The sequence below is a fragment of the Chromohalobacter marismortui genome, assembly GCF_004364315.1.
Classification (GTDB): Bacteria; Pseudomonadota; Gammaproteobacteria; order Pseudomonadales; family Halomonadaceae; genus Chromohalobacter; species Chromohalobacter marismortui.
This window is the reverse complement of sequence record NZ_SOBR01000010.1, coordinates 1-56,325: the sequence shown is the minus strand read 5'-3', so window position 1 is coordinate 56,325 and position 56,325 is coordinate 1. Positions and strand designations below refer to the sequence as shown.

Genomic DNA, 56,325 nt, shown 5'->3' with positions numbered 1-56,325 from the left:
TTGTTGGCCAGTACTGCAGTGACGTGTCTAACCAAGGAGGGTGACACATGACCAACGATATGATCTGCCCGCGTTGCGGGAGTCGCGCATTGAACACCCCGGATACCGCCTTCGAGTGGGACGAAGTGACATGCATCGAGTGTGATGAATTCATCGATACATGTCTGGGACTGGCGCAGCGCGCGGTTGATTACTTGCCACCCCTGGACGAGGCCTGCCTCAAGACGCGCGCCATGGCAAGACACATGGGTATGCGGGCGTGATGCCCCGGCTGACATGTGAAGAGCAACGGTCAAGGAGGACAGGGACATGCTGAAAGTGACACTCGATCTGCGTTGCAACGTTTGCCATGGGGAGCGCTTCGTCATCCCCACCGGCGACGAGCAGCTCGATGACATCCGCTGCGCGGAATGTCACGCCTTCAAATGCAAAAGCGATGATCTGGAGCGCGCGATGTCGGCTGTTCATGGAGCCACGGCGCCGCGTGGCGCCGTGTCACACGAGAAGCGGGTGGGGTAGCGAGTCGCCGGCGTGCGCATGCGATGCCACTCTTCGGCCCGGGGAGTGGCATCGTTGTATTCGGCCCTTGCATGGCCCGGACACAGGTTTGCAACGTTTCCTCCTTCTCGGCATGCTTGAAGCACACTTCCAATAAAGGCATTTCCCCATGGCTCAGCGTTCGATGTATCTCGCCGGTTTGGCCTTGATGGCCGGTGCCGGCTTGGCGGCCACCACTGCGCAGGCCCAGGACAAAGGCACCATCAATCTGGCGTATGTCGAATGGTCTTCTACCGTGGCGTCTACCAACGTGATGCGGGCTGTGCTCGAACAAGCCGGTTACGACGTCGAGACGTCCTCGCTGTCGGCAGCCGCAATGTGGCAGTCCGTGGCGACTGGAGACACCGATGCACTGCTGGCCGGTTGGCTCCCGACCACGCATGAGGATTACTACGCTCAACTCAAGGATCAACTGGTCGATACGGGCGTCAACCTGGATGGCACCAAACTGGGGCTGGTGGTGCCGGCCTATAGCGAGGTCGATTCGATTGCGGATCTCAATGCGCATGCCGGTGACTTCGACAACAAGATCACCGGTATCGACCCGGGTGCCGGGATCATGCGCCTCACCGACAAGGTCATCGAGGAGTACGATCTCGATCTAAGTTTGCAAAGCGGCAGCGGCGCGACCATGACAGCGGCGCTGAAAAGCGCCATTGCCAACGATGAAGAGATCGCCGTGACCGGTTGGACGCCGCACTGGATGTTCACGCGCTGGGATCTCAAGTACCTGGACGACCCCAAGAACGTCTATGGCGGTGCCGAGCAGATCCATACCATCGTTCGTCAGGGGCTCAAGGAGGACATGCCGGAAGCCTACGCCATTCTGGATGCCTTCGAGTGGACCGCCGAAGACATGGGCGAAGTCATGCTGATGAATCAGGAGGAGGACTCCGACCCCTACGAGAACGCCAAGCAGTGGGTGGAGGACAACCAGGATCTGGTCCAGGAGTGGCTGCCGGCGTCGTAAGTCCCTCTGATCAAGCTCAGGGTTACTCGGCCCTGGTAACGAAAAAAGCCAACCCCTAGAGGTTGGCTTTTTCGGTGTTTGGTGGAGGCGGGGGGAATTGAACCCCCGTCCGCCGGCACTCACCCATCGGCTCTACATGCTTAGGTCCGTCTTTTGATTTAGCGCCTCTGGCTCCGACGGGCAGGATCCAGCGACGCGATTCCTCTAAGTTTTAGCGGCTGACGCGAGGACAAAGCCAGCCGCGATCCCATCAGTCTGAGCTCGTATCCCATCGGTGATGAATGGGCACATCACCTCCGGGCCGGACTAGAAGCTAGCAGTTGTTACGCTGCCAGCGCGCCCTGAGCGTAGTTGTCGTCGTTTGCGACTATTTTATCGTAACGTTGGATTTACGAGATACGTTACGCTCTCGGCATGCACCTCAGGGATTGTCACCGGCGTCGAAGCCATGTCGCCCCCGTAAAGCGTCTTACAGTCTAACAGATGGGGACCGTTCGAGGCCAGTTCAACCTCATTGGCGAAAATCGTCAGTGGGCACGCATGATGCGGGCCTTTTCGCGATCCCAGTCGCGGGCCTTTTCCGTGGCGCGCTTGTCGTGCATCTTCTTGCCGCGTACCAGCGCGAGCTCGCATTTGACGAGGTTTTTCTTCCAGTACAGTTTCAGCGGCACGCAGGTATGCCCCTTGTCCTGGGTGCGCGAGAAGATCTTGGCGATTTCCTTGCGGTGCAGCAATAACTTGCGTGTACGCGAAGGATCCGCCACCACATGCGTACTGACGGTATTGAGTGGCGTGATATGACTGCCCAGCAGCCATGCCTCGCCATTCTTGATCAGGATGTAGGTGTCGGTGAGCTGCGCCTTGCCGGCGCGCAAGCTCTTGACTTCCCACCCGGCCAGCGACAAGCCGGCCTCGAAGGTCTCGTCGATATGGTATTCGAAGCGAGCCTTCTTGTTTTGCGCGATGGTGCTCGAGCCTATGTTGCCTTTTTTCTTGGCCATGGAACCTCTACATTACTATGCGCCGAATCCGCTAGCCCCATGAAATGGGGGAAGGCGTGATATCATTCAAGGCCTTGACGTTAACCTTCCATCATACGCGCACGGCGCAACAAAGTCAGCGGAGTGGTGAATGCCTACGGTCAACCGGTCTGCCTTGGTGAGACATTCCTGCAAGGCGATGTTCGATCTGGTCAATGATTTCGAGAGTTACCCTGAATTCTTGCCGGGATGTCGCCGCGCACGGGTCATCGAGCACGAAGAAGGGCGCTACCTGATAGGAGAGATGACACTGGCCAAGGGGGGCGTGGAGCAGACCCTGGCCACACGTAATGAGCTTTACCCTCATGAGCGGATCGATCTATCGCTCGATCGGGGGCCTTTCAAGCGTCTCAGTGGGCGCTGGTTGTTCACGCCGATGGGCGAGTCGGCGTGCCGCGTGAGCCTGGAGATGGAATTCGAGTTTTCCAATCGCCTGTTGGGCGTGGCGTTCGGCAAGCTGTTCCAGCAAGTCGCCGGCCAGTTGGTCGATGCCTTCACGCGGCGTGCGGATGCGCTTTATGGCGCCCAATGACATGCCAGCCTCTCGTATCATGATCGAGGTCGCTTATGCCGAGCCACACCGTCAGCGGGTGGTGGCATTGGCGGTGGCGCCGGGGACGTCGGCACGTGACGCCGTGAGAGAGGCGGAACTGCCGTCTCTTTTCCCCGAGCGAGACGCCGCTTTCTTCGAGCGGGCGCCGCTGGGGATTTTCGGCCAGGCGCTCAAGGCGCCTGACCATCGAGTGTTGGAGCAGGGAGATCGCGTCGAGGTCTACCGCCCGTTGGTTGTCGACCCCAAGCAAGCGCGCTTGGCGCGGGCTCGGGGAGGCGACTGAACGAGGCGGTTATTCCACGGGGCCATAGCCGGGGCCGGCGGCTGCAGTGCTGCTGCCGGCGCCGGAACCTTCCACGGCGGGGCCGGGACCGCCTTGGTTGGAGAGGGCGACATCATCTTCAAGATCGCCTTCACGCTCGATGTCGGTCAAGCGGTCGTTCTGGAAGGTCAGCGTGACACGCTTTTCTTCTACATCGTCATAGGCCTCGTCGAGGTAGAAGACATAGTCCCAGCGGTCCTCGTTGAACGGGCCTTTGAGTAGGGGACTGCCCATGACATAGCGAACCTGCTCCTTGGTCATGCCGGTCTCGAGCTGCGAGACCATGTCCTGAGTGATAAGATTGCCCTGAACCAGGTCGCGCTTGTAAACGCCGACGTAGCTGCAGCCGCTGACGAGCGCCAGGGCGACGGAGAAGGTGACTGTTTTAATCAGGTTTTGCATTTGCGCCTATCATTCACTATCGTTGCCTGGGTTGATCATACCTGACCTACCACGATACTGCGAAGAGCAACCGCAACCATGGCCGATCAGAACCATGAACTGCGCAAGGCAGGGCTAAAAGTCACCCTGCCGCGCGTCAAGATCCTGCAAATTCTCGAAAGCACGCAGGACCAACATCATCTGAGCGCCGAAGACGTCTATAAGGCTTTGCTCGACGCAGGTGATGATGTCGGTCTGGCAACCGTATATCGTGTCTTGACGCAGTTCGAGACGGCGGGGTTGGTCATTCGCCACAACTTCGATGGCGGGCACGCCGTGTTCGAGCTGTCGCAGGAAGAACACCACGATCATATGGTGTGCCTGGAAAGTGGCGAGATCATCGAGTTCTTCGACGATACCATCGAGCGGCGTCAACGCGAGATCGCCGAAGAGCATGGCTTCGAACTCGTCGATCATGCGCTGGTGTTGTACGTGCGCCCCAAGGGGTCCAGCGTGACGCGCCAGGAAGGCTCAGGGCCCGGCAAGAAGTAACCCCGAGCAGTCAGCATGTCGCGATGATGCAACCGGCCTTCATGGCCGGTTGTGTCGTTTCATGCCCCTCCCGATATCACGCGACGATGTATCCAAGAACGCCAGCCCGGTACGTTCAGTGTTGCGCGTGCTGGCTGGCGTCGAGCATTTCGCGGGCGTGCGCCAGAGTGCGGTCGGAGAGCTTGACGCCGCCGAGCATGCGGGCCAGTTCACGCACGCGCCCGGCATCGTCGAGCAGTGCCATGTGCGTGAGTGTCGTGTCTTGCTCGGCACGCTTTTCGATATGTAGATGATGATGCGCCTGGGCGGCGACTTGCGGCAGGTGCGTCACGGTCAGGATCTGCCCTTGGGCACCGAGGCGTCGCAGCAACTGGCCGACGATTTCCGCGATGGCCCCCGACACGCCGACATCGACTTCGTCGAAGACCATGCTGGGCGCCGTGCTGTGCTGTGCGGCGACGACCTGGATTGCGAGGCTGATACGCGACAGCTCGCCGCCTGAGGCGACCTTGTTCAGCGGGCGTGATGGCTGGCCGGGGTTGGCGCTGATCATGAAGCGTACCTGGTCGAGCCCTTCGGCTTGGGGCGTTTCGCGGGGCGCAACGGCGACCTCGAAGGTTGCCTTGCCCAATCCCAGGAAGGCCAGTTGCGCCTGTACGGCCTCGCCGAAGTCGCGCGCCGCCTCGAGACGCGCCTCACTGATCGACCGCGCTTGTTCTCGGTAAGTGTCGCGCGCCCGCTCGGCGTCTTCGGCGAGCGCCTCGAGGTCATGCTCATCGCCTTCCAGGCTGGCCAGCTCGTCGCTCAAACGCTGATGCAGGTCGCGCAGCTCCTCGGGCAGGACATGATGCTTGCGCGCGATGCGATGTACTTCGCCGAGACGAGCTTCGACCTCCGCCAGGCGCTGCGGATCGAGCTCGGTGGTGTCGACGAAGCGATGCAGCTCGCGCGCCGCCTCCTCGATCTGGATTTGCGCCTCGTTCAGCATGCCCAGCGCATCCGCCAGTTGCTGACGAGTCTGTTCGGGGGCATTCCCCAGGCGTGCGGTGGCATGGTGCAGCAATGCGCGCGCACCGTGCTCGTCCTGATCGCAACAGTCGGCGGCGAACTGCGCGTCGCCCAGGACTTCCTCGAGGTTGGCCAGTTGGGTCTGCTCGTCCTCCAGGGTATCCAGTTCCCCCTCTTCGAGCGCCAGTTGATCGAGCTCCTCGACTTGATAACGCAATAGCTGACGCCGTGCCTGCACCTCGTCGCCGCTTTCTTGCAGATCACGTAGCCGCCGTCGGCGTGCGCGCCAGTGATGAAAGTGCTCGCCAAGGGTGGCGACGGCCTCGGTCTGCCCGGCGTAGCTGTCGAGCAGGCGCAGATGCGTTTCTTCGCGCAAGAGCGCTTGATGGGCGTGTTGGCTGTGGACCTCGATGAGATGCTCGCCGAGCGCTTTCAGGTCGCTCACCGTGACCGGTTGGCCGTTGATCCAGGCCTTGGAGCGCCCCGACGCGGTGACGACACGCCGGAGCAGGCATTCGTCATGCGCCAGCTCACGCTCGGTGAGCCAGGCGCGAGCAGCGGTGAGTCGGGCGATATCGAAGCGTGCGCTGATGTCCGCGCGCTCGCAGCCATGACGCACGCTACCGGCGTCGGCGCGCTCTCCCAGGCATAAGCCCAAGGCGCCGAGCATGATCGATTTGCCGGCGCCGGTCTCGCCGGTGATGGCCGTCATACCGTCGTGCAGGTCCAGATCGAGGCGCTCGACGATGGCGTAGTCGCGAATGGCAAGCTGTATCAGCATGAAAACCTCCGGGCGTCGGAAACGAAGCTGATCTCTGTGTGTTTATACAGTAGTTGGGATGGGGCTTCAATTGCCAGTCGTCGCAAGCGATAAGAGTGGCTTGAGATCGTTCACCGCATCCCCATATAGGAGGCAATCGCTCATTAGATGCGGCTTCGGGCCGCGCCAGCTGTCAGGAGAAACTTATGGCCAAAGACCCGCAGACCCCCACCGACGAAGAGTTGGTTCGAGCCGATCGCGATGCCGAACCCCAGCCGGATGACGCCACTGGCGATGACGCCGACCTCGAAGGCGTCGTCGAGGATGTCGAGGCCAGCGAGGCCGATGCCGACGCTCTCGAGAATCCGGAAGCCGATGCGCTGGCCGCACGCGTCGAAGAGTTGGAGCAAGCCTTGGCGGATGCCAAGGACCAGACGGCACGCGCCGCCGCAGAGGCTCAGAACGTGCGTCGCCGTGCCGAGCAGGATGTCGAAAAGGCACGCAAGTTCGCGCTCGAGAAGTTCGTCAATGAGTTGCTGCCGGTCGTCGACAGCCTGGAAAAGGCACTGGAGTCGATGCAGGAAGGTGCCAGCGAGGTGCATCGTGAGGGTGTGTCGATGACCCTGAAATTGCAGCTCGATGTACTGAGCAAATTCGGCGTGGAAGCCGTCGATCCGCAAGGCGAGCCGTTCGACCCACAAGTGCATGAAGCCATGACCATGGTGCCCAACCCCGAGGTTGAGCCCAATACCGTGATCGAGGTCATGCAGAAAGGGTATCTGTTGAATGGACGTCTGGTACGTCCGGCGATGGTGGTCGTCAGCCAAGCCGCCAATTGATGTGGCAGGGGCGTGATGTGACGCCGACACCCTTGAAAGGCGTGACCCCACCCCCCAAATAGACGAACAACGAGGCGGCGAAGCCGCCGACGAAGACGAAACAGTCAAGCAACGATTTTGAGGTATTCCAATGGGACGCATCATCGGTATTGATTTGGGGACCACCAACTCCTGTGTTGCCATCTTGGACGGCGGCGACGCGAAGGTGATCGAAAACGCAGAAGGGGCACGCACCACGCCCTCCATCATCGCCTACACCGACGATGGTGAGACGCTGGTCGGCCAAGCCGCCAAGCGTCAGGCCGTGACCAACCCCAGCAACACGCTGTATGCGATCAAGCGCCTGATCGGCCGCAAGTTCAAGGACGATGTCGTCCAGAAGGACATCAAGATGGTGCCCTATGCCATCACCGAGGCCGACAATGGCGATGCTTGGGTCGAGGTCAAGGGCAGCAAGCTGGCACCGCCGCAGGTCAGCGCGGAAGTGCTGAAGAAGATGAAGAAGACCGCTGAGGACTATCTTGGTGAAGAAGTCACCGAAGCGGTGATCACGGTGCCGGCGTACTTCAACGATAGCCAGCGCCAGGCGACCAAGGATGCCGGACGCATCGCCGGCCTCGAAGTCAAGCGCATCATCAACGAGCCGACGGCGGCTGCGCTGGCCTATGGCATGGACAAGGCGCGTGGCGACAAGACCATCGCGGTCTATGACCTGGGCGGCGGTACCTTCGATATCTCGATCATCGAAGTGGCCGATGTCGACGGCGAGACGCAGTTCGAGGTGCTGGCCACCAATGGTGACACCTTCCTGGGTGGCGAGGACTTCGACCTCAAGCTGATCGACTACCTCGTGCAGCAGTTCAAGAGCGATTCCGGTATCGACCTGTCCGGCGACAGCCTGGCCATGCAGCGTCTCAAGGAAGCTGCCGAGAAGGCCAAGATCGAGCTGTCCGCCGCGCAGCAGACCGAAGTCAACCTGCCGTACATCACGGCGGACAACACCGGGCCCAAGCACCTCAACGTCAAGATCACCCGGGCCAAGCTCGAGTCACTGGTCGAAGAACTGGTCAAGCAGTCGCTGGGGCCGTGCAAGACCGCACTGAGCGATGCCGGCCTGTCCGCGTCCGAGATCGACGATGTGATCCTGGTCGGCGGCCAGACGCGCATGCCGCTTGTGCAGTCCAAGGTGGCTGACTTCTTCGGCAAGGATGCCCGCAAGGACGTCAACCCGGACGAAGCCGTGGCCGTGGGCGCGGCGATCCAGGGCGGCGTGCTGGGTGGCGACGTCAAGGACGTGCTGCTGCTCGACGTCACGCCGCTGACCTTGGGTATCGAAACCCTGGGTGGCGTGATGACGCCGTTGATCGAGAAGAACACCACCATCCCGACCAAGAAGACCCAGACCTTCTCGACCGCGGATGACAATCAGACGGCCGTGACCATTCACGTGCTGCAGGGCGAGCGCAAGCAGTCGGGCGGCAACAAGTCGCTGGGTCGCTTCGACCTGGCTGACATTCCGCCGGCGCCGCGCGGCGTGCCGCAGATCGAGGTGGCGTTCGACCTCGACGCCAACGGCATCCTCAACGTCTCCGCCAAGGACAAGGCGACTGGCAAGGAACAGTCCATCGTCATCAAGGCCTCCGGCGGTCTCTCCGACGAGGAGATCGATCAGATGGTCAAGGATGCCGAGGCGCACGAAGCCGAGGACAAGAAGTTCGAGGAACTGGTGCAGCTGCGTAACCAGGCCGATGGCATGATCCACGCCGCGCGCAAGACTCTCGAGGAAGCCGGCGACAAGGTCGAGGCCAGCGAGAAAGAGCAGATCGAGACCGCGATCAGCGAGCTCGAGGAAGCCACCAAGGGCGATGACCAGGAGCATATCCAGGCCAAGCTCGATGCGCTGACCGAGGCCTCCGGCAACCTGGCGCAGAAGATGTACGCCGAACAGGGCGACGCCAGCGCCGAGGGCGGCGAGCAGCAAGCCAGTGATGGCGCGCAGAAGAAAGAAGACGATGTGGTTGACGCCGAGTACGAGGAAGTCAACGACGACCAGAAAAAGCAGTAACCACGACGTCTGATGCTCGCATGACGGCAGCGCGGGGGGTATTCTCCCGCGCTGCTGTTTGCGCAGCGCCGACACGGAGGCGGACCATCCATGTCAAAGCGTGATTATTACGAAGTACTGGGCATCGACCGGGGAGCCGATCAGAAAGAGATCAAGAAGGCTTACCGTCGACTCGCCCAGAAGTACCATCCGGATCGCAATCCGGATGATGATACCTCGGCGGAAAAATTCCGCGAGGTCTCCGAGGCGTATGAAGTCCTCGCCGATGAAGAAAAGCGCAGTGCCTATGACCAGTTCGGTCATGCCGGCGTCGATGGCCAGGGCGGCGGTTTCGGTGGCGGCGGCTTTGGCGGTGGCGCCGGTGCGGGCGGCTTCAGCGATATCTTCGGCGATGTGTTCGGCGATATCTTCGGTGGCGGTGGGCGCCGCAACCCCAACGCCCCGCAACGTGGTGCCGATCTGCGTTACAACCTCGAGCTCGATCTCGAGGAAGCCGTCGCCGGCACGTCGGTCGATATCCGCGTGCCGCGTCATATCGTGTGTGAGCACTGCGATGGCGATGGTGCCGAGCCGGGGTCCACCAAGGAAACCTGCCCGACTTGTCATGGTCAGGGTCAGGTGCGCATGCAGCAGGGCTTCTTTGCCGTGCAGCAGACCTGCCCGACCTGTCATGGTGCCGGCCAGAGCATCAAGGTGCCGTGCGGTAAGTGCCACGGCGAAGGGCGCGTGCGTGAAACGCGGACCCTGTCCGTGAAGATTCCCGCCGGCGTCGATACCGGTGACCGCATTCGTCTCAATAATGAAGGCGAGGCGGGACTCAACGGTGGCCCGCCGGGGGATCTTTACGTCCAGGCGGCGATCAAGCCGCACCCGATCTTCGAGCGTGACGGTCGCCATCTGCAATGTGACGTGCCGATCAACTTCATCGACGCGACCCTGGGCGGTGAGCTGGAAGTGCCGACCCTGGATGGCCGTGTCAAGTTGAAGATTCCGCCGGAAACGCAAACCGGCAAGATGTTCCGGCTCAAGGGCAAGGGCGTCAAACCGGTGCGCGGTGGCCCGCCGGGCGACCTGCTGTGCAAGGTGGTGGTCGAAACGCCGGTCGACTTGAGCGACGAGCAGAAGGACTTGCTGCGTCGCTTCCAGGAAAGTCTGGACGGCAGCAACAGCCACCACTCGCCGAAGAAGACCAGCTTCTTCGACGGCGTGAAGAAGTTCTTCGAGGACATGAAGCCGTAAAGCGGTCTCGTCGGCGGTATGTTCCAGGCCCCGTACTCCGCAAGGAGGCGGGGCCTCGTCGTGTGCTAGTCCGCGAATATCGGTTGGCAACGATCATTGTGCCTATGTTGACTGCTATCTTGACGGCTCTCGGACTCGCCGGGCCCGCTCGCGTGAATGATGCTCAAGGACGCTCATGGATAACGTTTCGGATCGGCCGCTGGCCGGCATCGTGCTCCGACTGCTGTCGGGCATTCTCTTCACCGGGATGATGGTGTGCGTCAAGGCGGTGAGCACGCAGGTGCCGCTGGGCCAGACCGTATTCTTCCGCTCGGCCTTCGCGCTGCTGCCGATCGTGATCTTCATGACCTGGCGCCGCGAATTTCCCCGGGCGCTGGCGACGCGCAAACCGGTGGGGCATCTGGTGCGCTCGGGACTGGGCGCGGCAGCGATGTTCGCTTCCTTCGCGGCGGTGGCGCGGCTGCCGGTAGCCGAGGCGACGCTGCTGGCGCAGCTGTCGCCGGTGGCCATGGCGGTGGGCGGCGTGCTGCTGCTTGGCGAGCGCTTCACCCTCCACCGGGCGGCAGCCTTCGCGTTGGTGCTGGCGGGCGTGGCGGCGCTGGTGATGCCCGACCTGGGCGAGTCTCGGGGGCAGGTGCTGGGTTACGGCCTGGGCGTGCTGGCCGCGCTGCTGACGGCGGGCGCACTGGTGACGGTGCGGCGTATCTCGCGTACCGAGACGGCCGCTTCGATTGCCTTCTACTTCGTGCTGGTCACAGCGCTGGCGGGGCTCGCCACGTTGCCGCTTGGCTGGATAGCGGTTTCGGGGCCGACGCTGGCGCTACTGGTGCTGGCGGGATTGTTCGGCGGCGCCGCACATATCTGCATGACCCTGGCGCTACGCTACGCCGAGGTCTCGCGCCTGGCGCCCTTCGAGTACGTGGCGTTGGTCTGGCCGGTGCTGGCCGACCTGCTGATCTTCGGGCTGATGCCATCCAGTGGTTTCCTGGTGGCCCTGCCGCTGGTGCTGAGTGGCGCCATACTGGCGGCCCTCGAAGGACGCCGGTTCAGATGGCCGCTTCGACAATGAGCTGGGGGCGACCCCGCGAGCAGGACTCGATGCGGGCCTCGACCTGAAAGACGCGCCGTAGCAGCTCTGGCGTGACGACGTCGTCGGTGGCGCCACAGGCCGCCAGTCTACCCTCCTGCAGTATCAGTGCCTGGTCGGTGAAGCGCAGTGCATGGCCCAGGTCGTGCAGTGCGGCGATTACCAGCATGCCCCGTTCCTTGGCCAGTCGGCGCAGGATCGACAGCAGCTGGATCTGGCGATGCAGGTCCAGCGCCGAGGTCGGTTCGTCGAGCAGCAGGATCTCGGGATTCTGCACCAGCGCCTGGGCCGCCCCCACCAGTTGTCGCTGCCCACCGCTGAGATCGCCGATGTCGCGCTCGCCGAGCGCGACGATGCCCAGTTCGTCCAGGGCGCGGTCCACCTCGGCCAGATCCTCGGGCTTCACGTTCAGGCGCCGGCCCTGCATGCGTGCCAGCAGTACCGACTCGTAGACCGTCAGTACGGCGTTGACGCCGGTTTCCTGGGGCATGTAGGCCACGGGGCGCTCGCTGATGGCGTCAGTGATCCGCACCGTGCCACCACCGGCGAGCAGCCCGAAGATGCGCCGGAACAGGGTCGACTTGCCGGCGGCGTTGGGACCGAGGACGGCGACCACCTGGCCGCCTACGAGGGGCGGCACGGTGATTGCGGAGAGAATCTGGCGGCGGCCGTAGCGGGCCGTTAGGCCATCGAGGGTGAGCGTTACCATGAGGCCTTCTTGTTGCTGAGGACGAGGAACAGGAAGAAAGGAATGCCGACCAGTGACGTGATGATGCCGATGGGAATGATGGTGCCCGGAATCAGCACCTTCGACAGCACCGAGCCGATCGACAGGATCAACGCCCCGCACAGCGCCGCGCCGGGCAGGAAGAAGCGCTGATCTTCGCCCAGCAGGAGGCGGGCAATGTGGGGCCCCACCAGGCCGATGAAGCCGATGGTCCCGACGAAGGCCACGGCGATGGCGGCCAGCAGCGAGACGAGCACCAGCACTTCCAGGCGCAGTGTGCGGGGCTTCACCCCCAGGCTCTCGGCCTTGGCGTCGCCCAGGCGCATGGCGGTCAGCGCCCAGCCGTGGCGCGCCAGTAGCGGCATGACCATGGCTAGCACGCCCAGGGCGATCCACAGCTTGGGCCAGGTGGCCTTGGTCAGGCTACCCATGGTCCAGAACACCACCGCCGCCACGGCCTGCTGGCTGGCGAAGAACTGGATCAGCGCCATCAGCGAGTTGAAGATGAAGACCATGGCGATACCCAGCAGCACGATGGTCTCGATCGTCACGCCGCGACGCATGCTCAGCAGGTGAATCGCGAAGGCGGTCAGCATGGCCATGACGAAGGCGTTGATCGGGATGACATAGTCCACTGCGGTCGGGATGATCGCCACGCCGAAAGCGAGCGCCAGGGCGGCACCGAAGCTGGCCCCGGCGGAGATGCCCAGCGTGAAGGGACTGGCCAGGGGGTTGCTGAGGATGGTTTGCATCTGGGCGCCGGCCACCGACAGGCTGGCGCCCACCACCAAGGCCATCAGTGCCACCGGCATGCGGATTTCCCACAGGATCACGCGGGCCTGCTGGCTAACGTCTTCCGGCGTGAACAATGCGGCGAGTACCTCGCCGATGCTGAACGGGGCCGGCCCCAGGGCGAGGTCGGTACACAAGCTGAGGAACAGCGCCAGCGCCAGGGCGGCGAGGGTCAGCTGACGGCGAACCACCAGGCTGCGATAGAAGGTGCGGCCTTCCTCGGCGGCAGATTGCTCGGAAGGCACGGTGTCGACGCCGGTGTGCATGTCAGTCATTCTTCAGCGAGACCCAATAGCCAGGCTCAAAGTCGACCGGCAGGAAGCGTTCATGCAATGTCCTGAGCGTCGCCTCGGGGTCGAGGTCGGAGAACAGCTCGGGATGAAACCACTTGGCCAGCCGTTGAACGGCGACGAAGTAGTAGGGGCTGTTGTAGAACTGGTGCCAAATGGCGTGGACGTTGCCGGTTTCCACGGCGTCGATGCCGGTCATGGCAGTGCGCTTGGTGAGGGCCTCGAGCTTGGCACGGGCAGCGTCCAGATCGGCGCCGGGGCCCACGCCCACCCAGTCGCCGCCGGGCACGTAGGCATCCCAGTGGCCGCCGGTCACCACCACCTGTTGTGGATCGGCGGCGATGATCTGCTCCGGGTTCAGTCGGCCGAAGGTGTTGGGAATGATGCCGTCGGCGATGTTGGTTCCCCCGGCGAGCTCGACGTATTCACCGAAGTTGCCTGGCCCGAAGCTCAGGCAGCAGTCGTCGGTATAGCCGCCGGCGCGATCGATGAAGACGCGCGGACGTTCGGGGTCGGCGGCCTCGATGGTCTCGGTGACGCGCGCCATCTGGACCTGGGCAAAGGCGATGAACGCCTCGGCTCTTTTCTCCTCGCCCAACAGGCGTCCCATCAGGCGCATCGAGGGAATGGTGTGCTCGAGCGGCTTCTCGCGGAAATCGACGTAGACGATCGGGATACCCAGTTGGGCCAACTTGGTGTCGTAGGCGGCATCCTCGGTGGCGGCCTTGGCTTCCAGGTTCATCAACACGACATCCGGCTGCAGCGCAGCCGCCTGCTCCACATCGAAGGTGCCGTCCTTGAAGCCGCCGAAGGTGGGGATCTGCGTCATCTCGGGAAACTTGGCGGCATAGGCGGCATAGTTGTCCGGGTCGGCCTGGGAGAAATCCTCGCGCCAGCCCACCACGTGCGCGAAAGGGTTTTCCGGCTGCAGGGCGGCCAGCAGATAGATCTGGCGTCCCTCGCCGAGGATAACGCGATCCACGGGGGTCTCGACGGTCACCTCTCGACCGGCGACGTCGGTGACGGTGACTTCCTCAGCCAGGGCGGCCGTGGCGACGAAGGCGAGGGCCGCGCCGGCGGCGACTTTCAGTAGTGAGATGGGCATGGGGAGTGTCGAGTTGGCTGTGTGATTTGGATACGCTGAAAGACGCCAAGAAAACGTTAATCCGTGACGTTTATTTTTGCGACTCATTGCTGTTTGCATTTGGCTGTAGTATGCCTGTCTCTCCCGGGTGAGTCGAGCCATGCAAGGTGCGGAGTGGCTAGGTGTGACCGACCTCTTGGCGCTCGCGTCGCGTGTTGATGAACGGAGCGTTGCCGGTGCGCGTCGCGGGCGCATGCCATAATGGTAGGCTGATTGAGCGGCTATCCCACGAGGAAATCTTCATGCCTGTTTCTCACGCCGTCGTCTCGACGACATCCGGTTCGCGGTATATCAATCGCCTGTGCAAGCACTGGCAGCACAAGCTGAGCGTTGCCCATGACGAGCACCAGGGGCGCGTCACGTTCGATGGTGGGGTGTGCCACATGCGCGCCGAGGCGGGTGCCTTGCATCTGCAACTGACAGCCGAGGATGTGGCGACCCGCGAGCGCCTCGAAGAGGTCGTGGCGGTGCATCTCGAGCGAATGGCGAACCGCGATGCGCTCGATATTGTCTGGCAGCCTGCTGTGACGTGATACCGGCGTGGCTTCATCCGCGATCACGTCATATCTATGATCGGCGGTGTGCGTGACGGGCATGCGGGGCGGTTTGGTATACTCTCCGGTATTCATCGACACGCAATCGCAAGGAGTCCACATGACGCGTATCGCCATCGTCGGCGTCGCCGGGCGCATGGGCCGCACCCTGGTCAATGCCGTACAGCAGGATCCCGAGGCCAGCTTGGCGGGAGGCATCGTCGAGCCCGGTAGCTCATTGGTCGGTGCCGATCTGGGCGAGCTCGCCGGTGCTGGGCGCTTGGGCGTGAACGCCACGGATGACCCGGCTGCCATCGTCGATGCCTTCGATGTGCTGATCGACTTCACCACGCCTCGGGTCACGCTGGCCAATCTGGCGTTTTGCGCCGAGCATGGCAAGGCGATCGTGATCGGTACCACGGGGCTCTCCGACGCCGAGATCGTCGAGCTCGACGGTTATCGTGACCGTGTTCCCATGGTCTTCGCGCCCAACATGAGCGTCGGTGTCAATCTCACCCTCAAGCTGTTGGAAACCGCCGCCCGAGCGCTGGGCGATGAAGGCTACGATATCGAAGTGAGCGAGGCGCATCATCGCCACAAAGTCGATGCGCCTTCCGGCACCGCGCTGAAGATGGGCGAGGTCGTGGCCAAGGCCCTGGATCGCGACCTCAAGGAAGACGGCGTCTTCGAGCGTGTGGGGCAGTGCGGGCCACGTGGCGACAAGGAGATCGGTTTTGCTACCGTGCGTGCCGGCGATATCGTCGGCGAGCATACCGTGATGTTCGCCACCGAGGGCGAGCGTATCGAGATCAGCCACAAGGCGTCCAGCCGCATGACCTTTGCCAAGGGAGCGGTGCGCGCGGCACGCTGGGTCGCCTTGCATGACAGTGGTCGCTACGATATGCAGGATGTGCTGGGGCTCAAGGGGTAGTCTGCGACCCGTAACTCGCGTATCATCGAGCCAATTTGGCCGGGCAAACGCGTTGGCGGCCACAGGGAACCGAGCGAATGACAAAAGGCGGGATGAAACCGGGCTTCTTTCAGGTTTCGTCCCGCTTTTTTACGACCCGCGAGCAGCGGTCGTCAATACGCTTAGTGCTCCTTGAATACGAGGGGTCTGGCGTTACGCCGGCCCCGGCCCAGACTCGCGCATGACAAGGGGAGGACGTTGCGTTGATCAGACCCGCGATATTGGCCTTGGAAGACGGCAGCGTATTTCATGGCAGTGCCATCGGAGCCGATGGGCAGACCAGTGGTGAGGTGGTCTTCAATACGGCCATGACTGGCTATCAAGAAATTCTCACCGACCCCTCCTACACACGACAGATCGTCACCCTCACCTATCCGCATATCGGCAATACCGGCATCAATTCAGAAGACGTCGAATCCGGCGCCATCGCCGCCGCCGGCCTGGTAATTCGTGATTTGCCGCTTACCGCCAGCAGCTTTCGCAGCGAAGAAAGCCTGGACGCGTATCTCAAGCGTCACGACGTGCTGGGCATTGCCGATATCGATACCCGGCGCCTGACCCGGCTGTTACGCGAAAAGGGCGCGCAGAACGGTGCGATCCTGGCGGGTCGCGATGCCCAGGGCGAGGATGCCGTCGAACGGGCCTTGTCAGCGGCGCGGGCCTTTCCCGGCCTCAAAGGCATGGATCTCGCCAAGGAAGTGAGCTGTCACGATACCTATGAATGGAGCGAAGGCGAATGGGAACTGGGCAGCGGCTACGCCGATGCCTCCCAGGGTGAGCATCCTTATCACGTGGTAGCGTACGATTATGGCGCGAAGTTCAACATCCTGCGCATGCTGGCCTCGCGCGGCTGCCGCCTGACGGTGGTGCCCGCGCAGACCCCGGCCGCCGAGGTGCTGGCGATGCAGCCGGATGGTGTCTTCCTGGCCAATGGGCCGGGCGATCCCGAGCCCTGCGGTTACGCCATCGAGGCGATCCGTGAAGTGATCGCCGCCGAGGTGCCGCTGTTCGGCATCTGCCTGGGGCATCAACTGCTGGGCCTGGCCTCTGGCGCGCGCACGGTGAAGATGAACAACGGCCATCATGGGGCCAATCACCCGGTTGAGGATCTCGATAGCGGTCGCGTGATGATCACCAGTCAGAACCATGGCTTCGCGGTCGACGAGGCGAGCCTGCCGGCCAACGTGCGGGCCACGCACCGCTCGCTGTTCGATGGCACCTTGCAAGGCATCGAGCGTACCGACTGCCCGGCGTTCAGCTTTCAAGGGCACCCCGAGGCCAGCCCCGGCCCACGTGATGTCGCACCGCTGTTCGACCGCTTCATCGCGCTGATGCAGGCCCGTCGTTGAGCCACCGCCGCCTCCGCGAGAGGCGGCGCACCGTCGCACCGTCGTTTGTCACCTAGTCTAGCGGGAATCGTCATGCCGAAACGTACCGACATCCAAAGCATTCTGATCATCGGCGCCGGGCCCATCGTCATCGGTCAGGCGTGTGAATTCGATTACTCCGGCGCCCAGGCCTGCAAGGCGCTGCGCGAGGAGGGGTATCGCGTCATCCTGGTCAACTCCAATCCGGCGACCATCATGACCGACCCGGTGATGGCGGACGCGACCTACATCGAGCCGATCACCTGGCAGGCGGTGGCCCAGATCATCGCGAAGGAGCGCCCTGATGCCATCCTGCCGACCATGGGGGGGCAGACGGCGCTCAATTGCGCGCTGGAACTCGACAAGCAGGGCGTGTTGACGCAATACGGCGTGGAGATGATCGGCGCCAACGCCGACGCCATCAACAAGGCCGAGGATCGCGATCTGTTCGACAAGGCGATGAAGAACATCGGTCTGGAGTGCCCCAAGGCCAAGGTCGCCCATCGCATGAGCGAAGCGTGGGACATCCAGGGCGAGCTGGGCTTTCCGGTGATCATCCGGCCGTCCTATACCATGGGCGGTTCCGGCGGCGGTGTGGCCTACAACAAGGAAGAGTTCGAGGAGATCTGTACGCGCGGCTTCGAGCTTTCCAATAACCACGAGCTGCTCATCGACGAGTCGCTGCTGGGCTGGAAGGAATACGAAATGGAGGTCGTGCGCGACAAGCACGACAACTGCATCATCGTGTGTGCCATCGAGAACTTCGACCCCATGGGCGTGCATACCGGCGATTCGATCACCGTCGCCCCGGCGCAGACGCTGACCGACAAGGAATACCAGATCATGCGTGACGCCTCGCTGGCGGTGCTGCGCGAGATCGGTGTCGAGACCGGTGGGTCCAACGTGCAGTTCGGGGTCGACCCGCAGACCGGCCGCGTGGTGGTCATCGAGATGAACCCGCGTGTCAGCCGCTCCTCGGCACTGGCCTCCAAGGCGACCGGCTTCCCGATCGCCAAGATTGCCGCCAAGCTGGCGGTCGGCTATACGCTCGACGAGCTGCAAAACGACATCACCGGTGGCAAGACGCCGGCCTCGTTCGAGCCGTCCATCGATTACGTGATCACCAAGATCCCGCGCTTCACTTTCGAAAAGTTTCCCCAGGCTAACGACCGTCTGACCACCCAGATGAAGTCGGTGGGTGAGACCATGGCCATCGGACGGACGTTCCAGGAGTCGTTGCAGAAGGCGCTGCGCGGCATGGAAACCGGCGTCGACGGCTTGGAGCCCAAGGTCACCGACTTCAACGATGCGGGCATGGCGCTGATCAAGGGCGAGTTGCAGGCGGCCGGTGCCGACCGCATCTTCTTCGTGGCGGATGCGATGCGCGCCGGCATGAGTATCGATGACGTCTTTGCGCTCACCAACATCGATCGCTGGTTCCTGGTGCAAATCGAGGAACTGGTGCGCCTCGAGCAGCAACTGGCCAGCTGCTCGCTGAACGAGCTGTCGGCGGCGACCCTGTTCCGCCTCAAGCGCAAGGGCTTCAGCGACGCGCGCCTGGCCACGCTGCTGGGCGTGTCCGAGAAGGAATTTCGCAAGACGCGCCAGAAGCACGGCATTCGTCCCGTCTATAAGCGGGTCGATACCTGTGCGGCGGAGTTCGCCTCCGATACGGCTTACATGTACTCCACCTACGAGGAGGAGTGCGAGGCGGACGTCAGCGACCGCCAGAAGATCATGGTGCTGGGCGGCGGGCCCAATCGCATCGGCCAGGGCATCGAGTTCGACTACTGCTGCGTGCACGCGGCGCTCGCCATGCACGAGGACGGTTTCGAGACCATCATGGTCAACTGCAACCCGGAAACCGTGTCCACCGATTACGATACCAGTGACCGCCTCTACTTCGAGCCGGTGACCCTCGAGGACGTGCTGGAGATCGCCGACAAGGAGAAGCCGGCCGGCGTGATCGTGCAGTTCGGCGGTCAGACGCCGCTCAAGCTGGCGCGTGAGCTCGAAGCCGCTGGTGTGCCGATCATCGGCACCACGCCGGATGCCATCGATCGCGCCGAGGATCGCGAGCGCTTCCAGCAGATGATCGATAAGCTCCATCTCAAGCAGCCCCCCAATGCCACTGCGCGCAGTTTCGAGGATGCCTTCGTCAAGGCCGAGAAGATCGGGTATCCGCTGGTGGTGCGCCCCAGTTACGTGCTCGGCGGGCGGGCCATGGAGATCGTCTATGACGCCTCCGAGCTGGAGAGCTACATGACCCATGCGGTCAAGGTCTCCAATGACTCGCCGGTGTTGTTGGATCACTTCCTCAATGCTGCTGTCGAGGTGGATATCGATGCGGTCAGCGACGGCGATCAGGTGGTGATCGGCGGCATCATGCAGCATATCGAGCAAGCCGGTGTGCACTCCGGTGACTCGGCATGTTCGCTGCCGCCGTATTCGCTACCGGCGGAAGTGCAGGACGAGATGCGCGACCAGGTCAAGCGCATGGCATTGGAGCTCAATGTCGTGGGGCTGATGAACGTGCAGCTCGCCTGGCAGGACGGTGACATCTACGTCATCGAGGTCAATCCGCGTGCGTCGCGTACGGTGCCGTTCGTGTCCAAGTGTATCGGCGTTTCGCTGGCCCAGGTCGCGGCACGCTGCATGGCCGGCCAGACACTCGCCGAGCAGGATTTCACCCGCGAACGTCTGCCGGGCTACTACAGCGTCAAGGAAGCCGTCTTCCCGTTCAACAAGTTCCCGGGCGTCGATCCGATTCTGTCGCCGGAGATGAAGTCCACCGGTGAGGTGATGGGGAGCGGTTCGACCTTTGCCGAAGCCTTTTACAAGGCGCAGCTGGGTGCGGGTGAGGCGATTCCGCGTCTGGATGGTGAGCGTAAGGCCTTCCTCTCGGTGCGCGATCCAGACAAGAGCGAGATTACCGAGGTGGCCCAATCTCTGCTAGCATTGGGTTTCAGCCTGATCGCGACCCGTGGCACCGCCATCGCTCTAGAAGCGGCTGGCCTCCCGGTCAAGGTCGTCAATAAGGTCTATGAAGGTCGCCCTCACATCGTCGATATGCTCAAGAACGACGAAGTGGCTTATATCGTTAATACGACCGAAGGCCGCCAGGCGATCAGTGATTCTTCCGTGATCCGCCGTACCGCACTCGCTCGCAAGGTCCCCTATGCCACGACGCTGGCGGGGGCGCGTGCGGTGTGTATGGCGCTTGAGTATGGAAATGCAATTACCGTACGGCGGCTGCAGGAACTGCATGCAGGAGCAAGCACATGAACAAGGTCCCGATGACCGTTGCGGGCGAGCAAAGTCTGCGAGAAGAGCTCGAGCACCTCAAGAGCGTGGAGCGTCCCCAGGTGATCAACGCCATTGCCGAGGCGCGTGAGCATGGCGATCTCAAGGAGAATGCCGAATACCACGCTGCGCGCGAGCAGCAAGGGTTCATCGAAGGGCGCATCCAGGAGATCGAAGGCAAGCTGTCCGCGTCGCAGGTGATCGACGTCACCAAGCTGCCCAAGACCGGCAAGGTGATCTTTGGCGTGACGGTGGAATTGATCAACCTGCAAAACGACGAGGAAGTGCGCTATCGGATCGTCGGCGAAGACGAGGCCGACATCAAGGAGGGGCGGATTTCCGTGACATCGCCGATCGCACGTGCCCTGATTGGCAAGGAAGAAAGCGATACGGTGCTCGTGCGGACGCCCGGGGGCGATGTCGAATACGAGATCGCCAGCGTCGAGCATCTTTGACCCAAGCTTGAAGAGCGGCGCTTCGCGCCTGGACGCTTGAAGTCGGAAGAAAAATACCCCCGCTGCCATGGCAGCGGGGGTATTTCGCATCTACGACTGTGATCCTGTCGACATCCAGCTTCTAGCGCCGGGCAAAGCCCGGCCGCTCAGCGTCGTCCGTGGTGGTTTTCGAAGCGCTGGATGTTGGACAGCTTGGGGTTGACGCGAGGGTTGTGGCGGTAAAGCAGCGCGACCTTGCCGATGGTCTGGACCAGTTCGCCGCGGCTGGCCTCGGTCAGATCGTTGATCATGGCCTGGCGGTCGTTGCGATCACCGAGGGCTAGCTTGACCTTGACCAGCTCGTGATCTTCCAGAGCGCGGTCGAGTTCGGCCAGAACGCCTTCGGAAAGCCCGTTCTCCGACACCGTCACAACGGGGTTCAGGTGGTGGCCGATGCTACGAAATGCTTTCTTTTGTGCCTGTGACAAGCTCATGGTATCGTGACTGTTCCGGGTTGGCGGACGCTCGGCGTATCGCCGAGAGCGTTATCTGAATGCGACCAAATCGCATGTTGGCGCAGCGGCTGTCGATCATTCTAGCCTGTGGCCGATGCGATATGCGGCGCCGAGAAAAGATAGAACGCGCCATGTTACGGGGAAAGCGGCGTCTTGGAAAGGCCGTGGCGCCCGCCTAGCTAGCCCGCTCCCGCCTTCCGGAAGAGTTCTGACGGCTATCGATTTAGGTGAACCGTGGTACGATCCTCGCATACTAGCAAGAGCTCGGCCTCTTGGCTCAAAGAGCATTTCGACGATCGCTACGTGCAGCGTTCGTGGCAAGATGGCTATCGTTCGCGGGCCAGTTACAAGCTACTCGAAATCGATGCCAAGGATACGCTTTTCAAGCCGGGCATGACCGTCATCGATCTTGGCGCTGCACCGGGGGGCTGGAGCCAGATCGCCGCCGAAAAGGTGGGCGCCAAGGGCTGTGTGGTGGCGTCCGACCTCCTGGAGATGGATGCCCTGGCAGGTGTCGCGTTCGTGCAAGGTGACTTTACCGAGATGGATGTGCTCGAACGGGTTCTGGCCGCGCTGGATGGGCGCCGTGTCGACCTTGTGATGTCTGATATGGCCCCCAATATGAGTGGTATGGCGGCCATCGATCAGCCGCAGGCGATGTACCTCGCCGAGCTGGCGCTTGATCTGGCGCGTCAAACCTTGTCGCCAGGCGGGCGCTTTCTGGCCAAGGTGTTCCAGGGAGAAGGGTTTGATGCATATTTGAAGGAACTGCGCGGCAGTTTCCGCAAGGTGACGACTCGCAAGCCGGAGGCCTCGCGTGCCCGCTCACGAGAAGTCTACCTACTTGCAGATGGATTCCACGGCTGAGCTTGCGCCCATGGGATGTGCCCACTGATGCATCGACTCGATAGTCATAATGACTTGGTAGTCGAAACCTCTCGTGTGGTGTAGTGTCCAATTCATGGTCCTGCTTGGCAGACAGTTGCATGCAATGAGGGTATTCCCTTGAACGACATGGCGAAGAACCTGATTCTCTGGTTGGTCATCGCGGCGGTATTGCTGACGGTGTTCAACAATTTCAGTACCGACAGTGCACCCCAGACGATGAGCTACTCTCAATTCGTCCAGCAAGTGCAGAATGATCAAGTGCGCAGCGTGACGATCGAAGGGTACACCATCCATGGCGTGCGCGAAGATGGTTCGAAGTTCCAGACCATCAGGCCTGCGGCGCAAGATCCCAAGCTGATGGACGATTTGCTGGCCAATGACGTCACGGTGGTGGGCAAGAAGCCCGAGGAGCAGAGTCTATGGACGCGCCTGCTCGTGGCCAGCTTCCCGATACTGATCATTCTGGCGATCTTCATCTTCTTCATGCGTCAGATGCAAGGCGGCGGTGGCGGCAAGGGCGGTCCGATGAGCTTCGGCAAGTCCAAGGCCAAACTGCTTACCCAAGACCAGATCAAGACCACCTTCGCCGATGTGGCGGGGTGTGACGAGGCCAAGGAAGAAGTCGAGGAACTCGTCGACTTCCTCAAGGATCCCAGCAAGTTCCAGCGCCTCGGGGGGCAGATTCCTCGCGGTGTCCTGATGGTGGGGCCGCCGGGTACGGGCAAGACGCTGTTGGCCAAGTCGATCGCCGGCGAAGCCAAGGTGCCGTTCTTCTCGATCTCGGGTTCCGATTTCGTGGAGATGTTCGTTGGCGTAGGGGCCTCGCGTGTCCGTGACATGTTCGAGCAAGCCAAGAAGCAGGCGCCGTGCATCATTTTCATCGACGAGATCGATGCCGTCGGGCGTTCGCGTGGCGCTGGCATGGGCGGTGGCAACGACGAGCGCGAACAGACGCTCAACCAGCTGCTGGTCGAGATGGACGGTTTCGAGGCCAATGAAGGCATCATCGTCATCGCCGCGACCAACCGTCCCGATGTGCTCGACCCCGCGCTGACGCGCCCCGGTCGCTTCGACCGGCAGGTCACGGTGGGGCTGCCCGATATCCGCGGTCGCGAACACATCCTTGGCGTACACCTGCGTAAGGTGCCGCTGGCGGATGATGTCAAGTCGAGCTTCATCGCACGCGGCACCCCGGGGTTTTCCGGTGCCGATCTGGCGAACCTGGTCAACGAGGCAGCATTGTTCGCGGCGCGACGCAATAAGCGCCTGGTGGGCATGGACGAGCTCGAGATGGCCAAGGACAAGATCCTGATGGGGGCCGAAAAGCGCTCGATGGTCATGTCCGAGAAGGAAAAGAGTAATACCGCGTATCACGAGTCGGGTCATGCCATCATCGGGCTTCTGATGCCCGAGCATGATCCGGTCTACAAGGTGACGATCATTCCGCGTGGTCGTGCACTGGGCGTGACCATGTTCCTGCCGGAAGAGGATCGCTATAGCCTCTCCCGTCAGCAGATCATCAGCCAGATATGCTCGCTGTTCGGCGGTCGTCTCGCCGAGGAAATGACGCTGGGAGCGAACGGCGTCACCACCGGTGCCTCCAACGACATCAAGCGTGCCACCGAATTGGCCCACAACATGGTCGCCAAGTGGGGGCTCTCCGAAGAGATGGGGCCGCTGATGTACGACGAGGATGAGTCGCATCAGTTCCTGGGCGGCGGTGGTCAAGGCGGTAAGCTGAAATCCGGGGAGACCACGACGCGCCTCGACAAGGAAGTACGCCGGATCATTGACGAGTGCTATAACAAGGCCCGTCAGATCCTGGAAGACAATCGTGAAAAGCTGGACCTGATGGCGGAGTCGCTGATGCAGTACGAAACCATCGATGCCAACCAGATCCGCGATATCATGGAAGGCCGCAAGCCGCGTCCGCCCGAAGATTGGGATGATAATGGGCCGACCACGGGATCAGGACAGCCTGTAGGCACGTCGGAAGAGGAACCCGACACCAGCAGCGACGAAGATGACGATGCGCGACGGCGCCCCTCGGACCCGCTGGGTGGGCCGGCTGGCCACTGATAGCAAGGGTGTGTTATCTGCCAACGGGCGCCGCATTGCGGCGCCCGTTGGCGTTTGGAGCGTGCTTACACGTCGATGGCGGCATGGTAAGGTAGACGTTTGACGTTGCAACGGCCCTGATCATGCAAGACCGCTATGCCATGCCCGCACAGTTGCGCTGTGGGCGCCATCAGCTCGACCTTTCCTACCCCCGTGTCATGGGGATCCTCAATGTCACGCCGGACTCGTTTTCCGATGGCGGTCGCCATAACGCGTTGGACGACGCCTTGCGGCATGCCGAATCCATGCTGGCCGAGGGGGCGGCGATCATCGATATCGGTGGCGAGTCGACACGTCCTGGCGCTTCTCCGGTACCGCTTCAAGAAGAGATGGATCGCGTGCTGCCCGTGGTCGAGCGACTGGTCAATGAGCTCGATGCACTGGTGTCCTTGGATACCAGCCGCGGAGAGGTGATGCGTGAGGCATCGTCGCTGGGTGCAGGCATGATCAACGACGTACGCAGCCTGCGCTGGCCCGGTGCGCTGGAGGCCGCAGCGATGAGCGGCTTGCCGGTGTGCGTGATGCATATGCTGGGCGAGCCTACCGATATGCAGCGGGCACCGCATTATGAGGTACCGATCGAGGAGGCGGTGGCCGCTTTCCTAGAGACGCGTATCGCCGAATGCCAGGCGGCAGGAGTACGGCGCGATCAGCTGGTGCTGGACCCAGGCTTTGGTTTCGGTAAGCGTGTCGAACATAATCTGCGGCTACTGAATCGCATGCAACCATTGACTGATTTTGGGCTTCCCTTGCTGGCTGGCATGTCACGCAAGAGTATGATCGGCAAAGTGCTGGCGCGTCCCGTCGAAGAGCGCCTGCCGGGTGGCCTGGCGCTTGCCACGATGGCGGTAGAGCGTGGGGCGCGTATCGTGCGTGTCCACGATGTGGGGCCGACGGTGGATGCGGTGAATATGACTTGGGCAGTGCTACAGGAAGGCACCGACGCATGACACGACGCTATTTTGGAACCGATGGTATTCGCGGCACGGTGGGGGAGCCCCCCATTACCGCCGATTTCGTATTGAAGCTGGGCTGGGCGATGGGCCGTGTACTATCGCGTCACACGGGGCGCAAGTCCCGCGCCAAGGTATTGATCGGCAAGGATACGCGAATTTCAGGCTATATGTTCGAGTCCGCTCTGGAAGCAGGGCTGTCGGCGGCCGGTGTTGACGTATCCTTGCTGGGGCCAATGCCCACGCCGGGCATCGCCTACCTGACCCGGACGTTTCGCGCCGATGCGGGGATCGTCATTTCCGCGTCGCACAATCCGTTTCAGGACAATGGCATCAAGTTCTTCTCCGCCGAGGGTGTAAAGCTTGCCGATGCCGTCGAGGAGGAAATCGAAGCGGAGCTCGAGCAGCCACTGACCACGGTCGCTCCAGCGGCCTTGGGCAAAGCGCTGCGCATCTCGGACGCCGCAGGGCGTTACATCGAGTTCTGTAAATCCACGGTGCCCGACCGGCTGACGCTGGAAGGCTTGAAGGTGGTGCTGGACTGCGCGCATGGAGCAACCTATCACATCGCGCCCAGTGTATTGCGTGAATTAGGCGCCGACGTCAGCTTGCTCGGTGCCGATCCGGATGGGCTCAACATCAATAAGGACGTGGGGTCAACGCACCCCGATGCCATGCGCGCGGCGGTCATCGAGCGGGGCGCTGATCTCGGCATGGCGCTGGACGGCGATGGCGACCGGGTGATTCTCGTTGATGCCCAAGGGCATGAAGTCGACGGCGACGATATTCTTTACTTGATTGCGCGTGATCGGAACATGCGAGATATGTTGGGCGGCGGCGTGGTCGGGACACTGATGTCCAACTTCGGTCTCGCGGCTGCACTGGAAGGATTGGGCATTCCCTTTGAGCGAGCCAAAGTTGGAGACCGTTACGTGATGGAGCGCTTGGCGGCCAATGGTTGGCAACTGGGGGGCGAGTCGTCTGGCCATATCGTCTGTGGCCATGTGCAGTCGACCGGCGATGGGATCGTGTCGGCGCTTCAGGTGCTGGCGATCATGGTGCGCGAGTCATCATCGCTGTCGGGCCTGCTCAAGGGGTTCGAGAAGGCGCCGCAAGCGTTGGTCAATGTGCGCCTGGCCCCGGGTGTCGTCAACGCGACGCTCATGGACAATGAGCAAGTGCGTCATGCCGTTGCTTCGGTCGAGGCGGAGTTGGGCGATGAAGGCCGTGTCCTGTTGCGCCCGTCGGGCACCGAGCCCCTGATCCGCGTCATGGTCGAAGGGCGACCGCATTTTGACGTCGACGCGTTGGCAAAGCGCATTGCGGACGACATCGAAGGGCAAATGCTGCGCTGAGGCGCGCATATTGTGTTGTCAATACGCCTCCTATACCATGGCGCTCCATTCGGAGGACTGTTCTATGCGCACGCCACTGATTGCGGGCAACTGGAAAATGAACGGCTCGCACGCGCTGGTGGAGGCGTTTGGTCGTGCTTTCGCCGACGCCGCGCTTCCCGATTCGCTGGAAGTTGTCATGTTGCCGCCATTTCCCTATCTCGAGGCGGCGCGTGGTGCATTGGCCAATGTATCGGTACGACTCGGTGCACAGACGCTCAACCCTTCGCACGCCGGTGCGCATACTGGCGAGGTCAGCGGAGGCATGCTCAAGGAGTTCGGTGTCGACTACGTGCTCGTGGGGCATTCCGAGCGGCGTGAGCTTTATCGGGAAACCGATGATGACGTCTATGATCGATTGCTGGCCGCACTCAATGCCGGCCTTCACCCGATTCTATGCGTGGGCGAGACGCTCGAGGCGCGCGATGCAGGGCATACTAATGATGTCGTGCTGCGTCAGATCGGCCATGCGTTGGCGCCTCTCGAGCCCGAGCAACGCGCACGGGTGACGATTGCCTATGAGCCCGTATGGGCCATCGGCACTGGGCGTACGGCGACGCCTGAGCAGGCGCAGGAAGTCATGGCCGCTATTCGCGAGTACCAAGCCGGTTTCGACCCCGGCTTGGCGCAAGCGATGCGGTTGCTTTACGGCGGCAGCATGAACGCGGCCAACGCGGCCGAGCTGCTGGCGCAGCCGGATATCGACGGCGGCCTGGTGGGCGGCGCTTCGCTCAAGGTCGACGATTTTCTAGCCATTTGTCATTCAGCAAGGTAGCGCGATGTATATTGGGGTGTTGTTGGTTCATGTGGTGATCGCCATTGCCCTGGTGGTATTGGTGTTGCTACAGCAAGGCAAGGGGGCCGATGCCGGCGCGTCCTTCGGGGGCGGTGCCTCGCAAACGGTCTTCGGGTCACAAGGCAGCGGGAACTTCCTCGCCAAATTGACGGGTGTGCTGGCAGCGATTTTTTTCGTGACATCGCTGGGCCTGGCGTACCTGGTCTCGCAGGAAGGCGACGCACCGCAGGCAGGCGTGCCTGATGCGCAGGTTATTGAGCAACAAAAATCCTCGCCATCTATTGACGAAGAGAAACAAAGCAAGCAGAATGCAGCGCCAGTGCTCGAGGACGGCGGCGAATAACGTCAATGTCGTCATCGAGTTAGCTCATCGCTAGAGCCAGTGAAGCAAGCGCTGGTCATGGGTGAGCACTAGCAGGTGAAGCGATGCACGTGAAAGGCACTGAGTGTCTTGTGTCGATAGCCTGGCCCCTGTGCCGAAGTGGTGGAATTGGTAGACACGCTATCTTGAGGGGGTAGTGACCTCATGGTCGTGCGGGTTCAAGTCCCGCCTTCGGCACCAAATTGAGTCAATGTAAGCTATTGACCCGATTAGAGATTGGCAAAATTATGACGATGGTTGGGCGTCTTGACCTTATAAGCGTCGGCCAGTATAATCGTCAGCCACTGATGCGGGGTGGAGCAGTCTGGTAGCTCGTCGGGCTCATAACCCGAAGGTCGTCGGTTCAAATCCGGCCCCCGCTACCAAGTTTTTTTACGAAAGGCCCCTTCCTATGAAGGGGCTTTTTGTTATCACTTGCGACGATAACGCCAATCAGCCACCTAGCTTTCCTCTTTACTCCTGGTCAGGTGCCTGATGCAACTGCTAGTGGGAGCCTCTGTCTGTGGCAAACAAGGACGCTGCACTGAAAGCGCTCATCGAGCCGGTCGTGACGGCCATGGGTTTCGAGCTCTGGGGAATCGACTATCTTGCCCAGGGTAAACATTCCCGGTTGGTCATCTATATCGAGAGCGCCGAGGGCGTGACGGTGGACGATTGTGCATCAATCAGCCGTCAGGTCAGTGGCGTGCTGGATGTGGAAGACCCCATCGCGGGAGAGTACCGGCTGGAGGTGTCTTCACCGGGCATGGATCGTCCCTTGTTCACGCTTGAGCAATTCGCGAGTTTCAAGGGTAGCCACATCAAGCTGAAGTTGAGCACGCCTTTCGACGGGCGTCGCAAGTTTCAGGGCCAGTTGGCCGGGGTCGAGGGCGACGAGATTCTGCTGCATCTCGACGGACAAGAGTATTGCTTTCCCATCGAAAGCATCGAGCAGGCGCGGGTGGTGCCTCAGTTCGATAATTAAGGACAGCTTTTCTGCGAGGCATAGGCATGAGTAAAGAGATTCTGCTGGTCGTGGATGCGATCTCGAACGAAAAGGGGGTGCCGCGAGAAGTGATCTTCGAGGCCGTCGAGTCGGCGCTGGCGAGCGCATCGCGCAAGCGCTTCGACGGTCAGGAAGTGAGCACCCGCGTCAAGATTGACCGTGTCAGCGGTGATTACGATACGTTCCGCCGCTGGACCGTCGTCGATGACGAGGCGTTCGAGAATCCGGACAGCGAGATTCCGTTCTCCGAGGCCGCGCGTCGCGACCCACCGCTGGCCCTCGGCGACGTGGTCGAGGAACAAGTCGAGTCGGTGGCTTTCGGGCGCATCGCCGCTCAGACCGCGAAGCAGGTCATCGTACAGAAGGTACGTGAAGCCGAGCGTGCAGAGGTCGTGCGTCAGTACGCCGAGCGTGAGGGCGAATTGGTGGCGGGCATCGTCAAGAAGACCACGCGTGAAGGTCTCGTGGTCGATCTGGGCGAGAACGCCGAGGCGTTCCTGCCCCGTAACGAGATGATCCCCGGCGAACGCTATCGCATGAACGAGCGCGTGCGTGCCCTGCTGTGGAAGGTCGATGCCGAGGCGCGCGGTTCGCAGTTGATCCTGACGCGTACACGCCCCGACATGATCGTCGAGCTCTTCAAGATCGAGGTGCCCGAGATCGCCGAGCAACTCATCGAGATCAAGGGCGCGGCGCGCGATCCGGGGGCACGTGCCAAGATCGCGGTGAAGACCAATGACAAGCGCATCGATCCGGTCGGTGCGTGTGTCGGCATGCGTGGATCACGCGTGCAAGCGGTGTCCAACGAGCTGCGTAACGAGCGCGTGGACATCATTACCTGGGACGACAACCCGGCGCAATTGGTGATCAACGCCATGGCGCCTGCGGAAGTCGGCTCCATTCTCGTCGACGAAGACGCCCACTCCATGGATGTCGCCGTCGCCGAGGATAACCTGGCGCAGGCCATCGGCCGCAGCGGCCAGAACGTTCGCCTGGCTTCCGAGCTGACGGGCTGGACGCTCAACGTGATGACCGAGGAAGAGGCCGAAGGCAAGCGCGAGCAAGAAATCGACAGCCTGATCGAGTACTTCATCAATCACCTCGAAGTCGACGAGGAACTGGCGCGTCTACTCGTCGAGGAGGGGTTCACCTCGCTCGAAGAGCTGGCTTATGTGCCGCTTGAAGAGTTGCTCGAAATCGAGGAATTGGATGAAGCACTGATCGAGACGCTGCGCGCTCGAGCCAAGGACGAACTGCTGACGCTGGCCATTGCCTCCGAAGAGGCGCTGGACGGTGCGCAGCCCGATGACGACCTCCTTGAAATGGAGGGCATGGAACGTCACTTGGCATTCACGCTCGCCAGTCGAGGCATCGTCACTCGCGAGGACTTGGCCGAGCAGTCCATCGATGATCTCAAGGACATCGACGATGTGGACGAAGAGCGCGCCGCGGCGCTGATAATGACCGCTCGTGCGCCTTGGTTCGAGAGCGAACAGTAATCTGGTCACGGGCTCAGGAGGGTCGTAATGTCAGACATGACCGTTAAGGATTTTGCCAGCAAGGTGGGACGCGATGTGTCCCGTCTGCTGGAGCAGATGCAAGAAGCGGGTCTCTCCCATAAGGCCGAAGGCGATGTGGTATCCGAGGAGGACAAGCAGCGCCTTCTCGAACACCTGACGCGTAGCCATGGTGGGGACAGCGGCGCGACGAAGAATCGCGTGACGCTGACGCGCAATACCAAGAGTCGAATTCGCAGTGGTGATGGCCGGGGCAAGGCCATCGACGTGCAGGTGCGCAAGAAGCGCACGTACGTCAAGCGTGAGCCGGAGCAGGCCGAAGAAGCCCCCGCCGAGGAGTCCGGTCCGCGCCAGTTGGTCGGTGACATGGCGGATGCCAAGCAGGCTCAGGCCGCCGAAGCCGCCAAGGCGGAACAGGCCGCTGCCGAAGAGGCCGCACGCGCGAAGGAGGAGCAGGAATCTCAGGAAGCCGAGGCCGCCAAGCCGGTCGAAAGCGAGGCGCCCAGCACGCCCGAGGTTCCCGTGCCCGAGGAAATCGCGGCGCCGGAAACCACGAGCGAGCCCTACGTGGAAGCGCCGCCGAAGGAGCCACGCACACCGAATCGGCGTGGCCAGCCGCATCACAAGAAGGAAACCGAGCGTGGCCGCAAAGGCGGCCGAGAAGACGATGACGACCGTCGTGAACGGCGTCGCGGCAACGCCAAGAAAGCGAAACGTTCCGAGCGTCGCGGTGGTCGCCGCGGTGGTGGTCGTGATAATAACCAGCATGGCTTCCAGAAGCCGACGCAGCCCATCGTGCGCGAGGTCGGCATCCCCGAGTCGATCAGCGTCGCCGAGTTGGCCGACAAGATGTCGATCAAGGCCAACGAGGTCATCAAGGCGATGTTCACCATGGGGGCGGCGGTGACCATCAACCAGACCATCGACCAGGACACGGCGGCCATCGTCGTCGAAGAGATGGGCCACAAGCCCAAGTTGGTCAAGGATGATGCGCTGGAGACGGAAGTGCTCGAAGCCATCTCCTACGAGGGCGACGAGATCACGCGTGCGCCGGTCGTCACGGTGATGGGTCACGTCGATCACGGCAAGACCTCGCTGCTCGACTATATCCGTCGTACCAAGGTCGCGACCGGTGAGGCCGGGGGCATCACCCAGCATATCGGCGCTTACCACGTAGAAGACCACCACGGCGGTGTCACCTTCCTCGATACGCCGGGGCACGCGGCGTTCACCGCCATGCGTGCGCGCGGTGCCCAGGCCACCGACGTGGTCATTCTAGTGGTCGCGGCCGACGACGGCGTCATGCCACAGACCGTCGAGGCGATCGAGCATGCCAAGGCGGCCGGCGTGCCGCTGGTGGTAGCGGTCAATAAGGTGGACAAGGAAGGTGCCGATTTCGATCGCATCCGCAATGAGCTGTCCCAGCATGGCGTTATCTCCGAAGAGTGGGGGGGCGATACCCAGTTCGTGCACGTCTCGGCCAAGACCGGCGATGGTATCGATGCACTGCTCGAGGCAGTACTGCTGGTGTCCGAAGTGCTCGAGCTCAAGGCGGTGCCGGAAGCGCCGGCCAAGGGGGTCGTCGTCGAATCCCAGCTGGACAAGGGCCGTGGTCCGGTCGCCACCGTGCTGGTGCAGAATGGCACGCTCAAGCGCGGTGATATCGTCCTGGCAGGGTTGCACTATGGGCGCGTTCGCGCGCTGGTCAACGAAACCGGAACACGCGTGGAAGACGCTGGTCCGGCGATGCCGGTCGAGATCCAGGGCCTCGATGGTACGCCCGAAGCGGGTGATGAGTTCATCGTCGTCGCCGACGAGAAGAAGGCACGTGAAGTCGCCAACTTCCGTCAGGGCAAGTATCGCGAAGTGCGCCTGGCGCGTCAGCAGAAGGCCAAGCTGGAGAACATGTTCAGCCAGATGGGCCAAGACGAAGTGGCCAAGGTCAACATCGTGCTCAAGGTCGATGTGCAAGGTTCCTTGGAAGCGATTCGGGGTGCCCTGGAAGAGCTCTCCACCGACGAAGTCAAGGTCGCGGTCGTATCCTCTGGCGTCGGCGGTATCACCGGCACCGATGCCAACTTGGCGGTGGCCAGTGACGCCATTCTGGTCGGTTTCAACGTGCGTGCCGATGTCTCTGCGCGGGAAATCGTCGAACGCGAAGGTCTGGAATTGCGCTATTACAGCGTGATCTACCAACTGATCGACGAGGTCAAGCAGGCCATGAGTGGCATGCTGGCGCCGGAGTGGAAAGAAGAGATCGTCGGCGTGGCCGAAGTGCGCGAGGTGTTCAAGGCACCCAAGATCGGCGCCGTGGCAGGCTGTATGGTCATCGAAGGCACCGTGCATCGTCACAAGCGGATTCGCGTGCTGCGCGAGAACGTCGTCATCTACGAAGGCGAGCTGGAATCCCTGCGTCGCTACAAGGATGATCTGGGCGAAGTCCGCAGCGGTATGGAATGCGGTATCGGCGTCAAGAACTACAACGACGTTCAGGTCGGCGACAAGATCGAGGTCTTCGATCAGGTCAAGGTCGAGCGTAGCCTGTAAGGTAGGGCGGACGACGAGTCATCGTCCGCCCTCCGAGCGGCGAATCGCGGGAGATAACGATGCGCGAATTCAAACGTACCGATCGCGTGGCCGATCAACTGCAGCAGGAGTTGGCTGTTCTCATCCAGCGCGAGATCAAGGATCCGCGCCTGGGAATGGTCACCGTCAGTGCGGTGAAGGTCAGTCGAGACCTGGGCTATGCGGATGTTTACATCACGCTGTTGGGCGAGAATGATGCCACGCGCATCGATGAGAACCTCAAAGTGCTGCGCCATGCAGGTGGCTTCCTGCGGAGTCAGATCGCCCAGCGTGTCAAGCTGCGGCATGTGCCGGAGCTACGCTTTCATTATGATGAAAGTGTCGTGCGTGGTCAGCGTCTGTCGTCGTTGATCGATGAGGCGGTCGCCGATGATCGTCGCCGCCATGGCGATGAAGAAGACGAAGACGAGGTACGTTAATGGCGCGACGTCGTCGTGGCCTGCCGATAGACGGCGTGTTGCTGCTCGATAAGGCTCAGGGCATATCGTCCAACCGCGCCTTGCAGCAGGTGCGTCGCCTCTACGCGGCGCAAAAGGCCGGCCATACCGGCACGCTGGATCCCATGGCCACCGGCTTGCTGCCAATTTGCTTTGGTGAGGCGACGAAATTCTCCGCCTACCTGCTCGATGCCGACAAGACGTATCGTACGTGGGTCAGGCTGGGTGAGGTGACCGACACCGGGGATGCCGAAGGCACGCTGGTCGAACGTCATCCGGTGCCCGCGTTCGGCGAGCACGATATCGAGGCCGCATTGGCGCGGTTTCGAGGGGACATCGAACAGGTGCCGCCGATGTATTCGGCGCTCAAGCATCAGGGACGTCCGCTTTACGAACTCGCGCGCGAAGGCAAGCAGGTCGAGCGTGCGTCACGCCGCGTGAAGGTTTATGATATGCGCCTGCTGTCGCGGGAGGCCGAAAGCTTCGAGCTTGAGGTCCGCTGCAGCAAGGGCACGTACATCCGCACCTTGGCCGAGGATATCGGCCAAGCATTGGGATGCGGCGCGCACATAACGTCCCTGCGTCGACTACATAGCGGACCTTTCGCTGCTGATGCCATGCAACATTTCGAGGGGCTCGCGCAACTGGACGAGTCCTCGCGTCAGGCGCGATTGCTATCCATTGATACGCTGTTGTCCCATATGCCGCCGCTTGAAGTGGCGTCGATCGAATCGCGGCGGCTGCTGCATGGACAGCGCGCCAGGGTGGATACAGGCACGTTGGTCTCGGATGACACGGCGCGCTTGTATCACGAGGGTATTTTCCTGGGGCTTGTGCGCGTTACGGCGCCGGGGGAAGTCGCGCCGCGACGCTTGCGAAATATCGCCTCATCCGTTAGCGAGTGAGGCGTGACACCCGGCGAGCGCCATGTGCGCCGGGGTATGCCGAGACTATTGGCGTGCATGAAGGCCGCGCGGCCTTCGACATGGTGCCCGTATTTCACGGGTAGTACCTGGGGACTGCAAATATGCGTGGTCTCCGACATTCATTGCTCAGGCATATTGTTTACTGGAGAGACAAATGGCACTGACCGCTGAACAGAAAGCCACCATCGTGAATGAATACGGTCGTGGCGAAAGCGATACCGGTTCCCCTGAAGTTCAGGTGGCTCTGCTATCCGCCAACATCGATGGCTTGCAGGATCACTTCAAGAGCAACAAGCAGGATCACCACTCTCGTCGTGGTCTGATTCGCATGGTCAACCAGCGTCGCAAGCTGCTGGATTACCTGAAGCGCAAGGATTTCGAGCGCTATCAGTCGCTGATCCAGCGTCTCGGCCTGCGTCGCTAAGGAAAAGTGCGCTCGCGGCGACCTTATGACGCTAGCGATGACGCATGGTTGTTGGAAACGGGCAGTCCTTCGGGGCTGCCCGTTTTTGTTTCGTCAGCTCCGCGTTCCGTAATGAGTGGCCCCACGGCGTGTGACCTCCTAAAATGGTCGCCGAGTCGAGACGACCCATACATGAGATGAAAAGTTAAGGACATTGCCGTGAACCCGGTCAAGAAAACGTTTCAATACGGTCGCAGTACCGTCACCCTGGAAACGGGCCGCATCGCCCGCCAGGCTACCGGTGCCGTGATGGTGACCATGGATGACACCGTGGTGTTATGCACCGTGGTGGCCAAGAAAGACGTCAACCCTGCGCAACCCTTCTTCCCGCTGTCTGTTCATTATCAGGAAAAGACCTACGCGGTGGGCAAGATCCCCGGTGGTTTCTTCAAGCGCGAAGGGCGCCCCACCGAGAAGGAAACCCTGACCTCGCGGCTGATCGATCGGCCGATTCGCCCGTTGTTCCCCAATGGGTTCATGAACGAGGTGCAGGTCGTGTGTACGGTACTGTCCACCGATCGCGACCACGATCCGGATATCGCGGCGATGCTGGGGACGTCCGCAGCGCTGGCCATTTCGGGGGTGCCCTTCAACGGGCCCATCGGGGCCGCGCGTGTCGGCTTCACCGAGGACAAGGGCTATTTCCTCAATCCGACGGTGGAAGAGCTGGGCAGCTCCGAATTGAACATGGTCGTGGCGGGTACCGAAAAAGCCGTGCTGATGGTTGAGTCCGAGGCCAACGAACTGCTCGAGGATGAAATGCTCGGTGCGGTGCTCTTCGGCCATCAGGAAATGCAGGTCGCGATCACCGCTATCAACGAGCTGACCGCCGAGGCCGGCAAGCCGCGTTGGGACTGGCAGCCGGCTGCCGAGAACACTTCCCTGAAGGAGGCTCTGGCGAACGGTTTCGAGTCCAAGGTGGGTGAGGCGTACCGCATTACCGACAAGATGGCGCGTCAGGATGCCTTGTCCGCGTTGAAGGATGAAGCGGTTGCCCAGCTGGCCGATGAGGATCAGGGACAGTTCGACGCCGACGAGGTCAAGAGCGCCTTCGCCGGCCTCGAGAAGCGTGTGGTACGTTCACGGGTGATCAAAGGCGAGCCACGCATCGACGGTCGCGATCACAAGACCGTGCGGCCGCTGGCGATCGAGGTCGGTAACCTGCCCAAGACGCATGGCTCGGCGGTGTTCACGCGCGGCGAGACCCAGGCGGTCGTGGTAGCGACGCTGGGCACCCTGCGCGATTCCCAGTTGATCGAATCGCTGGAGGGTGAACGCAAGGACCGCTTCATGCTGCACTATAACTTTCCTCCTTACTGCGTGGGGGAAGCCGGCTTCATGGGCGGTCCCAAGCGCCGTGAGATAGGCCACGGACGTCTGGCGCGTCGCGGTGTGCAGGCCATGCTGCCCAGTGAGGAGGCGTTTCCCTATACCATTCGCGTGGTATCCGAAATCACCGAGTCCAACGGCTCCAGCTCCATGGCGTCGGTATGCGGTTCTTCGCTGGCGTTGATGGATGCCGGCGTCCCGCTCAAGGCACCGGTGGCGGGTATCGCCATGGGCTTGGTCAAGGATGAAGATGGCTTTGCGGTGTTGACCGATATTCTCGGCGATGAAGACCACCTCGGCGATATGGACTTCAAGGTGGCGGGTTCCACCGCCGGTGTGACGGCCCTGCAGATGGACATCAAGATCGAGGGCATCAACGAAGAGATCATGGAGACTGCGCTGCAGCAAGCGCATGAAGCGCGCCTGCATATCCTCGAGCAGATGAATACCGTCATCGGCCAAAGTCGCAGCGAAGTCTCGGACAATGCGCCATCGATGGCCACGATCAAGATCGATCCCGACAAGATTCGTGATGTGATCGGCAAGGGTGGCGCGACCATTCGCAAGATCTGCGACGATACCGGCGCGTCCATCGATCTTGATGATGATGGCACCGTGCGCATTTATGCCGAGGACAAGACGGCCGCCAAGGCGGCGATCGATACCGTGCTGGCGATCACCGCCGAACCGGAAATCGGCAAGCTGTATCGGGGTACCGTGGCGCGTATCACCGATTTCGGCGCCTTCGTCACCTTCATGCCGGGTACCGATGGTCTGGTGCACATCTCGCAGATCGTCCCCGAGCGCGTCAATGACGTGCGCGATTATCTGAGCGAAGGTCAGGACGTCATCGTCAAGGTCCTCGATATCGACAACCGCAACCGCGTGAAGCTTTCCATCAAGGAAATCACCGCAGAAGAAAAAGCTGCCTTCGAAGCGGAAACCGTCGATACCCAGCTTTAACTAATCCAGACGTCGAAAGAACGACCGCCCCCATGGCAGTGCCATGGGGGCGGTTTCGTTATGCTCTGCTTTCGAGCTTCGAGCCTAGCGCTCGATGGCCAGCGCCACGCCCTGGCCGCCGCCGATGCACAGCGTGGCCAACCCTTTCTTGGCATCACGGGCGATCATTTCGTGCAGCAAGGTGACCAGTATCCGACACCCGGAAGCGCCGATAGGATGTCCCAGCGCAATGGCGCCCCCATTGACGTTGATCTTGTCGGGATCCCAGCCGAGCTCCTTGTTGACGGCGAGCGCTTGAGCGGCGAAGGCCTCGTTGGCTTCGATCAAGTCCAGCTCGTCGAGTGACCATCCTGCACGTTCCAGGCAACGCCGCGTGGCGGGGGCAGGGCCGATGCCCATGATGGCGGGGTCGACCCCGGCATTGGCATAGGCCTTGATCACCGCGAGCGGTTCCAGCCCCAGTGCCTTGGCCTTGTCCGCCGAACACAGCATGGCCACGGCAGCACCATCATTGAGCGAGGAAGCGTTACCGGCGGTGACAGTGCCATCGGGCTTGAATGCGGGACGCATGCCGGCGAGTTGCTCGGCGGTCACGCCCGCGCGAGGCCCTTCGTCGGTAGTGACGTGGAGCGGATCGCCTTTGCGCTGGGGAATGTCGACCGGAACGATCTGGCCGGCGAAGCGGCCTTCCTGGATGGCGGCCGCCGCCTTTTGTTGGGATGCCGCGGCAAAAGCGTCCATGTCCTCGCGGGTGATGGCGTATTTGGCGGCAAGATTTTCGGCGGTGATTCCCATGTGGATATCGTTGAAAGCGTCCCACAGGCCGTCGCGGATCATCGTGTCCACCGCCGCCCAGTCGCCCATGCGTTGTCCGGTACGCGAGTGCGGTAGCACATGTGGGGAAAGCGACATGTTTTCCTGGCCACCGGCAATGATCAACTCGGCGTCACCGCAGCGGATGGCCTGTGTGGCCAGATGCAGTGCCTTGAGGCCCGAACCACAGACCTTGTTGATGGTCATGGCGGGGACAGAGGAGGGCAAGCCTGCGTTGATTGCCGACTGGCGGGCCGGGTTCTGGCCGCACCCCGCGGCCAGCACTTGGCCGAGCAGGACCTCATCAACCTGGTCGTGGGCCACGCCGGTGTGCGTGAGCAAGTCCGCGATGACCATGGCACCGAGCCGGGTCGCGGGGAGGCTGGCGAGGGCGCCGCCGAAACTGCCGATGGCGGTACGCCGTGCGGCTACGATCACCACGTCTTGCATGAGAAACTCCTATCGGCCTAGAGGGGCATTCCTTTGAGCATAGGCGAGTACTCTGCCACGCGACAATCAGGTAATAGGCGTAGACTGTCGGTATGAGAGGACGGGCCGGCGCCATGTGATGGTTTTCAGGCGAATTGAACCGGAATCGCATGACTGGTGTGACTGATCTGATTGCCTTCTTGCAGGTAGATCAGGGCCGGTTGGTGAGCGTCCAACTCGTGCTCCGCATAATGCGCGTAGCTGCAGATGATGACACGATCGCCCACCTGTGCCTGGTGGGCCGCGGCACCATTGATCGAGATCAGCCGCGACCCTGCCTCGCCGCGGATCGCATAAGTCGTGAAGCGATTGCCGTTCTCGACATCGTAGATCTGGATCTGCTCGTTCTCGCGGATGCCGGCAAGATCCAGCAGTTCGCCGTCGATGGCACAGGAGCCCTCATAGTCGAGCACTGCGTGCGTGACACGCGCCATGTGCAGCTTGGCCTTGAGCATGATGGTGTACATGAAAAACCTCGTCGTGACGCCGCGTCGACGCTCAACGCGGCAGGCTGACCGGAAGATTATCGATCAAGCGGGTGGTGCCGAGATGTGCGGCGACCAGCAAGATCGCTTCCTGGGTATCGGGGGCGATGGGGCCGAGGTCCCGGGCGCGACGCAGCTCCAGGTAGTCGGGTTTGAAACCCTGCTTGGTGAGGGCCGCGAGACCGTCACGCAGGGCCGTCGGCGGGGCCTCGCCCGCACGCAGCGTGTCATGCACGTGACATAGCGTACGGTAAAGCGCCGGCGCTTGCTGGCGCTCCGTGGCACTCAGGTAGCCATTGCGTGATGACAGGGCCAGGCCGTCCTCGGCGCGTCGCGTCGGGACACCCACGATCTCGATCGGGAAATGCAGATCCGCCACCAGTTTCCGGATGACCATGAACTGCTGGTAATCCTTGCGCCCGAAATAGGCCGCGTCCGGCTGTACCAGGTTGAAAAGCATGCTGACGACCGTGGCCACGCCACTGAAATGTCCCGGCCGACTTGCCCCGCACAAGCCTTCCGATACGAGGGGGACATTGACGTGGGTCTGGTGATCGCGCCCTTGCGGATAGAGCGTATCGGCATCGGGGGCGAAGACGATATCGCAGCCGTGTTCCGAGAGTGCTCGTGTATCGGCTTCGAACGTGCGTGGGTAACTCGCGAAGTCCTCATTGGCACCGAATTGGAGCGGATTGACGAAGATGGTCGTGACGACCACGTCCGCGTCGCGTCGCGCGGCGTCGACCAGAGCCAGGTGGCCTGCATGCAGATTGCCCATGGTCGGCACCAAGGCAATGTGCTTGCCGTCGCGGCGCTGAGCGTTCAGCTGGGCACGCAAATCGGCGATGTCGTGCAGCGTCAACATCAGAAACAATGCTCCTCGGCGGGAAATTGGCGCGTCTTGACGGCATCGCGATAGGCGTCGAACGCCGCCTGGATACTGTCACGACCCGCCAGGAAATTCTTGGCGAAGCGTGGGGGGCGTCCATGCGTCACGCCGATCACATCGTGCATCACCAGGATCTGCCCATCCACCTCGGGGCCGGCGCCGATACCGATCACGGGGACGTCCACGGCGTCGCGGACGGCCCGACCGAGCGCCGCAGGCACGCATTCCAGCAGGATCACCGAGGCACCGGCCTCGACCAGCAAGCGGGCGTCGTCGATGATGCGCTGAGCGTCGTCCTGCTCGCGGCCTTGTACCTTGTAGCCTCCGAACTGATGCACGCTCTGGGGCGTCAGCCCGAGATGCGCGCACACCGGCACGCCGCGCCGCGTGAGGGCACGGACATCGTCGTGCATCCAGCCCGCGCCTTCGATCTTGACCAGCTCGGCGCCGGCCCGCATCAAGGCGCCGGCGTCACGCAGCAATTGCCCGGTGTCGGCGTTGCTCATGAAGGGCAAGTCGACCATCAACAGGCTGCGTTGCTTGCCGCGTGCCACGCAGCGCGTGTGGTAGAGGATGTCGTCGAGCGTCACGGCAAGCGTGCTGGCATGGCCCTGCAGCACCATGCCCAACGAGTCGCCGACCAGCAAGACATCGATACCGGCTGCATCGGCGTGCTGGGCGAACGAGGCATCGTAGGCCGTCAGGCAGCTGAACGGCTCTTGGGCATGCTTGAAGGCATTGAGACGGCTCAATGTGACGGTTTTCATGAAAAGTCTCGTGGTTTGTCGGTCCTGGCAGACCCGGACGGTAAGTGTTACCGCAAGCGTTACCCGAGGGTGGTGGGAGTGTGGATCGGTAACAAAACGGGTGCAACTCTACTTTTAGGGGACGAGGCGACGCAAGTCCCGCCCCTGATGAGGCATGGCCAGTGTGGCCGCCGTGTACCCATCGAGCACGATCTCGGGGGCGAGTTCCGCCAGAGGAATGAGCACGAAGGCTCGCTCGTGCATGGCTGGATGAGGAAGCGTCAGGCGCGGCGTTTGCCATTCGAGATTCGCGTAGAGCAATAGATCGAGATCCAGCGTGCGCGGCCCCCAGTGACGTTGGCGCACCCGGCGATGACGTTGTTCGAGGGCTTGCAGTTGATCGAGCAAGGCCAGCGGTGAGAGCCGCGTGAACACCCGGGCGACGGCATTGATGAAGTCGGGTTGATCCTGGGGCCCCACGGGTGTCGAGGCGTACAAGGAAGAATGCCCCGCCAGTTGGGTAAGCGGCAGAGCATCGAGTTCGCTGAAGGCGCGCGAGACATGCGTGCGCGGCCCATCCAGATTGCTGCCCAGGCCAATGTAGGCCGCTATGCGATCACTCCTGGTGTCCGTCATTATCGTGCTCGGAGGACGCGTTACGCCGCCGCCGCCGCCGCCGCCGCTTGGGTCGCTCGGACGTGCCGGCCGGGGAGCCGCTGGTCTTGCTGATCAAGCGTGCCTGCTCATGATCGTCGCCTTCCTGGAACGCCGTCCACCAGTCGCCGAGCCCCGGGGCGATTTCACCGGCACTTTCCCGCAGCAGGAGAAAGTCATAAGCGGCCCGAAAACGGGTATGTTCCAAGGTCTGGAAGGCGCGTTTGCCACGGCGCTTGGGCAACTGCTGTTGCAGGTCCCAGATTTCACGCATCGGGATGCTGAACCGCTTGGGGATCGAGGTGTGTTGCTGTTGCCGAGAGATGCTTTGTTGCGAGGCCGTTTGTTGCGCAGGGACAGGTGGCATACCGTCTCCCTCGAGACGCTCGGCGCGTAGACGCATACCGGGCCACAGCAGGGCGCCGTACAGAAACGCTGGTGTGACGGGGCGTTCTTCCTGGATACGCCGATCGGTGTTGATCAAGGCCTGCTCGATGAGCGGCTTTGCCCATGTGCGCTCCGCAATGGCCTCTTCCACCTCCGGGAATAGCATGGCGAAAAGGCCGTATTCGCGGAGCAATTCGAAGGTTCGTAGTGCTTGTCCGGATAGGAAAAGCTTGAGTACTTCCTCGAACAAGCGTGCCGGGGGGATCTGTAACAGCAAAGGAGCCAATTCGAGAATCGGGGTCTCGGTGCGTGGCTCGATGTCGAAGTCCAGCTTGGCGGCGAAACGCACGGCACGCAGCATGCGCACCGGATCCTCTCGATAGCGTACGTCGGGGTCGCCGATCAAGCGCAGGGTGCGGGCCTCAAGGTCGTGCACGCCGTCGGCCCAGTCGTGTATCGAGAAGTCGGCGATGTTGTAGTACAGCGCATTGACCGTGAAGTCGCGCCGTAGCGCATCTTCCTCGATGGTGCCCCAGACGTTGTCGCGCAGCAGCAAACCATCGTCGGATTGCTGGGCATGCTTCGTGTCATGATCGTCGTCGGGACGTCCACGAAAGGTCGTGACCTCGATGATTTCACGGCCGAAGCGTACGTGAACGATACGGAAGCGGCGCCCGATGATCCGCGAGTTGCGAAATAGGGTGCGCACCTCTTCCGGCGTGGCGTCGGTGGCGATATCGAAGTCCTTTGGGATCTTGCCCAACAGGGAATCACGTACACAACCGCCCACCAAGTAAGCCTCATGACCGGCGTTGTGCAAGCGATACAGGACTTTGAGGGCACTGTCGCTGAATAGACGCCGTGACACGTCGTGCTGATCGCGTGGAATGACGCGCAGCGTGGGCGTGGAAGGACCGGAGGACTCTTGGGCGCCAAACAGGGTCTTCAAACGTTCACCGGGGCGTTGGAGAAAGCGGGTAAATCCTTTGAACATGCGTCGTTAACGACTCGCGGAAAGCGAAGTGGCCTAGTGTAAGCCGACACTCTCCGGCTTGCAAAAAATGTGGTGCATGGACCTGTGGGCAGGCGCATGAAGAGTGGACGGTGATAGGCCACAGTAGAAGGGGAGACCCGATGGGCCTCCCCTAAGTATGCTATGCAACGTCCTTGCTGCTATTTCTTCTTCGTGATGGCGCATCGCCTTGAATACGCACCACAGTCACCAATGGGATCCGGCAGGCAAGCAGTGTTCTTATTGTTGTGGCTCTTCCCGCAAGGTGACCACCTCGTATTCAAAACAATAATCCAACCACGACGACATCGTTTCTCCCGACGTCTTGTTGTTGTTGTCGGGATGCTTCGAGCGAGGGCGTTGTTCTTGTTGGGCCTCGCATGAAGCGTCGCGTCCTGGTTCGGTTCCGGATGCCGACCGGCTTGTTGTTATTGGGGTCGGTTCGCGTTGCGTCTCGTTTGTTGTTGTTAGCGAATCGCTTGCGATGTTCCAGTCCGGCGGTGTTGTGTTTGTTGTGGCCGATGCCGGACTGAGCACCTGAGGCATACGTTATTGTCGTTGTTCGTTCACCTTAGGCGTCCGGTTGTTGTTTTTCTTGACCTATATATTGCAGCGGCCGTGCCACTGTGTGTTTTTTTATTTTAAATCAAGGTGTTATGGTTATTCTTGAAAGTTCCTCGCGAGCTGAAAGCATGTGGTGTTACCGAAGTTGCCGCATAAAGGGGCATTCCTTGTGTGGGATGGTAACAACTGGTGCAGCTGCCTCTTCCCGATGGCGCATAGGGTCTCTAAAAAGACCGACAGATGCGCTTAGACCATAGTCGCGATAAGGGCAAAAATCGTTCGAAAGTAGCATGTGGGCGTATCACGCTGGGCGGCGCGCGCTCTTCTTGCGCGGGATACCCAGCCGCTGGCGACGCTCCCACAGGCATTTGCGGCTGATGCCCAGTTTCTGGGCCAGTTCGGTTTCACTCATCTGCGCTTGGTGCTCGAGGACGAAATGCTGGAAGTAATCTTCCAGGGAGAGGTCGTCGTCGGGGACACCGTCTTCCTCCGCGGCGTCGGATGGTTCGGGAGATGCGGCGGGCGGCTCTTGTCGGCGTTCCAGGGGGAGACCAAGGTCGTCAGGATGAATGAGGTAGCCTTCGGCGAGAATAACGCCGCGCTCCAGTGCGTTTTCCAGCTCGCGCACATTGCCGGGCCATGCATAGCCGAGGATGTCGCGGCGTGCGGCGCGTGATAAGCGCAATCCGGGGCGTGCATGGCGCGTGCAGGCACGTTCGAGCAGTGTCTGGGCAATGGAAAGTATGTCGTCCTCGCGCTCGCGTAGCGGTGGCAACTCGATCTGCATGACATTGAGGCGATAGTAGAGATCGAGCCTGAACTCGCCGCTGCGTGACAGAGAGTGAAGATCGCGATGCGTAGCGGCGATCAGACGTACATCGACGTAACGTGTTTCTACCGAGCCGATACGCCGGATCTCGCCTTCCTGAAGAACCCGTAGCAGCCGAGCCTGAGCGTCCAGCGGGAGCTCGCCGATCTCGTCGAGAAAGAGCGTGCCGCCATCGGCGGCTTCGACCAGGCCCGTGCGTGCACTGTTGGCGCCCGTGAAAGCGCCTTTTTCGTGGCCGAACAGCTCGGATTCGATCAGGGTCTCGGGAATCGCCGCGCAGTTGACGCAGATCAGCGGTGCCTTGGTGCGGCGGCTCTGGCGGTGCAGGGCGCGTGCGACCAGTTCCTTGCCGGTACCCGATTCGCCCTGTACCAGCACGGTGACGTCGGCGGGCGCCGTCTTGCGAATGCGTTCGTAGACACGCTGCATGGCGGCACACTCGCCGATCATGCCGCGTGGAACGCCACTGGGACGAGACGCTTCTCGAGGTGCCGGACGCGATAGCACCCGTGACACGGTCGCCAGGACGTCATCGTCATCGACGGGTTTGGCAATACAGTCGACGGCCCCTTCCTTGAGCGCGATCACGGCCTTGCGTAGGCTGCTGTGGTCGGTCATGACCAGTACCGGGATCGGGGCGCTCAGCGCGAGCATTTGCGTGCCGTCTTCGCCCGCAAGACGTAAATCGCAGATCACCAGGTCAAAGGTTTGCGGGGCCAGTGCCTGGGCGGCGTCGAGCGATGCCGCGATGGCGACGTGATAGGCCTGGCGCTCGAGCAGGTCCTTCAGGGCCTGGCGGAGGGATGCTTCGTTTTCGACGATCAGAATTCGGCTCATGGGCCTCATGGTCGCGTGAATGCATGGGGGCGGCCGAACGTCGGCTCTGGCGGCGCTCGCTGGGTTTTTATCCTGACCCCTGCCGGCTGGGCGAATCAAGTGATGGGGTGTGCGACCATGGCATGATACGGATGTCGCCCCCTAGCGGTGTTCAGGGCGTGTCGGTCGTGATGTGACGCAAGTATTCGGGATGCCAGGCGTTGATGGCCGCCTCGAGTTGGTCGACGACGTGGGCGTGCGCCATGTCGGCAGGCGGTTGTTGACCGAGCCGCTGCAAAGCGTGGTGCAGGGTGTGGCGAATACCGGCTTCATCGGTCGGCAGCGCGGGGGCAAGGTTCTGCTTGGAGAGCTTCTGACCGTTGTCACCCAGCACCAGGGGAAGATGCAGGTAGCGTGGCACCGGATATTGCAGCGCGTTCTGCAGCTGACGTTGCCAGGGCGTGTTGTCGAGCAGGTCGGCACCGCGCACCACATCGGACACGCCTTGGTCGGCGTCATCGACGACCACCGCGAGCTGATAGGCCCAGAGGTCGTCCTTGCGCTTGAGGACCACGTCGCCGAGGGCGGCGGGATCGAAGCGTTGATGTCCCAGGCGTCGGTCGTCCCATTCGACGGGGCGCAGGCCCAGATCGCTGCGCAGCCGCCAGGCCAGAGGGCGCTCGGGGTGCAGCGGCCCGTTCCGACACCAGCCGGGATAGATGGCATATCCGCGCCATTCCTTGCGCGAGCAACTGCACGGATAGGCCAGTCCTTGTTCGATGAGACGCTCGAGCGCTGCCTGGTAAGCGACGTGCCGCTCGCTCTGATAGCGCACGGGGCCATCCCAGACCAGGCCGAAGGCGTTCAACTGATGGAGAATCGTATCGGTGGTGCCTAGGGGGCAGCGTGGTGGGTCGATATCCTCGATACGCACGAGCCAGCGCCCCTGTGCATGGCGTGCATCGAGAAAGCTTGCCAGGGCTGCGATCAGTGATCCTAGGTGAAGGGGGCCCGAGGGTGTCGGTGCGAAACGACCGATATACGACATGAATGACGTGGCCTGCGCAATGACAAACGGGCACCTGCAGGTGCCCGTTGAGGAAATGTTCTGGAAAGGGTATCAGCCGCCGAGTTGTTTTTCCTTGAGCTCCGCCAGTGTCTTGCAGTCGACACACAAGGTGGCGGTGGGGCGGGCCTCGAGACGACGAATGCCGATCTCGACGCCGCAGGCTTCACAGAAGCCGTAATCGTCCTCATCGATATTTTCGATGGTCTCGTTGATCTTCTTGAGGAGCTTGCGCTCGCGATCACGGGTACGCAATTCCAGGTTGAAGCCTTCTTCCTGGGTGGCCCGGTCGGCCGGATCGGCGAAGTTGTTGGCTTCTTCCTGCAGGTGGCGCACCGTGCGATCCACCTCTTCCATGAGCTCCTGTTTCCAGATGAGCAGGATTTGGCGGAAGTGCGCGAGCTGCTGCTCGTTCATGTACTCTTCACCCGGTGCCGGCTCGTACGGGGTGAATTTTTTTGGCGCTTCCGTTTTGATTTCCGCTACTGGCATGGGACTGCCTCATTACGCAAGTGACTTGGGCCGATGCCTGGCCAGGGTAGGGCTTGGGCGCCCGCCCGAAGCCTTGCTTATTTAGCGGAAAAGTGCCGGCTTTGCAACCATTCCCGGAAAGGAAATGGTGTTTTCCGGTCTCGGACAAGCTGCTGGAGCGCGCATCACGCGGCCACGCGACGATGCTGGCGAGAATGTGATTTTTTGTCCCAAGATGTGACATACCCGAGGTTCAAGAGGGGGCGATGGAATATACGCAACTGAGGTCCGGCATCCTGATCCGCCGTTACAAGCGCTTTCTGGCCGATGTGCGCTTGGCATCGGGCGAAGAGGTGGTCGCGCATTGCCCCAATACCGGCTCCATGCGAGCGGTCAATGTCCCGGGCAGTCGCGTGTGGCTCTCGCCGAGCCGCAACCCCGCGCGCAAGCTGGCCTGGACCTGGGAGTGGATCGAGCTGCCCATGCCTGGCGCGCCACCGGCCCTGGCGTCGATACATACCGGGCGCGCCAATGACTGGGTCGAGGAAGCCCTGGGGGCTGGGCGTATCGCCGAGCTGGCAGGGTATACGACACTCAAGCGGGAGGCGAAGGTCGAAGGCGCGCGGCTCGATTTTCGCCTCGCCAGTGCAGGGCAAACGACCCACGTCGAGGTCAAGCAGGTCACGCTGCGTGAAGAGGATGGTCATGGCTATTTCCCCGACGCGGTCAGCGAGCGTGGCCGTCGGCATCTTGAGAGTCTGGCGACGCGAGTCGCGTTGGGCGAGCGTGCCGTGCTCTTGTTTTGCGTGGCGCACACCGGCATCGACGCCGTGGCGCCGGCCGCGCATCTCGACCCGGCCTATGCCGACACGCTGCGTCGCGTCGCCGCCCAGGGCGTCGAGGTGCTGGCCTATGGTGTCAGCGTCACCCGGGACATGGAGGGCATGCCTGGCCAGGCGATATTGACCCGGCGGCTGCGGGTGGATCTCGAGCGGCAGCCGCCGAGCGCTTGTGTCAACGTGACGCGCGAGTGACGCGAAAGATGGCCGTCTCTCCGCACAGGTTGGGCCATAGCCGCGAGCTCCAATGCGGCTCATGGTCGCCGTTGCCGACGCGCTGATCGACGATGGTCAGGCCCTTGTCGCGGCACAATTGGCCGAAGTCGCGAAACGTCGACAGGTGGATGTTGGGCGTGTCGTACCAAGCATGCGGGAGCGACTTGGAGACCGGCATGCGGCCTTGAATGCCGAGGTAAAGGCGGTGGCGCCAGTAGGCGAAATTGGGGAAAGCGATGATGCACTCCCGGCCCACGCGCAACATTTCATCGAGGGTACGATCCGGGCGCTGCAGAGCCTGAAGCGCCTGGGTCATGATCACCAGGTCATAGGCATCGTCCTCGATATTGTTCAGGCCGTCGTCGATGTCCTGCTCGATGACGCTGACTCCGCGCTCGATGCAGGCGGTGATGCCGTCGGGGTCGATTTCCAGTCCATAGCCGACGACCTGCTTGTCACGCGCCAGGGCGGCGAGCAAGGCGCCGTCGCCGCAGCCCAGATCGAGCACGCGCGCGCCTTGCGGTATCCAGTCGTGGATCAGTTTGAGGTCGGCACGCATCAGGTCGTCTCCTCGAGCTGCAGGTCGCGGGCGACGCGACGCATGAAGCCGCCGAACACTGCTTCGTAACGCGGATGCGGCAGCAGGAATGCATCGTGGCCGTGCGGTGAGTCGATGCTGGCGTAACTGACGGGCTTGTCGGCGCGCATCAAGGCATCGACCAACTCCCGCGAACGCGGCGGCGCGAAGCGCCAGTCGGTGGTGAAGCTGACCACCAGGAAGGGACATTGTGCCGGTGCCAGTGCTGCCGCCAGGTCGCCGCCATGCAGGGCGGCCGGGTCGAAGTAATCCAATGCCTTGGTCATCAGCAGGTAGGTGTTGGCATCGAAACTGGTGGAGAACGTATCGCCCTGATGGCGTAGATACGATTCGACCTGGAATTCCACGTCGTACCCGAAGTTGAGCTGATCGGTACGCAGGTCGCGGCCGAACTTGGCCCCCATCGAGTGCTCGGACAGGTAAGTGATGTGGCCGATCATGCGGGCCAGCTTGAGCCCGCGCTTGGGCACCGTGCCGTGCTCCTCATACCAGCCATCATGGAAGTCAGGGTCCGATCGGATCGCCTGGCGAGCAACCTCGTTGAAGGCGATGTTCTGCGCCGACAGGCGTGGCGTGGCGGCGATGACCACGGCATTGGCGATGCGTTCGGGGTACGCCATCGCCCATTGCAACACCTGCATGCCGCCGAGGCTGCCGCCGATCACGGCGGCGAAGCGTTCGATGCCGAGCCGATCGGCCAGACGTGCCTGGCTATGCACCCAGTCGCCCACCGTCATGACCGGGAATTCCGGTCCCCAGGCACGCTGGGTATCGGGGTTGATCGACGCGGGACCGGTACTGCCATGGCAACCGCCGAGGTTATTGAGCGAGACGACGAAGAAGCGCTCGGTATCGATCGCCTTGCCGGGACCGATATACGCATCCCACCAGCCGGGCTTGCGATCGCCCATGTCATGGAAGCCGGCGGCGTGATGATGGCCGGAAAGCGCATGGCAGATCAGCACCGCGTTATTGCGTTCAGCGTTGAGCGTGCCATACGTCTCGTAGACCAGCGAGTAGTCGGACAGCACCTTGCCGCCGGCCAATGCCAGCGGAGTATCGAAGTGCGCCGTTTGCGGCGTGACCAGACCGACCGAGTCGGGAGGTAGCGTGTCGGGCATCGTGTGTGTCGGTTTCCGTGTCCAGCGTGGAGCGCGCGATGGCGCCAGAGTCGTGAATGTTCAGAAGCCTACCAGCATGCCGGGCAATCCCGCAGCACGAGCCAGGGCGCCGACGATGAGACTGTCGAACAGGCTGATGCCGATGAACACCACGATGGGTGACAGATCGATCATGCCCAGCGGGGGAATGACCTTGCGCACCGGCGCCATGATGGGCTCGACCAATTGGTGGACGAGAATGGCGCCGGGATGACTGGCTTGTGGCGCGACCCAACTTAGAATGATCATGATGATCAGAGCAAAGAAATAGATATCGAGAATGGCGCTCAAGACCCCGGCCAGCGACGCCACCAGCACGCCCTGAATCGGCGGCATGCCGATGCCGACGAGCTTGAGCAGCACGAAGATGGTGATCCCCTTGATCAGTAAGCCGGCGACCAGCGAGGCAGGATCGAAACGTCCGCGTGGCCGAAAGATGCGCTGCAACGGCGCGACCACCGGACGCGTGGCCTTGATCACCGCCTGACTGACGGGGTTGTAATAGTCGGCGCGCGAGAACTGCAGCAGAAAGCGCAGCATCAAGACGAACAGATACACATTGACTAGCGTGTTGACCAGCATCAAGCCGGCGCTTCCCATTTGGCTGCCCATGGGGCTCCTCCGTGTCGAATGGTTAAGAGAATTCAGTCGCGGCTCAGTTCGTCGGCCAATTCACGAGCACGTGTCGCACACGCTTGCGTTGCATGCTCGAACAGTTGACGGAGGCCGTCGTCCTCGAAGCTATTGATGGCGCGTTCGGTGGTGCCGTTGGGTGACGTCACGCGGCGGCGTAGTTCGGCAGGCTCGAATTCGCTCTCGCGGGCCATGCTGGCCGCTCCATAGGCCGTCTGCAAGGCGAGGCGGCGGGCGCTGTCGGCGGGAAGGCCGAGCTTCTTGCCGGCGTCTTCGAGCGCTTCCATGATCAAAAAGAAATAGGCTGGCCCGCTACCCGACACGGCGGTGACCGCTTCGAGCAGGTGTTCGTCGGCGACCCACTCCACGAGCCCGACGGTTTCCAGCAGCGAAGTGGCCAATCGCTTTTGCTCTTCGCTGACACGGGCGTTGGCGTAAAGCCCCGCGGCGCCTTGTCCGACCAGGCTGGGCGTGTTGGGCATGCAGCGGATCACGGCCATGTTTCCGCCCAGCCAGTTATCCAGCGTTTCGGCACTCAAACCGGCGGCCACGGAGACGATCAGCGGGCGTTGACGCTGCACGCTATCGCGCAATTCGTGACATACCTCGCGCATGACTTGCGGCTTGACGGCCAGCACCACGACATCCGCGTGTTCGACGGCCACGTCGTTGTCGGATGTGGTCTGGATGCCGTAACGCGACGCGAGCGCATCGAGTGACTGAGGGTCGCGCCCGGTGGCGGTGATCGCCGCGGCGGGATAGCCGCCCTCGATCATGCCGCCGAAAATGGCGCTGGCCATGTTGCCGGCGCCGATGAATGTGACTTGGCTTGTCATGGGGTCTCCTGAAGTGTCGCGGCGACACAGTGGGTTAGGGGCAAGGCGGTCAGGGATGCGCGGCGCGCTGCCCGAAAATGGCCGTGCCCAGACGGACCAGGGTGGCACCTTCGAGGACGGCAGCCTCGAGGTCGCCGCTCATGCCCATCGATAAGGTATCCAAAGGCGCTTGGGGATGTCGCTGGCGGAGCGTCTCGAGCAAGGTGCGCAGCTCGGCGAAGGGGCGCCGTTGGGCGGCCGGGTCGTTACTCGGCGCAGGCAGTGTCATCAAGCCGCGTAATCGCAAGCGTGGCAGTGCCACCACGGCGTCGGCCAGTGCCGGCAAGGCCTCGGGCGCCACACCGGACTTGCTGGCTTCGCCGCAGATGTTGACCTGCAGACAGACATCCAGCGGTTCCAGTGTTGCCGGGCGTTGTGCGTCGAGGCGTGTGGCGATGCGCGCACGGTCGATGGTATGCACCCACTGGAAGTGCTCCGCCACCGCGCGGGTCTTGTTGGATTGCAAAGGACCGATGAAATGCCAGACGATACCCTCGAGATCGTCCAGCGAGGCCTGTTTGTCGAGCGCTTCCTGAAGATAGTTCTCGCCGAATGCGCGCTGTCCCGCAGCGAAGGCTTGGCGCACGCTCGCTGCGGGTTGCGTCTTGCTCACGGCCAGCAGGCAGGCGTCCTCGTGGTCACGCCCGGCGCTCGCCAGGGCACAGGCCAAGCGCTGGCGTGCGCGTTCGAGGGATTCGGCGATGGTGACATCTGGCATACTGGGAAACCCTGTCCGCGAGCGAGAGAAGTGCATGGATATTATCGAATTGCTGGCGTTCTCGGCAAAACAGAAGGCATCCGATCTGCATCTGTCCGCCGGTTTGCCGCCCATGATTCGCGTCGACGGCGACATTCGCCGGCTCAACGTGCCGCCGATCGAGGATCGTGAGGTCCGCAAGTTGATCTACGCGATCATGAACGATCAGCAACGCCGCGACTACGAAGAGGCGCTCGAGCATGATTTCTCGTTCGAAGTGCCGGGCGTGGCGCGTTTCCGTGTCAATGTCTTCCATCAAGGGCGCGGCGCGGGCGCCGTCTTTCGCACCATTCCCAGTGAGGTGCTCACCCTCGATGACCTGGACTTGGGCGACGTGTTTCGACGTCTGGCCTCGCTGCCGCGCGGGTTGGTGCTGGTGGCGGGGCCGACCGGATCGGGCAAGAGTACGACCTTGGCGGCGATGATCGACTACGTCAACGAAAACTATTATCAGCATGTGCTGACCATCGAGGATCCGGTGGAGTTCGTACATCGCAGCAAGCGCAGCCTCGTCAACCAGCGCGAGCTGCATCGCGATACGCGCAGCTTCGCCACGGCGCTGCGCTCGGCATTGCGCGAGGACCCCGACGTGATCTTGGTCGGCGAGCTGCGCGATCTGGAAACCATCCGTCTGGCGCTGACGGCCGCCGAAACCGGCCATCTGGTGTTCGGCACCTTGCACACCACGTCGGCGGCCAAGACCGTGGACCGCATCATCGATGTGTTTCCCGGCGATGAGAAAAGCATGGTGCGCTCGATGTTGTCCGAGTCGCTGCAGGGGGTCATCTCGCAGGTGCTGCTCAAGCGTGAAGGCGGCGGACGCGTGGCGGCCCACGAGATCCTGGTGGCCAGCGCGGCGGTGCGCAACCTGATCCGCGAGAACAAGCTGGCGCAAATGTATTCCTCGATTCAGACCGGGGGCAGCCTGGGCATGCAAACGCTGGACGCGGCGCTTTCGCGCTTGGTGGCGCAGGGAGTCGTCTCGCGTGCCGAGGCGCAGGCCAAGGCGAGAGATGGGCGCGTGCTGGGCGTGTGAGCCGGGTACCAAATGATAGTCGCGAAGGAGAACGCGATATGACGCCATATGAATGGCTGACGCAGCTGCTGGATATCATGCTCGATCAGCAGGCCTCCGATCTGCTGATTTCCACCGGCGCGCCGCCGAGTCTCAAGATCGATGGTGAGCTGGTGACGCTGGGTGAGCAGGCAATGTCGGTGTCGCAGGTGCGTGAGCTGGTCTCGGTGGCGCTGCCGCAGGGCGTCGGGGAGCGTTTCGAGGCGGAGCGTGAGGCCAATTTCGCGCTCAGCCTGCCGGGCAAGGGGCGCTTTCGAGTGAGTGCCTTCTATCAGCGCAGCCAGATGGCAATGGTCGTGCGTCGTATCGCCTTCGAGATTCCCGACTTGGCGAGCCTGGCGTTGCCGGATGCCTTGAGCGAGCTGGTCAATCGCAAGCGCGGCCTGGTATTCGTCGTCGGAGGCACGGGCAGTGGCAAGTCGACGACGCTGGCGTCGATGATTCAGCACCGCAATCAGACGCTGGGCGGGCATGTCATCAGCATTGAAGACCCTATCGAATACATTCATCCCCACGGACGGGCGATCATCAACCAGCGCGAAGTGGGGATCGATACCGAGTCCTTCGAGGTGGCGCTCAAGAATGCGCTGCGCCAGGCACCGGACGTGATCCTGATCGGCGAGGTGCGCTCGCGCGAAGTCATGGAGCATGCGCTGACCTTCGCCGAAACCGGGCATCTGTGTCTGGCGACATTGCATGCCAATAATGCCAACCAGGCCCTGGAGCGTATTCAGCACTTCTTTCCCAGCGAACGTCACGAGCAGGTGTGGATGGATCTGTCGCTCAACTTGCAGGCCATCGTCGCGCAGCGCCTGTTACCCCGCGCGGATGGCGAGGGGCGATGTGCGGCCGTCGAGGTGATGCTGCGCTCGCCGCTGGTCAGCGACCTGGTGCGCAAGGGCGCGATTCATGATCTCAAGGAGGTCATGCAGCGCTCGCACGATCAAGGCATGCAGACTTTCGATCAGGCGCTATACACCCTCTATCGGCAGGGGCGCATCAGCGAAAAAATGGCCTTGGTACATGCCGATTCCGCCAATGACCTGCGGTTGCGCATCGATTATGGCGATGCCGACAGCCCGCAACTGGCGCGAGCCAGTGACGCTGCCGAGCGATTCACCTTGAAAGGCGACGATGAATGAACGCCTCAGGGCGCATAGACACCTCCCAGAATCCGGGGGCCGCGAGCGCCGGTGACCTCGGGGAGGTTACCGGGAAGCCCCGCCATGCGCTGGTGTGCCAGCCAGGCGAAAGCCCCCGCTTCCAACCAGTCCGGCGACCAGCCGAAATGCTCGCAGGGCGTCAACGGTATTTCCGGCACGTGGCGGTGCAGGCGTACCAGCAGGTCCGCGTTGTGGGCGCCACCCCCACAGGGGATGAGCGCGTCGCAGTTGTCGTTCGAGCGCATGCCGCCTTGAGCGATGGCCGTGGCGATGCTGGCGGCAGTCAGCTCGGCGAGCGTCGCTTGAACGTCTCGGGGGACTTCGTCCCCCGTCAGGTGTGTCGCCAGCCAGTCGAGGTGAAAATACTCGCGCCCGGTGCTCTTGGGCGGCGCACGCCGGAAGTAGGGATCATCGAGGAGGCGAGAGAGCAAGGCCTCGTCGACGCGGCCGCCGGCGGCCCAGGCGCCGTCGGCGTCATAGGCATGGCCCAGGTGGCGCTGGCACCAGGCATCCATCAGCATGTTGGCGGGGCCGGTATCGAAGCCGAGAACGGCGGCATGGTCGCTGCTCGGAGGAAGACGGGTGAGATTGGCGATGCCGCCGAGGTTGAGGATCAAACGCGTATGTGTGGGGTCGGTGAACAGCGCAGCATGAAAAGCCGGCGCAAGCGGTGCGGCTTGCCCGCCGGCGGCCATGTCGCGGCGGCGAAAATCGCCCACCACCGCGCAACCGGTCAGCTCGGCGAGCAGGCTGGGATTGTCGAGTTGGTAGGTATGCGGCGGCACGCTGCCGGGAGCGTGCTCGATGGTCTGCCCGTGGCTGCCGAGGGCCGTGACCGCTTCCCGGGACGTGCCCGTTTCGAGCAGTAGGCGGTTGACCGCCTCGGCCTGGCATTCACAGAAGGCGGTCTCGAGGCGTGCCAGCTCGGCGAACGAAACCTCGCGTGCCAGGCAGAGTGCCAGCAGGTCATCGTGCAGTGCAGCGGAAAAGGGCAGGCCGGTGGCACCCAGCCACTCGGGGCGACCCTCACCGCAACGCACAAGGGCAGCGTCTATACCGTCCAGGCTGGTGCCGGACATCAGGCCGATATAAAGGGGCATGCTCATCTCCATGTGCCGGGGCGCTCAACCGCCGCCGATGAGTCATGCTAACATCCCGTGTTATTGCCCAAGACACCCACATTGCGGAGAAAGGATACGATGACCGACGTCGCCGATGCGCTGGCGCTGCTCAAGCGTGGCACCCATGAAATCCTGTTGGAAGACGAGTTGGTAAAGAAGCTCGAGTCCGGGCGAAAGCTGCGTATCAAGGCGGGATTCGATCCGACTGCGCCGGATCTTCACCTGGGGCATAGCGTGTTGCTGACCAAGATGCGTCAGTTTCAGGAACTGGGGCACCAGGTCGTGTTCCTGATCGGCGACTTCACCGGTCGTATCGGTGATCCCACGGGGAAAAACGTCACGCGCAAACCGCTGACCGAGGCCGAGGTCAAGGCGAACGCCGAGACCTACAAGGAGCAGGTGTTCAAGGTCCTCGATCCGGCGCTCACCGAAGTGCGTTTCAATGCCGAATGGATGAGCCAGCTCTCCGCGGCTGACATGATCGAGCTGGCGGCGCAGTCCACGGTGGCGCGCATGCTGGAGCGCGACGATTTCGAGAAGCGTTATACCGCCAATCAATCCATCTCCATCCACGAGTTCCTCTATCCCTTGGTCCAGGGGTATGACTCGGTCGCACTCGAGGCCGACATCGAGCTGGGCGGCACCGACCAGAAGTTCAACCTGCTGATGGGCCGCGAGATCCAGAAGCACTTCGGCCAGGCGCCACAGGTGGTCATGACCATGCCGTTGCTGGAAGGACTGGACGGCGTGCAGAAGATGTCCAAGTCGCTGGGCAATTATGTGGGTGTCGACGATACGCCGGGCGTGATGTTCAACAAGCTGGTGTCGATGCCGGACAGCCTGATGTGGCGTTACTTCGAGCTGCTGTCGCTGAAGTCCAACGACGAAATAGAGAAGATCCGTCGCTCCATCGAGTCAGGCGCCAACCCGCGTGATATCAAGATGGAATTGGCTCGGGAGCTGATCGGGCGTTATCACGGCGAGGAAGCCGCCGCCAACGCGCACAAGTCCGCGGGCAACCAATTGGCCGAGGGCGAGCTGCCGGAGGACTTGCCGGACGTCGAGGTGGCATTCGAGGGCGAACAGGCACCCATCGCGGCGGTGCTCAACCGTTCGGGGCTGACCAATAACAGTGCCCAGGCCAAGGACATGCTCAGTAACGGACGCGTCAAGGTCGACGGGGAAGTCGTCACCAAGGACGCCATGCTCGTTACCGGGCGGCGTTATGTCATTCAAGCGGGTAAAAAGCGTTATGCGCGGGTGACGTTGGGGTAAGAGCGCGCATCAAGCGCCATCTGAAAAAACCCCTTGCGTTCACGGCGCTGTATCCGTAGAGTACGCATCCGCTGCCGGCGACGGGCTTCGTGGCCGGCGGTGTGAAGGTGACGCAAGTGACTGACTTTCTTGAGATTTCCAGGTTCGCCTCGAGGCTTCTCGCTTGACAGTGACGCCGGATTCGGTAGAATGCGCCGCACCTCGAA

55 protein-coding genes, 2 tRNA genes and 1 other RNA gene are annotated in these 56,325 nt (G+C 62.0%); 34 read left to right on the top strand and 24 right to left on the bottom strand.

Annotated elements, in window-relative coordinates; translation table 11 throughout:
• The first annotated feature begins 47 nt into the window (after positions 1-47).
• The 3 genes from C8E00_RS15640 to C8E00_RS15630 all read left to right on the top strand — a co-directional run bounded on the left by C8E00_RS15640 (position 48) and on the right by C8E00_RS15630 (position 1,528).
• Entirely contained in the window at positions 48-263 is a 216-nt protein-coding gene (locus C8E00_RS15640) for a hypothetical protein (RefSeq protein WP_133698448.1), read from the top strand.
• A gap of 46 nt (positions 264-309) precedes the next feature.
• A complete protein-coding gene (locus C8E00_RS15635; protein WP_133698447.1) occupies positions 310-519 on the top strand; it encodes a hypothetical protein in 210 nt (69 codons plus the stop codon).
• Positions 520-667: 148 nt separating this feature from the next.
• A complete protein-coding gene (locus tag C8E00_RS15630) occupies positions 668-1,528 on the top strand; it encodes a glycine betaine ABC transporter substrate-binding protein (RefSeq protein ID WP_133698446.1) in 861 nt (286 codons plus the stop codon).
• 79 nt (positions 1,529-1,607) lie between these two features.
• On the opposite strand, the gene ssrA is transcribed toward C8E00_RS15630, so the two are convergent.
• Positions 1,608-1,987, bottom strand: a transfer-messenger RNA (tmRNA) gene (ssrA, locus tag C8E00_RS15625).
• A gap of 68 nt (positions 1,988-2,055) precedes the next feature.
• A complete protein-coding gene (smpB, locus tag C8E00_RS15620; protein ID WP_133698445.1) occupies positions 2,056-2,529 on the bottom strand; it encodes an SsrA-binding protein SmpB in 474 nt (157 codons plus the stop codon).
• A gap of 130 nt (positions 2,530-2,659) precedes the next feature.
• Here smpB and C8E00_RS15615 point away from each other — a divergent pair, with 130 nt between their 5' ends.
• A complete protein-coding gene (locus C8E00_RS15615) occupies positions 2,660-3,100 on the top strand; it encodes a type II toxin-antitoxin system RatA family toxin (protein ID WP_133698444.1) in 441 nt (146 codons plus the stop codon).
• Between the two features lies 1 nt (position 3,101).
• A complete protein-coding gene (locus C8E00_RS15610) occupies positions 3,102-3,404 on the top strand; it encodes an RnfH family protein (RefSeq protein WP_133698443.1) in 303 nt (100 codons plus the stop codon).
• A gap of 9 nt (positions 3,405-3,413) precedes the next feature.
• On the opposite strand, the gene C8E00_RS15605 is transcribed toward C8E00_RS15610, so the two are convergent.
• Positions 3,414-3,845 (bottom strand): outer membrane protein assembly factor BamE, encoded by a 432-nt coding sequence (locus C8E00_RS15605; RefSeq protein ID WP_133698442.1) that lies wholly within the window; start codon positions 3,843-3,845, stop codon positions 3,414-3,416.
• 78 nt (positions 3,846-3,923) lie between these two features.
• Here C8E00_RS15605 and fur point away from each other — a divergent pair, with 78 nt between their 5' ends.
• Positions 3,924-4,376, top strand: a complete 453-nt coding sequence (gene fur / locus C8E00_RS15600) for a ferric iron uptake transcriptional regulator (RefSeq protein ID WP_040239960.1) — start codon at positions 3,924-3,926, stop codon at positions 4,374-4,376.
• Positions 4,377-4,491: 115 nt separating this feature from the next.
• On the opposite strand, the gene recN is transcribed toward fur, so the two are convergent.
• Positions 4,492-6,165, bottom strand: a complete 1,674-nt coding sequence (recN, locus tag C8E00_RS15595; protein ID WP_133698441.1) for a DNA repair protein RecN — start codon at positions 6,163-6,165, stop codon at positions 4,492-4,494.
• 185 nt (positions 6,166-6,350) lie between these two features.
• Between recN and grpE the strand changes: the two genes are divergently transcribed.
• The 4 genes from grpE to C8E00_RS15575 all read left to right on the top strand — a co-directional run bounded on the left by grpE (position 6,351) and on the right by C8E00_RS15575 (position 11,356).
• Positions 6,351-6,983: a nucleotide exchange factor GrpE gene (gene grpE / locus C8E00_RS15590; RefSeq protein ID WP_133698440.1), complete on the top strand. Its 633-nt coding sequence runs from the start codon at positions 6,351-6,353 to the stop codon at positions 6,981-6,983.
• A gap of 130 nt (positions 6,984-7,113) precedes the next feature.
• On the top strand, positions 7,114-9,048 hold the full coding sequence (gene dnaK / locus C8E00_RS15585; RefSeq protein ID WP_133698439.1) for a molecular chaperone DnaK: 1,935 nt from the start codon (positions 7,114-7,116) through the stop codon (positions 9,046-9,048).
• Positions 9,049-9,138: 90 nt separating this feature from the next.
• Positions 9,139-10,287, top strand: a complete 1,149-nt coding sequence (gene dnaJ / locus C8E00_RS15580; RefSeq protein ID WP_133698438.1) for a molecular chaperone DnaJ — start codon at positions 9,139-9,141, stop codon at positions 10,285-10,287.
• Between the two features lie 175 nt (positions 10,288-10,462).
• Complete coding sequence (locus C8E00_RS15575; RefSeq protein WP_133698437.1) at positions 10,463-11,356, top strand: DMT family transporter; 894 nt, start codon at positions 10,463-10,465, stop codon at positions 11,354-11,356.
• On the opposite strand, the gene C8E00_RS15570 is transcribed toward C8E00_RS15575, so the two are convergent.
• Genes C8E00_RS15570 through C8E00_RS15560 form a run of 3 tightly spaced genes read right to left on the bottom strand, consistent with a single transcriptional unit; the run spans position 11,334 to position 14,288 of the window.
• Positions 11,334-12,083, bottom strand: a complete 750-nt coding sequence (locus C8E00_RS15570) for an ABC transporter ATP-binding protein (RefSeq protein ID WP_133698436.1) — start codon at positions 12,081-12,083, stop codon at positions 11,334-11,336. The two genes, C8E00_RS15575 and C8E00_RS15570, sit on opposite strands and share 23 nt — an antisense overlap.
• The gene (locus C8E00_RS15565) at positions 12,077-13,159 is read right to left on the bottom strand and encodes a FecCD family ABC transporter permease (protein WP_208291949.1); all 1,083 of its coding nucleotides are present in this window, start codon (positions 13,157-13,159) and stop codon (positions 12,077-12,079) included. Before C8E00_RS15565 ends, C8E00_RS15570 begins: the two co-directional genes overlap by 7 nt.
• A 1-nt stretch (position 13,160) precedes the next feature.
• Positions 13,161-14,288: an ABC transporter substrate-binding protein gene (locus tag C8E00_RS15560; protein ID WP_133698435.1), complete on the bottom strand. Its 1,128-nt coding sequence runs from the start codon at positions 14,286-14,288 to the stop codon at positions 13,161-13,163.
• Positions 14,289-14,569: 281 nt separating this feature from the next.
• Between C8E00_RS15560 and C8E00_RS15555 the strand changes: the two genes are divergently transcribed.
• The 5 genes from C8E00_RS15555 to greA all read left to right on the top strand — a co-directional run bounded on the left by C8E00_RS15555 (position 14,570) and on the right by greA (position 20,955).
• The gene (locus C8E00_RS15555) at positions 14,570-14,860 is read left to right on the top strand and encodes a DUF2218 domain-containing protein (protein ID WP_133698434.1); all 291 of its coding nucleotides are present in this window, start codon (positions 14,570-14,572) and stop codon (positions 14,858-14,860) included.
• A 121-nt stretch (positions 14,861-14,981) separates the two neighbouring features.
• Entirely contained in the window at positions 14,982-15,791 is an 810-nt protein-coding gene (gene dapB / locus C8E00_RS15550; RefSeq protein ID WP_133698433.1) for a 4-hydroxy-tetrahydrodipicolinate reductase, read from the top strand.
• Positions 15,792-16,033: 242 nt separating this feature from the next.
• Positions 16,034-17,179 carry a glutamine-hydrolyzing carbamoyl-phosphate synthase small subunit gene (gene carA, locus C8E00_RS15545; protein ID WP_133698432.1) on the top strand — a complete coding sequence of 382 codons (1,146 nt, stop codon included), beginning with the start codon at positions 16,034-16,036 and terminating at the stop codon, positions 17,177-17,179.
• A gap of 72 nt (positions 17,180-17,251) precedes the next feature.
• Positions 17,252-20,482 carry a carbamoyl-phosphate synthase large subunit gene (carB, locus tag C8E00_RS15540; RefSeq protein WP_133698431.1) on the top strand — a complete coding sequence of 1,077 codons (3,231 nt, stop codon included), beginning with the start codon at positions 17,252-17,254 and terminating at the stop codon, positions 20,480-20,482.
• On the top strand, positions 20,479-20,955 hold the full coding sequence (greA, locus tag C8E00_RS15535; protein ID WP_133698430.1) for a transcription elongation factor GreA: 477 nt from the start codon (positions 20,479-20,481) through the stop codon (positions 20,953-20,955). The genes carB and greA overlap by 4 nt, the downstream gene beginning before the upstream one ends.
• Positions 20,956-21,101: 146 nt before the next feature.
• Here the strand turns inward: greA and yhbY are convergent, their stop codons facing one another.
• Positions 21,102-21,428 (bottom strand): ribosome assembly RNA-binding protein YhbY, encoded by a 327-nt coding sequence (gene yhbY, locus C8E00_RS15530; RefSeq protein WP_133698429.1) that lies wholly within the window; start codon positions 21,426-21,428, stop codon positions 21,102-21,104.
• A 255-nt stretch (positions 21,429-21,683) separates the two neighbouring features.
• On the opposite strand from yhbY, the gene rlmE reads away from it, so the two are divergent.
• The 15 genes from rlmE (at position 21,684) to pnp (ending at position 37,186) form a co-directional block, all read left to right on the top strand.
• Positions 21,684-22,316 (top strand): 23S rRNA (uridine(2552)-2'-O)-methyltransferase RlmE, encoded by a 633-nt coding sequence (gene rlmE, locus C8E00_RS15525; RefSeq protein WP_133698428.1) that lies wholly within the window; start codon positions 21,684-21,686, stop codon positions 22,314-22,316.
• A gap of 138 nt (positions 22,317-22,454) precedes the next feature.
• On the top strand, positions 22,455-24,416 hold the full coding sequence (gene ftsH / locus C8E00_RS15520) for an ATP-dependent zinc metalloprotease FtsH (protein ID WP_133698427.1): 1,962 nt from the start codon (positions 22,455-22,457) through the stop codon (positions 24,414-24,416).
• 122 nt (positions 24,417-24,538) lie between these two features.
• On the top strand, positions 24,539-25,405 hold the full coding sequence (gene folP, locus C8E00_RS15515; protein ID WP_481752916.1) for a dihydropteroate synthase: 867 nt from the start codon (positions 24,539-24,541) through the stop codon (positions 25,403-25,405).
• The gene (gene glmM, locus C8E00_RS15510) at positions 25,402-26,763 is read left to right on the top strand and encodes a phosphoglucosamine mutase (protein ID WP_133698426.1); all 1,362 of its coding nucleotides are present in this window, start codon (positions 25,402-25,404) and stop codon (positions 26,761-26,763) included. The genes folP and glmM overlap by 4 nt, the downstream gene beginning before the upstream one ends.
• A gap of 64 nt (positions 26,764-26,827) precedes the next feature.
• The gene (tpiA, locus tag C8E00_RS15505; protein WP_133698425.1) at positions 26,828-27,577 is read left to right on the top strand and encodes a triose-phosphate isomerase; all 750 of its coding nucleotides are present in this window, start codon (positions 26,828-26,830) and stop codon (positions 27,575-27,577) included.
• 4 nt (positions 27,578-27,581) lie between these two features.
• Positions 27,582-27,941, top strand: coding sequence for a preprotein translocase subunit SecG (gene secG / locus C8E00_RS15500; protein WP_133698424.1), 360 nt, complete (start codon positions 27,582-27,584; stop codon positions 27,939-27,941).
• Positions 27,942-28,073: 132 nt separating this feature from the next.
• Positions 28,074-28,160, top strand: a tRNA-Leu gene (locus C8E00_RS15495).
• A 108-nt stretch (positions 28,161-28,268) separates the two neighbouring features.
• A tRNA-Met gene (locus tag C8E00_RS15490) sits at positions 28,269-28,345 on the top strand.
• Between the two features lie 137 nt (positions 28,346-28,482).
• A complete protein-coding gene (rimP, locus tag C8E00_RS15485; RefSeq protein ID WP_133698423.1) occupies positions 28,483-28,944 on the top strand; it encodes a ribosome maturation factor RimP in 462 nt (153 codons plus the stop codon).
• Between the two features lie 26 nt (positions 28,945-28,970).
• Positions 28,971-30,464 (top strand): transcription termination factor NusA, encoded by a 1,494-nt coding sequence (gene nusA, locus C8E00_RS15480; RefSeq protein ID WP_133698422.1) that lies wholly within the window; start codon positions 28,971-28,973, stop codon positions 30,462-30,464.
• A gap of 27 nt (positions 30,465-30,491) precedes the next feature.
• Positions 30,492-33,029, top strand: a complete 2,538-nt coding sequence (gene infB / locus C8E00_RS15475) for a translation initiation factor IF-2 (RefSeq protein WP_133698421.1) — start codon at positions 30,492-30,494, stop codon at positions 33,027-33,029.
• Positions 33,030-33,088: 59 nt separating this feature from the next.
• Entirely contained in the window at positions 33,089-33,487 is a 399-nt protein-coding gene (gene rbfA, locus C8E00_RS15470; RefSeq protein WP_133698420.1) for a 30S ribosome-binding factor RbfA, read from the top strand.
• Entirely contained in the window at positions 33,487-34,410 is a 924-nt protein-coding gene (truB, locus tag C8E00_RS15465) for a tRNA pseudouridine(55) synthase TruB (RefSeq protein WP_133698419.1), read from the top strand. The genes rbfA and truB overlap by 1 nt, the downstream gene beginning before the upstream one ends.
• A gap of 175 nt (positions 34,411-34,585) precedes the next feature.
• Entirely contained in the window at positions 34,586-34,855 is a 270-nt protein-coding gene (gene rpsO / locus C8E00_RS15460; RefSeq protein WP_133698418.1) for a 30S ribosomal protein S15, read from the top strand.
• Positions 34,856-35,053: 198 nt separating this feature from the next.
• The gene (gene pnp, locus C8E00_RS15455; RefSeq protein WP_133698417.1) at positions 35,054-37,186 is read left to right on the top strand and encodes a polyribonucleotide nucleotidyltransferase; all 2,133 of its coding nucleotides are present in this window, start codon (positions 35,054-35,056) and stop codon (positions 37,184-37,186) included.
• An 84-nt stretch (positions 37,187-37,270) separates the two neighbouring features.
• Here pnp and C8E00_RS15450 read toward each other — a convergent pair whose 3' ends face one another.
• From C8E00_RS15450 to dksA, 9 genes are all read right to left on the bottom strand, one after another.
• Positions 37,271-38,449 (bottom strand): acetyl-CoA C-acetyltransferase, encoded by a 1,179-nt coding sequence (locus tag C8E00_RS15450; protein ID WP_133698416.1) that lies wholly within the window; start codon positions 38,447-38,449, stop codon positions 37,271-37,273.
• A gap of 125 nt (positions 38,450-38,574) precedes the next feature.
• On the bottom strand, positions 38,575-38,955 hold the full coding sequence (panD, locus tag C8E00_RS15445) for an aspartate 1-decarboxylase (RefSeq protein WP_133698415.1): 381 nt from the start codon (positions 38,953-38,955) through the stop codon (positions 38,575-38,577).
• Positions 38,956-38,986: 31 nt separating this feature from the next.
• Positions 38,987-39,838, bottom strand: coding sequence for a pantoate--beta-alanine ligase (panC, locus tag C8E00_RS15440; protein ID WP_133698414.1), 852 nt, complete (start codon positions 39,836-39,838; stop codon positions 38,987-38,989).
• Positions 39,838-40,629 (bottom strand): 3-methyl-2-oxobutanoate hydroxymethyltransferase, encoded by a 792-nt coding sequence (panB, locus tag C8E00_RS15435; RefSeq protein WP_133698413.1) that lies wholly within the window; start codon positions 40,627-40,629, stop codon positions 39,838-39,840. Before panB ends, panC begins: the two co-directional genes overlap by 1 nt.
• A gap of 114 nt (positions 40,630-40,743) precedes the next feature.
• Positions 40,744-41,244 (bottom strand): 2-amino-4-hydroxy-6-hydroxymethyldihydropteridine diphosphokinase, encoded by a 501-nt coding sequence (gene folK / locus C8E00_RS15430; RefSeq protein WP_133698412.1) that lies wholly within the window; start codon positions 41,242-41,244, stop codon positions 40,744-40,746.
• Positions 41,225-42,643 (bottom strand): polynucleotide adenylyltransferase PcnB, encoded by a 1,419-nt coding sequence (pcnB, locus tag C8E00_RS15425; RefSeq protein ID WP_133698411.1) that lies wholly within the window; start codon positions 42,641-42,643, stop codon positions 41,225-41,227. The genes folK and pcnB overlap by 20 nt, the downstream gene beginning before the upstream one ends.
• Before the next feature lie 883 nt (positions 42,644-43,526).
• On the bottom strand, positions 43,527-44,891 hold the full coding sequence (locus C8E00_RS15420; RefSeq protein WP_133698410.1) for a sigma-54-dependent transcriptional regulator: 1,365 nt from the start codon (positions 44,889-44,891) through the stop codon (positions 43,527-43,529).
• A gap of 151 nt (positions 44,892-45,042) precedes the next feature.
• Positions 45,043-45,918 carry a tRNA glutamyl-Q(34) synthetase GluQRS gene (gene gluQRS, locus C8E00_RS15415; RefSeq protein ID WP_133698409.1) on the bottom strand — a complete coding sequence of 292 codons (876 nt, stop codon included), beginning with the start codon at positions 45,916-45,918 and terminating at the stop codon, positions 45,043-45,045.
• Between the two features lie 72 nt (positions 45,919-45,990).
• The gene (gene dksA / locus C8E00_RS15410) at positions 45,991-46,428 is read right to left on the bottom strand and encodes an RNA polymerase-binding protein DksA (RefSeq protein ID WP_133698408.1); all 438 of its coding nucleotides are present in this window, start codon (positions 46,426-46,428) and stop codon (positions 45,991-45,993) included.
• 245 nt (positions 46,429-46,673) lie between these two features.
• On the opposite strand from dksA, the gene sfsA reads away from it, so the two are divergent.
• Complete coding sequence (gene sfsA, locus C8E00_RS15405) at positions 46,674-47,441, top strand: DNA/RNA nuclease SfsA (RefSeq protein ID WP_133698407.1); 768 nt, start codon at positions 46,674-46,676, stop codon at positions 47,439-47,441.
• Here sfsA and metW read toward each other — a convergent pair.
• From metW to C8E00_RS15380, 5 genes are read right to left on the bottom strand one after another with little or no spacing between them, the layout of a single operon-like run.
• Entirely contained in the window at positions 47,422-48,021 is a 600-nt protein-coding gene (gene metW / locus C8E00_RS15400; RefSeq protein ID WP_133698406.1) for a methionine biosynthesis protein MetW, read from the bottom strand. The genes sfsA and metW overlap by 20 nt on opposite strands.
• Complete coding sequence (gene metX / locus C8E00_RS15395; RefSeq protein WP_133698405.1) at positions 48,021-49,181, bottom strand: homoserine O-succinyltransferase MetX; 1,161 nt, start codon at positions 49,179-49,181, stop codon at positions 48,021-48,023. The genes metW and metX overlap by 1 nt, the downstream gene beginning before the upstream one ends.
• 60 nt (positions 49,182-49,241) lie before the next feature.
• Positions 49,242-49,832: a YggT family protein gene (locus tag C8E00_RS15390; protein ID WP_133698404.1), complete on the bottom strand. Its 591-nt coding sequence runs from the start codon at positions 49,830-49,832 to the stop codon at positions 49,242-49,244.
• Positions 49,833-49,864: 32 nt separating this feature from the next.
• The gene (proC, locus tag C8E00_RS15385; RefSeq protein WP_133698403.1) at positions 49,865-50,689 is read right to left on the bottom strand and encodes a pyrroline-5-carboxylate reductase; all 825 of its coding nucleotides are present in this window, start codon (positions 50,687-50,689) and stop codon (positions 49,865-49,867) included.
• Between the two features lie 49 nt (positions 50,690-50,738).
• Positions 50,739-51,446, bottom strand: coding sequence for a YggS family pyridoxal phosphate-dependent enzyme (locus C8E00_RS15380; RefSeq protein WP_133698402.1), 708 nt, complete (start codon positions 51,444-51,446; stop codon positions 50,739-50,741).
• A 34-nt stretch (positions 51,447-51,480) separates the two neighbouring features.
• Here C8E00_RS15380 and C8E00_RS15375 point away from each other — a divergent pair, with 34 nt between their 5' ends.
• Complete coding sequence (locus tag C8E00_RS15375) at positions 51,481-52,521, top strand: type IV pilus twitching motility protein PilT (protein WP_133698401.1); 1,041 nt, start codon at positions 51,481-51,483, stop codon at positions 52,519-52,521.
• A 38-nt stretch (positions 52,522-52,559) separates the two neighbouring features.
• Positions 52,560-53,702, top strand: a complete 1,143-nt coding sequence (locus C8E00_RS15370; RefSeq protein ID WP_133698400.1) for a PilT/PilU family type 4a pilus ATPase — start codon at positions 52,560-52,562, stop codon at positions 53,700-53,702.
• A gap of 5 nt (positions 53,703-53,707) precedes the next feature.
• Here the strand turns inward: C8E00_RS15370 and C8E00_RS15365 are convergent, their stop codons facing one another.
• Positions 53,708-54,823, bottom strand: coding sequence for an anhydro-N-acetylmuramic acid kinase (locus C8E00_RS15365; RefSeq protein WP_133698399.1), 1,116 nt, complete (start codon positions 54,821-54,823; stop codon positions 53,708-53,710).
• Between the two features lie 99 nt (positions 54,824-54,922).
• Here C8E00_RS15365 and tyrS point away from each other — a divergent pair, with 99 nt between their 5' ends.
• Positions 54,923-56,119, top strand: coding sequence for a tyrosine--tRNA ligase (gene tyrS, locus C8E00_RS15360; protein ID WP_133698398.1), 1,197 nt, complete (start codon positions 54,923-54,925; stop codon positions 56,117-56,119).
• Here the strand turns inward: tyrS and C8E00_RS16680 are convergent.
• The coding region (locus C8E00_RS16680; protein WP_208291948.1) for a hypothetical protein at positions 56,095-56,325 on the bottom strand (231 nt) is incomplete at its 5' end. The genes tyrS and C8E00_RS16680 overlap by 25 nt on opposite strands.

Coding starts and splice junctions, on each gene's coding strand:
- C8E00_RS15565 (WP_208291949.1), bottom strand. CDS start 13,159: ATGCACACCGGCGTCGACACCGTGCCTTCCGAGCAATCTGCCGCCGAG.
- panC (WP_133698414.1), bottom strand. CDS start 39,838: ATGTTGACGCTGCACGACATCGCCGATTTGCGTGCCCAGCTGAACGCT.
- dnaK (WP_133698439.1), top strand. CDS start 7,114: ATGGGACGCATCATCGGTATTGATTTGGGGACCACCAACTCCTGTGTT.
- infB (WP_133698421.1), top strand. CDS start 30,492: ATGTCAGACATGACCGTTAAGGATTTTGCCAGCAAGGTGGGACGCGAT.
- yhbY (WP_133698429.1), bottom strand. CDS start 21,428: ATGAGCTTGTCACAGGCACAAAAGAAAGCATTTCGTAGCATCGGCCAC.
- rbfA (WP_133698420.1), top strand. CDS start 33,089: ATGCGCGAATTCAAACGTACCGATCGCGTGGCCGATCAACTGCAGCAG.
- tpiA (WP_133698425.1), top strand. CDS start 26,828: ATGCGCACGCCACTGATTGCGGGCAACTGGAAAATGAACGGCTCGCAC.
- truB (WP_133698419.1), top strand. CDS start 33,487: ATGGCGCGACGTCGTCGTGGCCTGCCGATAGACGGCGTGTTGCTGCTC.
- recN (WP_133698441.1), bottom strand. CDS start 6,165: ATGCTGATACAGCTTGCCATTCGCGACTACGCCATCGTCGAGCGCCTC.
- grpE (WP_133698440.1), top strand. CDS start 6,351: ATGGCCAAAGACCCGCAGACCCCCACCGACGAAGAGTTGGTTCGAGCC.
- C8E00_RS15390 (WP_133698404.1), bottom strand. CDS start 49,832: ATGGGCAGCCAAATGGGAAGCGCCGGCTTGATGCTGGTCAACACGCTA.
- tyrS (WP_133698398.1), top strand. CDS start 54,923: ATGACCGACGTCGCCGATGCGCTGGCGCTGCTCAAGCGTGGCACCCAT.
- metX (WP_133698405.1), bottom strand. CDS start 49,181: ATGCCCGACACGCTACCTCCCGACTCGGTCGGTCTGGTCACGCCGCAA.
- C8E00_RS15555 (WP_133698434.1), top strand. CDS start 14,570: ATGCCTGTTTCTCACGCCGTCGTCTCGACGACATCCGGTTCGCGGTAT.
- pcnB (WP_133698411.1), bottom strand. CDS start 42,643: ATGTTCAAAGGATTTACCCGCTTTCTCCAACGCCCCGGTGAACGTTTG.
- greA (WP_133698430.1), top strand. CDS start 20,479: ATGAACAAGGTCCCGATGACCGTTGCGGGCGAGCAAAGTCTGCGAGAA.
- C8E00_RS15615 (WP_133698444.1), top strand. CDS start 2,660: ATGCCTACGGTCAACCGGTCTGCCTTGGTGAGACATTCCTGCAAGGCG.
- C8E00_RS15370 (WP_133698400.1), top strand. CDS start 52,560: ATGACGCCATATGAATGGCTGACGCAGCTGCTGGATATCATGCTCGAT.
- smpB (WP_133698445.1), bottom strand. CDS start 2,529: ATGGCCAAGAAAAAAGGCAACATAGGCTCGAGCACCATCGCGCAAAAC.
- secG (WP_133698424.1), top strand. CDS start 27,582: ATGTATATTGGGGTGTTGTTGGTTCATGTGGTGATCGCCATTGCCCTG.
- dksA (WP_133698408.1), bottom strand. CDS start 46,428: ATGCCAGTAGCGGAAATCAAAACGGAAGCGCCAAAAAAATTCACCCCG.
- nusA (WP_133698422.1), top strand. CDS start 28,971: ATGAGTAAAGAGATTCTGCTGGTCGTGGATGCGATCTCGAACGAAAAG.
- glmM (WP_133698426.1), top strand. CDS start 25,402: ATGACACGACGCTATTTTGGAACCGATGGTATTCGCGGCACGGTGGGG.
- C8E00_RS15560 (WP_133698435.1), bottom strand. CDS start 14,288: ATGCCCATCTCACTACTGAAAGTCGCCGCCGGCGCGGCCCTCGCCTTC.
- C8E00_RS15630 (WP_133698446.1), top strand. CDS start 668: ATGGCTCAGCGTTCGATGTATCTCGCCGGTTTGGCCTTGATGGCCGGT.
- gluQRS (WP_133698409.1), bottom strand. CDS start 45,918: ATGTCGTATATCGGTCGTTTCGCACCGACACCCTCGGGCCCCCTTCAC.
- folK (WP_133698412.1), bottom strand. CDS start 41,244: ATGACGGACACCAGGAGTGATCGCATAGCGGCCTACATTGGCCTGGGC.
- proC (WP_133698403.1), bottom strand. CDS start 50,689: ATGACAAGCCAAGTCACATTCATCGGCGCCGGCAACATGGCCAGCGCC.
- C8E00_RS15610 (WP_133698443.1), top strand. CDS start 3,102: ATGCCAGCCTCTCGTATCATGATCGAGGTCGCTTATGCCGAGCCACAC.
- C8E00_RS15635 (WP_133698447.1), top strand. CDS start 310: ATGCTGAAAGTGACACTCGATCTGCGTTGCAACGTTTGCCATGGGGAG.
- panD (WP_133698415.1), bottom strand. CDS start 38,955: ATGTACACCATCATGCTCAAGGCCAAGCTGCACATGGCGCGTGTCACG.
- C8E00_RS15420 (WP_133698410.1), bottom strand. CDS start 44,891: ATGAGCCGAATTCTGATCGTCGAAAACGAAGCATCCCTCCGCCAGGCC.
- dapB (WP_133698433.1), top strand. CDS start 14,982: ATGACGCGTATCGCCATCGTCGGCGTCGCCGGGCGCATGGGCCGCACC.
- C8E00_RS15450 (WP_133698416.1), bottom strand. CDS start 38,449: ATGCAAGACGTGGTGATCGTAGCCGCACGGCGTACCGCCATCGGCAGT.
- C8E00_RS15570 (WP_133698436.1), bottom strand. CDS start 12,083: ATGGTAACGCTCACCCTCGATGGCCTAACGGCCCGCTACGGCCGCCGC.
- folP (WP_481752916.1), top strand. CDS start 24,539: ATGCAAGACCGCTATGCCATGCCCGCACAGTTGCGCTGTGGGCGCCAT.
- C8E00_RS15640 (WP_133698448.1), top strand. CDS start 48: ATGACCAACGATATGATCTGCCCGCGTTGCGGGAGTCGCGCATTGAAC.
- C8E00_RS15605 (WP_133698442.1), bottom strand. CDS start 3,845: ATGCAAAACCTGATTAAAACAGTCACCTTCTCCGTCGCCCTGGCGCTC.
- panB (WP_133698413.1), bottom strand. CDS start 40,629: ATGAAAACCGTCACATTGAGCCGTCTCAATGCCTTCAAGCATGCCCAA.
- C8E00_RS15365 (WP_133698399.1), bottom strand. CDS start 54,823: ATGCCCCTTTATATCGGCCTGATGTCCGGCACCAGCCTGGACGGTATA.
- metW (WP_133698406.1), bottom strand. CDS start 48,021: ATGCGTGCCGACCTCAAACTGATCCACGACTGGATACCGCAAGGCGCG.
- C8E00_RS15380 (WP_133698402.1), bottom strand. CDS start 51,446: ATGCCAGATGTCACCATCGCCGAATCCCTCGAACGCGCACGCCAGCGC.
- fur (WP_040239960.1), top strand. CDS start 3,924: ATGGCCGATCAGAACCATGAACTGCGCAAGGCAGGGCTAAAAGTCACC.
- C8E00_RS15575 (WP_133698437.1), top strand. CDS start 10,463: ATGGATAACGTTTCGGATCGGCCGCTGGCCGGCATCGTGCTCCGACTG.
- carB (WP_133698431.1), top strand. CDS start 17,252: ATGCCGAAACGTACCGACATCCAAAGCATTCTGATCATCGGCGCCGGG.
- C8E00_RS15375 (WP_133698401.1), top strand. CDS start 51,481: ATGGATATTATCGAATTGCTGGCGTTCTCGGCAAAACAGAAGGCATCC.
- dnaJ (WP_133698438.1), top strand. CDS start 9,139: ATGTCAAAGCGTGATTATTACGAAGTACTGGGCATCGACCGGGGAGCC.
- sfsA (WP_133698407.1), top strand. CDS start 46,674: ATGGAATATACGCAACTGAGGTCCGGCATCCTGATCCGCCGTTACAAG.
- rpsO (WP_133698418.1), top strand. CDS start 34,586: ATGGCACTGACCGCTGAACAGAAAGCCACCATCGTGAATGAATACGGT.